Source organism: Peribacillus sp. B65 (genome assembly GCF_058513295.1).
Genome location: NZ_CP195840.1, coordinates 1411343 through 1469013, shown reverse-complemented (window position 1 = coordinate 1469013; position 57671 = coordinate 1411343). Strand labels below are relative to the sequence as shown.

57 protein-coding genes and 4 pseudogenes (2 of these 61 running past the window's edge) are annotated in these 57671 nt (G+C 39.4%); 13 read left to right on the top strand and 48 right to left on the bottom strand.

Translation table 11 applies throughout. The features are described from left to right. Positions 1-131: pseudogene (locus ACSR9O_RS07185) on the top strand (TetR/AcrR family transcriptional regulator) (it extends 452 nt beyond the left edge of the window). 265 nt (positions 132-396) lie between these two features. Here the strand turns inward: ACSR9O_RS07185 and ACSR9O_RS07180 are convergent. The 5 genes and pseudogenes from ACSR9O_RS07180 to ACSR9O_RS07160 form a co-directional block, all read right to left on the bottom strand. Next, positions 397-1995: a phosphodiester glycosidase family protein gene (locus ACSR9O_RS07180; protein ID WP_491724206.1), complete on the bottom strand. Its 1599-nt coding sequence runs from the start codon at positions 1993-1995 to the stop codon at positions 397-399. A gap of 385 nt (positions 1996-2380) precedes the next feature. After that, on the bottom strand, positions 2381-3298 hold the full coding sequence (locus ACSR9O_RS07175) for an acyltransferase (protein ID WP_427572529.1): 918 nt from the start codon (positions 3296-3298) through the stop codon (positions 2381-2383). Between the two features lie 202 nt (positions 3299-3500). Then, positions 3501-3566, bottom strand: a pseudogene (locus ACSR9O_RS07170) (peptidoglycan-binding domain-containing protein); the annotation flags it as partial. Positions 3567-3721: 155 nt separating this feature from the next. Next, positions 3722-4684, bottom strand: a complete 963-nt coding sequence (locus ACSR9O_RS07165) for a peptidoglycan-binding protein (RefSeq protein WP_491724205.1) — start codon at positions 4682-4684, stop codon at positions 3722-3724. A 157-nt stretch (positions 4685-4841) separates the two neighbouring features. Continuing rightward, on the bottom strand, positions 4842-5051 hold the full coding sequence (locus ACSR9O_RS07160) for a hypothetical protein (protein ID WP_101221994.1): 210 nt from the start codon (positions 5049-5051) through the stop codon (positions 4842-4844). Positions 5052-6032: 981 nt separating this feature from the next. Here ACSR9O_RS07160 and ACSR9O_RS07155 point away from each other — a divergent pair. The 3 genes from ACSR9O_RS07155 (at position 6033) to ACSR9O_RS07145 (ending at position 8662) form a co-directional block, all read left to right on the top strand. After that, on the top strand, positions 6033-6854 hold the full coding sequence (locus tag ACSR9O_RS07155; RefSeq protein ID WP_491724204.1) for an alpha/beta fold hydrolase: 822 nt from the start codon (positions 6033-6035) through the stop codon (positions 6852-6854). A 22-nt stretch (positions 6855-6876) separates the two neighbouring features. Then, positions 6877-8088 carry a SpoIIE family protein phosphatase gene (locus ACSR9O_RS07150; RefSeq protein WP_101221992.1) on the top strand — a complete coding sequence of 404 codons (1212 nt, stop codon included), beginning with the start codon at positions 6877-6879 and terminating at the stop codon, positions 8086-8088. 328 nt (positions 8089-8416) lie between these two features. Further along, the gene (locus ACSR9O_RS07145) at positions 8417-8662 is read left to right on the top strand and encodes a ribbon-helix-helix domain-containing protein (RefSeq protein WP_101221991.1); all 246 of its coding nucleotides are present in this window, start codon (positions 8417-8419) and stop codon (positions 8660-8662) included. Between the two features lie 366 nt (positions 8663-9028). Here the strand turns inward: ACSR9O_RS07145 and bla are convergent, their stop codons facing one another. Beyond that, positions 9029-9700, bottom strand: coding sequence for a subclass B1 metallo-beta-lactamase (gene bla, locus ACSR9O_RS07140; protein ID WP_491725454.1), 672 nt, complete (start codon positions 9698-9700; stop codon positions 9029-9031). A gap of 452 nt (positions 9701-10152) precedes the next feature. Then, positions 10153-10254 (bottom strand): hypothetical protein, encoded by a 102-nt coding sequence (locus tag ACSR9O_RS07135; RefSeq protein ID WP_353616210.1) that lies wholly within the window; start codon positions 10252-10254, stop codon positions 10153-10155. Between ACSR9O_RS07135 and ACSR9O_RS07130 the strand changes: the two genes are divergently transcribed. Beyond that, positions 10220-11104 (top strand): iron-hydroxamate ABC transporter substrate-binding protein, encoded by an 885-nt coding sequence (locus tag ACSR9O_RS07130; protein WP_491724203.1) that lies wholly within the window; start codon positions 10220-10222, stop codon positions 11102-11104. The two genes, ACSR9O_RS07135 and ACSR9O_RS07130, sit on opposite strands and share 35 nt — an antisense overlap. Positions 11105-11437: 333 nt before the next feature. Here the strand turns inward: ACSR9O_RS07130 and ACSR9O_RS07125 are convergent, their stop codons facing one another. The 18 genes and pseudogenes from ACSR9O_RS07125 to ACSR9O_RS07040 form a co-directional block, all read right to left on the bottom strand. Next, positions 11438-11893, bottom strand: coding sequence for a DUF600 domain-containing protein (locus tag ACSR9O_RS07125; protein ID WP_491724202.1), 456 nt, complete (start codon positions 11891-11893; stop codon positions 11438-11440). 17 nt (positions 11894-11910) lie between these two features. Continuing rightward, complete coding sequence (locus ACSR9O_RS07120) at positions 11911-12513, bottom strand: DNA/RNA non-specific endonuclease (protein WP_491724201.1); 603 nt, start codon at positions 12511-12513, stop codon at positions 11911-11913. Between the two features lie 475 nt (positions 12514-12988). Continuing rightward, a complete protein-coding gene (locus ACSR9O_RS07115) occupies positions 12989-13288 on the bottom strand; it encodes a contact-dependent growth inhibition system immunity protein (protein WP_101221988.1) in 300 nt (99 codons plus the stop codon). A gap of 17 nt (positions 13289-13305) precedes the next feature. Beyond that, the gene (locus ACSR9O_RS07110; RefSeq protein ID WP_491725453.1) at positions 13306-13635 is read right to left on the bottom strand and encodes an RNase A-like domain-containing protein; all 330 of its coding nucleotides are present in this window, start codon (positions 13633-13635) and stop codon (positions 13306-13308) included. Next, a complete protein-coding gene (locus tag ACSR9O_RS07105) occupies positions 13589-13822 on the bottom strand; it encodes a hypothetical protein (protein ID WP_101221986.1) in 234 nt (77 codons plus the stop codon). The genes ACSR9O_RS07110 and ACSR9O_RS07105 overlap by 47 nt, the downstream gene beginning before the upstream one ends. Before the next feature lie 433 nt (positions 13823-14255). Then, positions 14256-14666, bottom strand: coding sequence for an immunity protein YezG family protein (locus tag ACSR9O_RS07100; RefSeq protein ID WP_101221985.1), 411 nt, complete (start codon positions 14664-14666; stop codon positions 14256-14258). After that, positions 14667-14933: pseudogene (locus ACSR9O_RS07095) on the bottom strand (DNA/RNA non-specific endonuclease); the annotation flags it as partial. Continuing rightward, a complete protein-coding gene (locus tag ACSR9O_RS07090; protein ID WP_491724200.1) occupies positions 14918-15466 on the bottom strand; it encodes a hypothetical protein in 549 nt (182 codons plus the stop codon). The pseudogene ACSR9O_RS07095 and the gene ACSR9O_RS07090, both read right to left, overlap by 16 nt. Positions 15467-15897: 431 nt before the next feature. Beyond that, positions 15898-16509 carry an immunity protein Imm33 domain-containing protein gene (locus tag ACSR9O_RS07085; protein ID WP_491724199.1) on the bottom strand — a complete coding sequence of 204 codons (612 nt, stop codon included), beginning with the start codon at positions 16507-16509 and terminating at the stop codon, positions 15898-15900. After that, on the bottom strand, positions 16509-17009 hold the full coding sequence (locus ACSR9O_RS07080) for a hypothetical protein (protein WP_491724198.1): 501 nt from the start codon (positions 17007-17009) through the stop codon (positions 16509-16511). The genes ACSR9O_RS07085 and ACSR9O_RS07080 overlap by 1 nt, the downstream gene beginning before the upstream one ends. 373 nt (positions 17010-17382) lie before the next feature. Further along, entirely contained in the window at positions 17383-17850 is a 468-nt protein-coding gene (locus ACSR9O_RS07075) for an antitoxin YezG family protein (protein WP_491724197.1), read from the bottom strand. Positions 17851-18176: 326 nt separating this feature from the next. Then, positions 18177-18725: a T6SS immunity protein Tdi1 domain-containing protein gene (locus ACSR9O_RS07070; RefSeq protein ID WP_318566523.1), complete on the bottom strand. Its 549-nt coding sequence runs from the start codon at positions 18723-18725 to the stop codon at positions 18177-18179. A gap of 19 nt (positions 18726-18744) precedes the next feature. Next, positions 18745-19395: a polymorphic toxin type 15 domain-containing protein gene (locus tag ACSR9O_RS07065; protein ID WP_491724196.1), complete on the bottom strand. Its 651-nt coding sequence runs from the start codon at positions 19393-19395 to the stop codon at positions 18745-18747. A gap of 277 nt (positions 19396-19672) precedes the next feature. Next, a complete protein-coding gene (locus ACSR9O_RS07060; protein ID WP_367407929.1) occupies positions 19673-20140 on the bottom strand; it encodes an antitoxin YezG family protein in 468 nt (155 codons plus the stop codon). A gap of 3 nt (positions 20141-20143) precedes the next feature. Further along, the gene (locus tag ACSR9O_RS07055; RefSeq protein ID WP_491724195.1) at positions 20144-22114 is read right to left on the bottom strand and encodes a DNA/RNA non-specific endonuclease; all 1971 of its coding nucleotides are present in this window, start codon (positions 22112-22114) and stop codon (positions 20144-20146) included. Further along, positions 22111-22401 carry a YwqI/YxiC family protein gene (locus ACSR9O_RS07050; RefSeq protein WP_101221982.1) on the bottom strand — a complete coding sequence of 97 codons (291 nt, stop codon included), beginning with the start codon at positions 22399-22401 and terminating at the stop codon, positions 22111-22113. Before ACSR9O_RS07050 ends, ACSR9O_RS07055 begins: the two co-directional genes overlap by 4 nt. Then, positions 22401-22829 carry a YwqH-like family protein gene (locus tag ACSR9O_RS07045; RefSeq protein ID WP_101221981.1) on the bottom strand — a complete coding sequence of 143 codons (429 nt, stop codon included), beginning with the start codon at positions 22827-22829 and terminating at the stop codon, positions 22401-22403. The genes ACSR9O_RS07050 and ACSR9O_RS07045 overlap by 1 nt, the downstream gene beginning before the upstream one ends. Positions 22830-23068: 239 nt before the next feature. Then, on the bottom strand, positions 23069-23317 hold the full coding sequence (locus ACSR9O_RS07040; RefSeq protein WP_101221980.1) for a hypothetical protein: 249 nt from the start codon (positions 23315-23317) through the stop codon (positions 23069-23071). 362 nt (positions 23318-23679) lie between these two features. Here ACSR9O_RS07040 and ACSR9O_RS07035 point away from each other — a divergent pair, with 362 nt between their 5' ends. Continuing rightward, positions 23680-24084 carry a hypothetical protein gene (locus ACSR9O_RS07035; RefSeq protein ID WP_260357568.1) on the top strand — a complete coding sequence of 135 codons (405 nt, stop codon included), beginning with the start codon at positions 23680-23682 and terminating at the stop codon, positions 24082-24084. A 150-nt stretch (positions 24085-24234) separates the two neighbouring features. Here the strand turns inward: ACSR9O_RS07035 and ACSR9O_RS07030 are convergent, their stop codons facing one another. The 17 genes and pseudogenes from ACSR9O_RS07030 to ACSR9O_RS06950 form a co-directional block, all read right to left on the bottom strand. Further along, positions 24235-24501 carry a hypothetical protein gene (locus ACSR9O_RS07030; RefSeq protein WP_491724194.1) on the bottom strand — a complete coding sequence of 89 codons (267 nt, stop codon included), beginning with the start codon at positions 24499-24501 and terminating at the stop codon, positions 24235-24237. Positions 24502-24886: 385 nt separating this feature from the next. Continuing rightward, positions 24887-25913: pseudogene (locus ACSR9O_RS07025) on the bottom strand (serine hydrolase domain-containing protein). 127 nt (positions 25914-26040) lie between these two features. Then, positions 26041-26871, bottom strand: coding sequence for an NAD(+) synthase (gene nadE / locus ACSR9O_RS07020; RefSeq protein ID WP_491724193.1), 831 nt, complete (start codon positions 26869-26871; stop codon positions 26041-26043). Positions 26872-26905: 34 nt separating this feature from the next. Continuing rightward, positions 26906-28375, bottom strand: a complete 1470-nt coding sequence (locus ACSR9O_RS07015) for a nicotinate phosphoribosyltransferase (RefSeq protein ID WP_101221977.1) — start codon at positions 28373-28375, stop codon at positions 26906-26908. 60 nt (positions 28376-28435) lie between these two features. Further along, positions 28436-28987 carry a cysteine hydrolase family protein gene (locus ACSR9O_RS07010; protein ID WP_101221976.1) on the bottom strand — a complete coding sequence of 184 codons (552 nt, stop codon included), beginning with the start codon at positions 28985-28987 and terminating at the stop codon, positions 28436-28438. Positions 28988-29002: 15 nt separating this feature from the next. After that, entirely contained in the window at positions 29003-29767 is a 765-nt protein-coding gene (locus ACSR9O_RS07005) for an NUDIX domain-containing protein (RefSeq protein ID WP_101221975.1), read from the bottom strand. Positions 29768-29960: 193 nt separating this feature from the next. Then, positions 29961-31490, bottom strand: a complete 1530-nt coding sequence (locus ACSR9O_RS07000) for an acyl-CoA carboxylase subunit beta (protein WP_491724192.1) — start codon at positions 31488-31490, stop codon at positions 29961-29963. A 23-nt stretch (positions 31491-31513) separates the two neighbouring features. Continuing rightward, entirely contained in the window at positions 31514-32296 is a 783-nt protein-coding gene (locus ACSR9O_RS06995; RefSeq protein ID WP_491724191.1) for an enoyl-CoA hydratase, read from the bottom strand. 19 nt (positions 32297-32315) lie between these two features. Next, positions 32316-33215, bottom strand: a complete 900-nt coding sequence (locus ACSR9O_RS06990; protein ID WP_459734607.1) for a hydroxymethylglutaryl-CoA lyase — start codon at positions 33213-33215, stop codon at positions 32316-32318. A 17-nt stretch (positions 33216-33232) separates the two neighbouring features. Continuing rightward, positions 33233-33445 carry an acetyl-CoA carboxylase biotin carboxyl carrier protein subunit gene (locus tag ACSR9O_RS06985; protein ID WP_101221971.1) on the bottom strand — a complete coding sequence of 71 codons (213 nt, stop codon included), beginning with the start codon at positions 33443-33445 and terminating at the stop codon, positions 33233-33235. Between the two features lie 30 nt (positions 33446-33475). Next, entirely contained in the window at positions 33476-34825 is a 1350-nt protein-coding gene (locus ACSR9O_RS06980) for an acetyl-CoA carboxylase biotin carboxylase subunit (protein WP_101221970.1), read from the bottom strand. Positions 34826-34837: 12 nt separating this feature from the next. Further along, entirely contained in the window at positions 34838-36475 is a 1638-nt protein-coding gene (locus tag ACSR9O_RS06975; RefSeq protein ID WP_101222250.1) for an AMP-binding protein, read from the bottom strand. 124 nt (positions 36476-36599) lie between these two features. After that, entirely contained in the window at positions 36600-37742 is a 1143-nt protein-coding gene (locus ACSR9O_RS06970) for an acyl-CoA dehydrogenase (RefSeq protein WP_491724190.1), read from the bottom strand. Positions 37743-37802: 60 nt separating this feature from the next. After that, positions 37803-38414 (bottom strand): TetR/AcrR family transcriptional regulator, encoded by a 612-nt coding sequence (locus tag ACSR9O_RS06965; protein WP_137019767.1) that lies wholly within the window; start codon positions 38412-38414, stop codon positions 37803-37805. A 212-nt stretch (positions 38415-38626) separates the two neighbouring features. Beyond that, positions 38627-39382: a YybI family spore inner coat protein gene (locus ACSR9O_RS06960; RefSeq protein WP_491724189.1), complete on the bottom strand. Its 756-nt coding sequence runs from the start codon at positions 39380-39382 to the stop codon at positions 38627-38629. Positions 39383-39410: 28 nt separating this feature from the next. Then, on the bottom strand, positions 39411-40457 hold the full coding sequence (locus ACSR9O_RS06955; protein ID WP_491724188.1) for a cytochrome d ubiquinol oxidase subunit II: 1047 nt from the start codon (positions 40455-40457) through the stop codon (positions 39411-39413). A 16-nt stretch (positions 40458-40473) separates the two neighbouring features. Beyond that, positions 40474-41835 (bottom strand): cytochrome ubiquinol oxidase subunit I, encoded by a 1362-nt coding sequence (locus ACSR9O_RS06950; protein WP_101221965.1) that lies wholly within the window; start codon positions 41833-41835, stop codon positions 40474-40476. Between the two features lie 364 nt (positions 41836-42199). On the opposite strand from ACSR9O_RS06950, the gene ACSR9O_RS06945 reads away from it, so the two are divergent. Further along, positions 42200-43648, top strand: a complete 1449-nt coding sequence (locus ACSR9O_RS06945; protein WP_491725452.1) for a flavin monoamine oxidase family protein — start codon at positions 42200-42202, stop codon at positions 43646-43648. A gap of 92 nt (positions 43649-43740) precedes the next feature. On the opposite strand, the gene ACSR9O_RS06940 is transcribed toward ACSR9O_RS06945, so the two are convergent. Genes ACSR9O_RS06940 through ACSR9O_RS06930 form a run of 3 tightly spaced genes read right to left on the bottom strand, consistent with a single transcriptional unit; the run spans position 43741 to position 47370 of the window. After that, the gene (locus tag ACSR9O_RS06940) at positions 43741-44853 is read right to left on the bottom strand and encodes a Ger(x)C family spore germination protein (RefSeq protein WP_491724187.1); all 1113 of its coding nucleotides are present in this window, start codon (positions 44851-44853) and stop codon (positions 43741-43743) included. After that, complete coding sequence (locus tag ACSR9O_RS06935) at positions 44850-45944, bottom strand: GerAB/ArcD/ProY family transporter (RefSeq protein ID WP_491724186.1); 1095 nt, start codon at positions 45942-45944, stop codon at positions 44850-44852. The genes ACSR9O_RS06940 and ACSR9O_RS06935 overlap by 4 nt, the downstream gene beginning before the upstream one ends. Further along, positions 45916-47370, bottom strand: coding sequence for a spore germination protein (locus ACSR9O_RS06930; protein WP_491724185.1), 1455 nt, complete (start codon positions 47368-47370; stop codon positions 45916-45918). The genes ACSR9O_RS06935 and ACSR9O_RS06930 overlap by 29 nt, the downstream gene beginning before the upstream one ends. 208 nt (positions 47371-47578) lie before the next feature. Between ACSR9O_RS06930 and ACSR9O_RS06925 the strand changes: the two genes are divergently transcribed. The 4 genes from ACSR9O_RS06925 (at position 47579) to ACSR9O_RS06910 (ending at position 52061) form a co-directional block, all read left to right on the top strand. After that, positions 47579-49105 carry a spore germination protein gene (locus tag ACSR9O_RS06925; protein ID WP_491724184.1) on the top strand — a complete coding sequence of 509 codons (1527 nt, stop codon included), beginning with the start codon at positions 47579-47581 and terminating at the stop codon, positions 49103-49105. 18 nt (positions 49106-49123) lie between these two features. Then, the gene (locus ACSR9O_RS06920; protein ID WP_260357557.1) at positions 49124-50215 is read left to right on the top strand and encodes a GerAB/ArcD/ProY family transporter; all 1092 of its coding nucleotides are present in this window, start codon (positions 49124-49126) and stop codon (positions 50213-50215) included. After that, positions 50212-51297: a Ger(x)C family spore germination protein gene (locus ACSR9O_RS06915; RefSeq protein ID WP_260357556.1), complete on the top strand. Its 1086-nt coding sequence runs from the start codon at positions 50212-50214 to the stop codon at positions 51295-51297. Before ACSR9O_RS06920 ends, ACSR9O_RS06915 begins: the two co-directional genes overlap by 4 nt. Positions 51298-51509: 212 nt before the next feature. Further along, positions 51510-52061, top strand: a complete 552-nt coding sequence (locus tag ACSR9O_RS06910; protein WP_260357555.1) for a RidA family protein — start codon at positions 51510-51512, stop codon at positions 52059-52061. 243 nt (positions 52062-52304) lie between these two features. Here the strand turns inward: ACSR9O_RS06910 and ACSR9O_RS06905 are convergent, their stop codons facing one another. From ACSR9O_RS06905 to ACSR9O_RS06895, 3 genes are all read right to left on the bottom strand, one after another. Further along, entirely contained in the window at positions 52305-52472 is a 168-nt protein-coding gene (locus tag ACSR9O_RS06905; protein WP_260357554.1) for a hypothetical protein, read from the bottom strand. A gap of 90 nt (positions 52473-52562) precedes the next feature. After that, the gene (gene cysI / locus ACSR9O_RS06900) at positions 52563-54281 is read right to left on the bottom strand and encodes an assimilatory sulfite reductase (NADPH) hemoprotein subunit (RefSeq protein ID WP_101221957.1); all 1719 of its coding nucleotides are present in this window, start codon (positions 54279-54281) and stop codon (positions 52563-52565) included. A gap of 26 nt (positions 54282-54307) precedes the next feature. Then, the gene (locus tag ACSR9O_RS06895; RefSeq protein ID WP_101221956.1) at positions 54308-56122 is read right to left on the bottom strand and encodes an assimilatory sulfite reductase (NADPH) flavoprotein subunit; all 1815 of its coding nucleotides are present in this window, start codon (positions 56120-56122) and stop codon (positions 54308-54310) included. A gap of 324 nt (positions 56123-56446) precedes the next feature. Between ACSR9O_RS06895 and ACSR9O_RS06890 the strand changes: the two genes are divergently transcribed. Beyond that, positions 56447-57355, top strand: a complete 909-nt coding sequence (locus tag ACSR9O_RS06890) for a LysR family transcriptional regulator (protein ID WP_101221955.1) — start codon at positions 56447-56449, stop codon at positions 57353-57355. A 310-nt stretch (positions 57356-57665) separates the two neighbouring features. Continuing rightward, positions 57666-57671 carry the beginning of an iron-sulfur cluster biosynthesis family protein gene (locus tag ACSR9O_RS06885; protein WP_491724183.1) on the top strand. Its footprint extends 309 nt past the window's final position, so only the first 6 of its 315 coding nucleotides appear in the window; its start codon is at positions 57666-57668; its stop codon lies beyond the right edge, outside the window.

Here is a 57671-nt window from a genome sequence, read left to right as displayed (position 1 = left end):
AGGAACCAAGGAAACGATCGTTATATTTTTCATCTGTGCTACAAGGTATTATGTTGATGATATCCACCTATCAACAAGGGTTTCCGGTAGAAGAAATAAAGAACCAGATTATCAGGGAGTTTTGTAGCTAGTCTACCGTTTTAATAGGTCATATCTTGAATAAAGATTAAATGAGGAACTTTCACAATCGAGCGCTTAAAATACAGTAAAAAGGTTCTTCAACAAAAAAAATCCCCATGATTATCTTTAGACCTTATATTATGCCTGAAGTTCAAACAATTAATAGCTGACTTCTTTGTGATCTTGATCGGATGATTCCGTTAAAAATCTCTTCAGAAACCTATCTGAAGAGATTTTAAGTTTATTTGATAATTGAAGTCGTTAATCTCTGCCCTTCTATTCTACTAACATTATACCGTCGGCAATCGGGCGTTCACCTGCTGCATCAGAGGGTCTTGTGACTCGCTCATCCCCAACTGTCATGGTCGTCGATCCGCCGCCGTCTAGATTGATGGCATCGATTGCCCCTAATGATTTCATGATTTTCGCACTTTCTTCAAAATTAGCTCCCACACTCCATCCGGGTGCGCGTCCATCGATGGTGACAAATAATAGATTGCCATTCTCTTTGATTCCTGCAAGCGTTCTAGGATTACGGCGCTCCCCAAAACGATAATAAAACCCAGGGTCTTCTTCCCAGTGAAAGCCTTCCTCTACGGCATTAATGGAAATTTCCCCTTTTTCCATTAAACGAGGACCTCCATTAATCATGCTGGTGGTTTGGTCTAATTTTAATAGCTTTGCATCCCCGATGATTTCACTCTTCACCTGAATCTTCATCCCTTGTCGGGCATGGTCACGAAGCCACTCTGCTGCCTCCCCTGTTCCCGCTAGAACAGAACCACTGCCCGGAATGACTCCTCCACGATGGTTACGGATTACCGTCACTTCTCCGGCATGATTTACGACTACTTCCACACCGTCGCCCGATTCTGTTTTTCCTCCAAATACGGACGTATATTGGATAAGCTCACTTTCATCATTACAAGTAAAATCATGTTTCGCCCGTTCTGTTGTCGTATCTCCTCCAACACCGCCACAATTGCGGATTAATCCTGGCTTCCGATTTACCCCATCCACTTCCCTGACCGCACCATCAGATGACGTAGCCTGAATTGACGTTGAAACAGACGCAATGTTTGCCTTCTCTTCAACAGAAGATAAAATTAGAGCTGAACGGCCATTTATCGCCTCACTGACAAGCTGACCTTTGCTGGCGAATATACCGGCAAGATCGCCTGGTGTTCCATCCTTCTCTCCTACAACAAAGTATCCGGCATTAACTCCTGCAATGGCATCATTTCTGTCAGCGATTTTGGTCAATGTTTCTTTCCCTGTCACTGCATCATTTGCCAATTCAGGTTCCACATGCCCTTGAAATCGATCCTGATCCACTTCAAGGACGTTCACTACCCATGGTCCTGTTGTTTTCTCTCCGTCTTCTCCCGTATACACAGTCCGTAGACCCGAATATCCCTTTTCCGATAACTTGTTTCTCATTTCGGCTGCATCCGCTTCCATTTGATATTGGCCGATGCGGACAATGTATCCAAGTGGACCTTTTTCCCCATCATCCATGGCCCGATCCGCTTCTCTTATGATATGAGCATTTTTGAAACCATCTCTCTTTAAATTTCCCAACAATATCTTTGCCTGCTTCTTTGTTTTTACAAATGCCACATCCACTGTGAAATAGTCTTTAGAAGATGCTTCACCACGATGGATATTGGTATACGTCACTCCTGGTGCTGGATTCATGGAAGTTCTTTGCTCAATCAAATTGGGTGTTCCTAACGGAAGCACATGATTCTTCACATGTAATTGAGCATTCAATTCTGCATGAACTGGAGTTTCTGGAATGGCATTTACAATCATCACAGATGCTAGACTAATAGTGGCGATAGGCAAAATGGGCTTTTTCCATAATTTTTTCATTTATTCCTCCAATAAAGTTATGTCCTGCTTTAACTTTATTGGAGGAATATGATGGAAAATTAAAAAGACTATTATATTTCAGTCAATTTTAAGTGAACAAAAATGAGCATAAATACTCGATAAATATTACAATTCATATTTGTGAAAGGATAACTTTTAGGACATCTTCACTTTGATAACTTAAATAACAATGTTTCCTTTGAAGAAAAATGTAATAGATGTACGAAGAGCCTTTCGGGCTTTCCATTTAGGTAGAGTTGTCTGTAATAAGTTAAGTGTATCAATGACCAAAAATTTTTATACAAAAAATTTCCCTGTGGTTAACGAAAACAACTCAGAGTTTTGATTTATTTTTTGAGATAAATTCATTCATTTACTTCTTGCCTCATTTGCGAAAGATTCGATCGAAAAATGTTTTCTTTTTCTCAGGAGGCACAGGAAGATAGAAACGATTCTTATTTGTTACTTTAAGATAAGGCGTTAAGATGTCAGTCTTCTCCTCTACAGAAATTGCGGTATTAAGCTGTTCTTCAATTTTCGCAAAATGTTTCGCTGTCGAGCCTTTTGGCGTATAAACAAAACGGCCATCTGGGAAATTTTGTGATTCAACTGTTTCTTTTTCAGTATATGCATGTACAGATGGTCGTGCCCAAAAAACACTTTTCCGCACCACACGTGCAGGACTTCCTGCAGCTGCTACATTTGATGGGATGGATTTTGCCACTAGTGACTTTGCACCTAAAATTGAACCTGTACCTACTTCTACTCCTTTTAGAATCATGACGTCCTGTCCAATCCAAATGTGGTCACCTAAGTACACACTCTTTGTTGGATTTATCCGTTTTTGAGTTGTTACATCGTAGATCAAATGTGGATCTGCCAAACGAACGACTACACCACTTGAAAACATATTATCATCACCGATGAATAGATTCTTTTGCTCAGAGAGAATAAATCTCGCTAAACCATTAAATGAATAGTTGCGACCAAGGAAGAATGTATTATCATTCCAAACACTGACGCTCATTGTTGCATTGCGATTTGATTTCCCAATGATTATGAGCGAGTTGTTGCCATTAAAATTTAGCGTTGCATTTTTAAATTCAGCTCCGCGTTCAATGATTAACCGATTTCCTTTACCCCAAAATTTGATTTTACTATTCACAAACGAAATCTCATCTTCGGTATTTCCTATAAAGTGTATTTCATTATTTGTTTCCGGTTTATGCAAGATGTTAGAAATGCTTTCCATGCTGTCCATACCCACTTTCAAAGTGTTAAAAACGCTTTCATTATACATCATTTTTAGCTCACCACAAAGACCGCATAAGAAAATCTGAGGAACTGTGAAGTTGAAGCCTTCGGATTTCCGAAAAAGGGTAATTGAATTAAAGGTTGTAAATCACCATGAACAATTGCTGGTAGATAGTCGTGAAGTTGCAGAAATGGTTGGGAAACGTCATGACTATTTAAATTGAGATATTAAAGGATACGTAAAGGTTTTTTTAGAGTTGTCCGTCAACAACTAACCTTTTTCGCTTCTGATAAGCTTTCACAGCTGCTTTCGTTTCCTCACCTTAAATCTATCATCAGCTCGATATTTAAATTATTGGAGTATTCACTTTTAATGAATGCTATTATTCATACAAAAAAAGCCCTCATTTTAAGAGCTTTTTTGCTAAGCTAATTGCATTTAAGCATTATATTCTATTACATTTCATATATTTCATCCAAATAATTTTGCGAAGGTATTTTCACCGGCGATCCCGTCTGCAGATAATCCATTAGCCCTTTGAAATGCCTTCACCGCTATTTCCGTTCCGCTTCCAAAGATACCATCTATACCATGTGGATTATGTCCTTCCAAATAAAGTGCAGCTTGAAGGATATAAGTGATATTCCCTTCCGCCCCTTCCCTTACATTAGGTGAAGCTGCTTTTGTTTGGGGTCCCCATATTCCATCAACATTAACCTTTGCACCATATTGTTTATTCAATTCGGTTTGAAAACCCTTGATCAGCGCTTTTTTAGTATTGGGACCATAATAACCATCAACATCTATTTTTGCATTATACCTGCTATTTAATGTCCTTTGAATGGACTTGATAGTTTGATTGCCGCTGTCCTTTGCTGGCGTATCTTTTACTATGACTTCGGATTCGACTTGTGTAGCTGGTGGAATGGTTCCATTAACTTTTGATACCAGTCTAGGCTTCACTCCGGCTTTTAACTGAGAATAAGTCAGTCCGCCCGTCATATCCAAGTGCGGATAGTCTTTAAAGCTTGACCAATCCCCTCCCCATGAAAAGCCCAAGGATTTACCAATTGCCGCTACCCGTTTCCATTTTGTATCAACCGTCCATATTGCATTCTTTCCATCATCGCTGACGATGAAATAATCAATGGCTAGTCCAAAGTTATGGTAAGATTGACCTGGCTTCGCGTTGGTCACTCTCGGTTTCGATAAATCACTATAGTTTTTACCATCGTAGATATATCCTAGGCGACCTTGACCATATAGCTTTGCTTGCTCTTCCATAGATCGATAACCTGCGCTGATTTGCACGAAAATTCCTTCTTGGTATGCCCGTTTAACCATTTCCAATGCCGATTCTTTTACGACTGGATGAATTCCGCTGCCCATATTCTTTTCTGAACGATCCAATAAAGTTTCTAATTTAACTGTCAATTTTATCACCTCCTAATATGTTATGGTGCCAATTAGGAAATGCTTGTACACCTACCTTGACGTTACAAAAAAACGCCCTTTTATGAGGACCTAGTATAGGTTCATCGTTCTTAAATAAAAAAAGCACAGCCCTAAATGGGGCTGTGCTTTTAATCTATTATAAAGGCATATTTTGATCTTCTTTATCTTTACCGATTACCCTTATCAACTCATCCAGCTTTTCATTTCTTTCTTGGTCTAATCTTGTCTTTGCATTGATGAATTTAATTATCTTAATTATGAAATAAACACTTAATACAATAAGTCCCAAATAGAACAAAATCGGTATGATTGCAAAAAGCCCTATTAAACTACTGGCTTGATCCATAAATAATTCCTCCCAAATGTAAAATATAGTATTATTATACAGGAAAAATAAAGAAGGCGTCCGATATTGATTTATTATTTAAATAATTATTTTGCGAAAAAAAATTGAAGCTAGCCACATTTTAATGATCTCCAAATAGTCATCAGAAAATTTCTTAAAGATGGGGTGAATCCATATTGAAGGATTTGAATCAGAAAAAGGGAGAAGATTAAATTACCATTATAAAAACCCCCATCTTATCTATTCAAATATAGACATAAATTAGGGTTATATATTTTTTGTAGCGTTTCTATCACGATTATAAAATAGATAAATTGAATTAAAGAACTTCACATGATCAGTACATACTTCTCTAAACCCCACTTATCTTTGCTCTCTACAAAATGTTTTCTAAAAAGAAGTTACACTCTAGAACAGTGGAATGAATCACATCATGGCCATATATTTCGATCTAATTAAAAAAATCCCTAGTGGATCCCCTATACATAACCCTTTTATAATCAGGCTTTGCAAAGGCTAATTATAAAGGAACGTTGTCGGCCTTTTCCGGGTATAAGAAGTTCGTGTATACGTAATTTTAAGAGTTTCCTAAAGTATTGGAACTCCACGAAGTTCATCAATCTCCCCCCGATCCCAAGTCATTTGAAGCAAGTAAATTTATCTTACTGCCTTTGTAAATCAGTAGATTAATGTTTATTTCATGCTTATTAATAGATCTTATATGATGGTTTGAGGAGATAATCGGGTTCCTCATACTCACTGACCAGCAAATGTGAGTCTATGAAAACCGATCATTACTTACAATGGTACAAGGATGACAGAACTTTTAAGGTAAATAGATGCTTAGACAATCCAGTTCAAGTAAATCCTGGTGAAGTTAAAGATAAGTTCCTCCGATTTAGTACTAAAGTGTAATTCTTTAATTCGAATAAGGTTAGTGTTAACATATAGTAAGTATATCTTCTATTGAAGGAGCTAATTATGAATCCCAATATTTTATTGCGTAATAATGTAAAGTTTAAAGGAAGTGGTACACGACCAATGATATTTGCTCCAGGTTTTGGTTGTGATCAAAATGTCTGGCAATCAGTTGCAAAAGACTTTGAAGATGAATACCAAATTATCCTATTTGACTATGTTGGGTCAGGTAATTCAGATATACAGGCATATAACGTGGAAAGATACAGTACTCTTGAAGGGTATGCACAAGACGTACTTGATGTTTGTTCCGCATTAGACCTAAAAGATGCTATATTTGTTGGACACTCTGTTGGATGTGTGATTGGCATGCTGGCGTCAATTAAACATCCTGAATATTTTTCTAAACTTGTTCTGGTTGGTCCTTCTCCTTGCTACCTGAATCTGCCTAATGATTATTACGGGGGATTCGAAAAAGAACAACTTTTAGGATTGATTGATATGATGGACAAAAATTATTTAGGCTGGGCAACCGCCTTTGCTGGAACGGTAATGAATAATCCAGATCGGCCAGAGCTTAAACGGGATCTAGAGAATCGTTTTTGCTCTACTGATCCTATTATCGCTCGACAATTTGCGGAGGTTACCTTTTTTGCAGACAACCGTAAAGACTTACCAAAAGTAAAAGTACCATCACTCATTTTGCAATGTTCAGAAGATGTTATTGCTCCGACAGCAGTAGGAGAATATATTCATAAGCATCTTCCTGATAGTACATTGAAAGTGATGAAAGCAACAGGACACTGTCCACATATGAGTCATCCTGAAGAGACGATATTCTTAATTAGACAGTTTTTGGATGAATTTCCGACAAACGATTTATAGATAGAGATGGGTGTGAATTTTTGTGAATGAACAACTGAATGAGGCACCCTGCGGATATTTTACTTTATCAGAAGAAGATGATATTTTATCCGTTAATCAAACCTTACTTAAATTATTGGGGTATAATCTCGATCAATTGCAAGGGCAGCCTATTAATTTTATCCTTTCGGCTTCTGCTATACTCTTTCATCAGCTTTATCTGGTTCCTCTGATCAAGTTAGAAAATCAGATTGAGGAAATATACATATCCTTAAAGTCTGAAGACGATGAAGAAATACCTGTGTTACTAAACGCTGTTCAAAGAGAGCGTGATGGAAGAACTATTATTGAGTGTGTGGTGATTCCAATGCGAAAAAGAAACGAATTAGAAAATGAGCTTCTTATAGCGAAAAAAGAGGCAGTGACAGCTCTAAATGGTATGAATAAGGCTTATTCTGATTTAGAGAATGCTCATGAAACGATGAAAGTTCAAAAGGATAAACTTAGTGAATTAAACGAAAAAAATGAAAAATACAAAGTAGATACAGAAAGAGAACTGGGTCTTGCCAAAAAAATCCAAGAGACATTATTACCAGTTCCTATTATTAATGAACATCTTGAAATTCAAGCATATTATAAAGGCTCCAATCAATTATCAGGTGATCTATATGGATTTTATCAAATTGACGCCCAACGGTATGGACTTATCCTACTTGATGTGATGGGGCACGGTCTTTCTTCAGCTCTCATAACCATGTCACTTCATTCCATATTTCAGAGATTAATTTTAAAAGGTTCTGAAGTGAAAACTGTGATGAAGGAATTAGATGATCACCTTCATTCTTTATTCAAAAACACAAATGAAACTTGGCATTACTGCACAGCCGTCTACCTTTTAATCGATACTGATAAGAGAGAAATTAATTATATCAATGCAGGCCATCCTTCCGTTCTTTTACAGGATATAAACGGAGAACAATATCAGTTGCGTTCTAATCGGCCTCCACTCGGGATGTTTGAAGAAATTATTTTTAAAACAAATACCCTTACATACAATAAGGACAGTATGCTGTGCCTTTATACAGATGGAGTTGAAGAACCTCTAGGTTCAGACCGTTTATGCTCATTGTTAAAGACCTTTTCGGCTGCCCCTTTATCTACACTTAAAGAGGAAATTATACAATCGCTTAGAAATGAAGAGGACACTGACCAACGTAAAGATGACCAAAGTCTTATTTTGGTTAAACTAAAATAAGACTTTCGGGTTGTGCTATCCGTTACATAAACTGCTGTTCAATTTCTTGGGACTTCAGGTAGTAGATACTAATTTAGTCGGTTCGAAAACCGAGAGTCTTAATGGACCAGTTTTGTAATTGTCATAAAATAAAACAAATGAGGAGCTATCTATTTTGGGTAGCTTCTATTTTTTATGCAAAATAACTATCAAAAACCAATCCAAAAATCATCCAGCTACCAGCACACTTTCAATCGATCTAACCAGCTTTTCATTAATTTTGTCCCATTTGCCTTCCAATCATTTCCATAATATAATGAAGCTATTAAAGAGGAAGGGGGCATGGCAAATGAACGAAGGTAGAGATCCATTCGTTTCTTCACTCGCTTCTCATTTAAACATGCGGCTCACTCATTTGGCAGAAGAAAGGGAAATCCCACTGGAAAGATTATTGGATAAATCCGTCGAACTGTTACTTGAATATATGGAAGACAATGAAATGATCAATGACCATGTTAAATTAAACAATGTTGAAGCGATTAATAAAAATAATGAAATCATTCAGCAAAGCAGGCAGATCCTTAAGAAAGACTAGCTTAAAAACACTCAGCCATCATGGTTGAGTGTTTTTAAGCTTTTATATTTCAGAGCATTACTCACCATCAACTTCAAGTCCAAATAAAAAAGGCAGCCACTAGGCCTGCCTCTGTTGAACAACTTATGTCCAGTCATTCATTTAGTGATTAATAAAAACGGCGCCTGTTTTTTTTGCATTTGCACTTACATTTACAACGCTTTCCAGGAAACCATACTGTACTTGGGTCATTGTTCTCAAAACATTTTTCTTCATAACAACAATTTATCTGCATACTAACACCCTCCTTACTCTTGTATATGCATGGACTGATGGAAGGTGTGGACAAGTTGCTTAAAGATTAGAAGTGAATGAGAATTAATTAATTCATTTTCCATGATCCTGGACAATTTCCAATGTATGTGGAAGCAAACTGAAATCTCCCCAAGTTTTATGACCAGGAATTATGATTTTCGCATCTTTATAAACATACATTAAATTCTTCAGCGTATTTGGCCAAGCTTCCATGTTAGCTTCATCAATGATCCCCGAATTCTTTTGTTTCAGTGCAAAAATCATATCACCAAATAATAAGTTATACTTTGGAAGCCATATCGTCATGTTATCAGAAGTATGGGCTTCCCCGGGGAAGTAAATTTCGATTTTCATATTCCCAACTTTTAAAGTTGATGCCATTGAATCCAGTGAAGGATCAGGCATAGGATAGTTGAACTCTCTTGCCAACCTTGCTTTTTCAGAAGTGCTTACCGTTTTTATTTTTTGATCCAATAATGCCTGTATACCACCGATTCTATCGTAATTGTGGTGACTTATTATAGCCAGTTTGACAGGTTTTTTGAATTCCTTTTTTATCATATCCAATAATTGCTTTGCCAGTGTATCGTCCCAAGCTGCATCAACTAAGACGATTCCTTTTGAAGTATTAAGAACCAGACCATTCGCACCAATCTTATTACCTTGGATTTCCGTATATGTTGTATGTACCCATACATCCTTTTTTGTTTGAGTTAGAACTACTGATCCATCCTCACTGGTTATTACCGTTCGTTTTGATTTAGCTTCATGAGCTGAAACCGGTGTCGAAATGTTTAGTATTGAAAAACAAAAACTTGCTAACCCGATTAAAAACCCTTTTTTTAACTTTTTAATATAATTCTTCCTTTCTATACTATATTTATAGAATTATATATACTTTCAAATTTCAGTTTAAATATATATGACCTCTCAACGATTAGACCATAATATAGTTATGTAAACAATTACTTATCAAATTGAATATTATAGATTAATCAAAATTTAACGGAAGACTTCAACATCAAGTATTTAACGACGCAGGCAGAAAATGATGATTGCGAACACCGAAATTTTGTAGTACACAGAGTTTAGCCATCTGGCGAAAGTTATTGACAATGATTATCATTACTATTAATATATTGATGTAGTCACTGAAAATGAATATCATTATTAATTAGACATTTTTTGGTATGTTTTTAACCTACTCTATAATTAATAAGGAGCAAAATCAGAATGAAAAAGCTATTCATCCCCTTCCTACTCTTGTTCGTACTTATTCTTAGTGCCTGTGGGAGCAAAGAGACAGCGAACGAAAATAATGCATCCAAGGCTAAAAAAGAAACAGTTACATATCAATCAGAAACTGGCCCTATTGAGATTCCTAAAAAACCAAAAAGAATAATTGCTCTCTCTAATGGACCTAATGTATTGGCTTTAGAAGGTAATGTCGTTGGGATAGACCAATGGACTAATATGAATCCCCTTTTTAAAGAAAGACTAAAGGGAGTGGAAGTCGTATCAGAAGATAACCTCGAGAAAATCATTGAACTGGAACCGGATCTAATCATAGCGGGATCCGAAATGAAAAATATTGGAAAGCTAAATGAAATTGCCCCAACTGTAGTATTCACTTGGGGAAAATTAGATTATTTATCACAGCAAATAGAAATCGGAAAACTCTTAAATAAAGAAAAGGAAGCAAAAGAATGGGTTAATGATTTCGAAACGCGTGCAGAATCCGCAGGAAAAGCGATACGTGCAAAAATTGGTGAAGATGCAACCGTTTCTGTGATTGAAAATGATGCTAAGGAGTTTTATGTATTTGGAAATAACTATGCACGCGGAACTGAAATATTGTATCAAGCAATGGATTTGAAAATGCCTGAAAAAGTAAAAGAAAAGGCACTTAAATCCGGCATTTATGTACTCTCATCTGAAGTGCTTCCTGAGTATACTGGAGATTATATTATCTTTAGTAAAAACCCAGATGTGGTTAACTCATTTGTGGAGACCGAAACGTGGAAAAATATACCTGCTGTTAAAAACAATCGTATATTTGAAATAAATAGTAAAGCATCCACCTACAGTGATCCAATCACTTTAGAGCACCTTCTGAAATTTTTCGAAAAATCATTTCTTGACAAATAATATGCAAAAAGGAATTCTTTAAATGAGAATTCCTTTTTTAATGTGTTTTATACTTGAATTGCTTCTCAGAATAATAAAAAGCAACGCTGCCTAAAAGGCAAACTGGTGATTTATTATTAGCTATATAAATAAACTCATTACAAACATTATCTTTAAACTAAAATGCTTAGTTTTTGGCTTGTTCCCTGTAACCCATATTCGGAAGTTTAAAGTGTTATCCCGCCCTATTCTCGATCTTATTACCTAATATTAAAATTACATTGACACACCTTGAAGGTACAACCTTGATGAGTCATGAATTCAAATTAGAGCGTATCTTCGAGTGTAAACAATTTAAAGGTTATTATTTTTTATCTCATCAAACCACTCATCAGCAAAATCATCTGCCGTTTTTATATCATCATTTGTATGTACTAAATCATACTTGTATTCAGCTTGAAGACTGCCACTCTTAGCATCATAAATTAATTTCAACTCCGTTGGCATGTCTCTTTCGTATTCTTTACATAATTCTTCAATTTTTTCGGCATCATCATTGATAATATTTAATACTATAAACTGTCGTTCTGTAGATACATCATATCTTTCGTCCCCATTCTCCAATGCATCGTTCACCTTATGACATTCTACATACTTATTGTTAATTAAATAAAAGAAACTGCTCGATATCATATCTTCTTCACATGAAGCATAAACATACACTTTATCAGCTCTATCTTCAACATATTCCATACATATGGATATCATATCTGCCTGCAATTCACTAAATCTATCTTCTAATTCTTTCATACTACATTACACTCCTTTTATAAATTTTTAAATTTTGCACTGCCCGGCTTACCATCAATAGTGTAATTAACTATAAATTTGTCTGGGCGCATATCATTCCCAGAGTAATTTATAGCAACATCAACTGTTACTTTTTTTGGTGGTGTTTCTTTTAGAGCTGCAGCCCATTTATTTTCGACTTTCTTATATTTCTTCAAATTAACATCAGATAATTGCGATACCAAATTGTCAATTTTAGGTGATCCTCCAAACCTATCAGCTTCCAAATGTCCTGCAAGGTCCTGACCTTTTACTTTACCTGGTGTATTCTTGCTATGTGACAATCTGTCTTTTCTCTTTGTTAATTGTAAATTTTTTGTTTCAAATTTTGAAATCCTACCTAAATTATCTGTTTCATATAAGTAATCATACTCTCCAGTTTTATACCTAATATCAGGCTTTAACCTATTTTTTCTACCATTTGTAAACTGTTGTCCGTTGTCGATAAATGTTTTGACTTCACTTACTCCAGAAATACCTTTACCCGTACCCTTAGAAATACTCTCCCCTGAAACACCCTCTACTTTTCTATCCTTCACCGTGAATTTCTGATAGGCTTCCTTAATTGTCTGCTTTTCCATTACAATTTGGTGAAGGTTTGGTCCTACTGCGAGGGAAACTTGTTCCATACTTATCCGTTTAGGTATTACTTTTTTACCTAGTTCGTCACCTATATTTTTTAACGCGGTTTTTCCTGATCTCGCTTTGTCTGTTATTGTAGCTTGAACCTTCTGAACCTGTTTTTGCGCAAATTCCTTGCTGTAAGGGATGAACTTTGTACCACTCGTACTTTATCGGCGACTTTGGCTGCACCAGCTACACCGTCGATTCCGAGCACCATCAACAGGCCGTTCTGGCGCTGTTCCTCGGTTAGCTGGTTGCCGAACATGTCTTTGCCGGTGGCTGCTTCACCGAGGCCATTGGCTGCGAGGAGTCCGTATATCCTGTATTCGGCTTTCTGGAGGAGGCTATAGTCCTTCAGTCACTATAATAAAAGGACCTTAACAACATACGTTAAGGTCCTTTTATTTACCAACCAAGATTTTCAAAAAAATACTATTTTGATTTAACAGCTTCTTTTATTTGTTCTACGACATTATTAAGCCACTGTATAGGAGTTAATCCAATTGCGGGATAATAAATTTCAGCATTAGTTTGAATATAGTTTTCCTTTTCTTGTTTTGTTCTATTACTAGTTAGAAATTCGTCACAATACTTTATTGTAAAAAGCAAACATTCTTTATTAGCTTCGTTTATAAACTCAGCTAATGCTTGTTCAGGCGAACTAATATCCTGGTGGAATGTTCCACCTAAAAAATCTTCTAACTCTTCTAAGTAATCATAACTTTCGTCCATTTAAATTCCTCGCTTCATTATTTTTCTGGATATCCTGTTAGAATAAAATTACCGTTTGAATCCTTTTTAAGTACAATTTTTGCATTTGTAACATTCTCTACAACTTCGGAGTTTCTTGATACACTTCTACCAATTATCTCTCCATCACCCTTGTATCTTAATGGTAATGTAGGTCTACTATTAGGTTCTGAAAGCCACTTTTGTATTTTCTCAATATTTTTGGGATTGTTTAAGACTGTATAAGCAACTTTCTCAGCTGTATGCCTATCTATAAAAGTAGAAGAACCAGTAATTCTTGGATTATTTCTTATCCTTTCTAAATAATTCTTCATCAGTTTTCCCAACATGTCTTTCAATCAAATGCCCACCTCTTGACTCATGTACAGCCAGACCACCACCAGGTGCAAGAGAACTCTTATCTCCTGGTTTAACATTATCTATACCCTTAGATATACTCTCCCCTGAAACACCCTCTACTTTTCTATCCTTCACCGTGAATTTCTGATAGGCTTCCTTAATTGTCTGTTTTTCCATTACAATTTTGGGAAGGTTTGGTCCTCCTGCGAGTGAAACTTGTTCCACACTTATTCGTTTAGGTATTTCTTTTTTACCTAGTACGTCACCTATATTTTTTAACGTGGTTTTTCCTGATCTCGCGATGTCTGTTATTGTAGCTTGAACCTTCTAAACCTGCTTTTGCGCAAATTCCTTACTGTAAGGGATGAACTTTGTACCACTTTAGACCTGACGGCCTTTTATCTGAGGTACCCATAAGGCTTAAATAGGGTACCTGTTTTTAAAGTTGTTTTTATGTACGATAAATTTTTGTCAAACATTATTTATAACTAATAAGTGTTATCTCTACTCTCTTAGTACCAAACTATTTATTCGGCACTAGGTAGCTCCCAAAAAAAAGAAACCTTGAAAGGTGTTTAGCCAATCAAGGGGTTTCATTCTATATAATGTTTTACTTTAGATATTCAGCTTCCCATTTATCTTGTTTTTCTACTGGGCTAAGTTCTGAAATATCCTCATATCCATAATTAATTTTCATTTTTCCTGTGTTATCTAAAATGAAAGTTAGGTTTGTCCATAGTTCCTGTTCTTGCTCCTTAAATTCTTCACGCAATCTTGAAAAATAATTATACAAATCATCATCAAGCCCATCAAACTCTTCCTCATCAACATTAAATAAATCTGTTATATCCAGACTATATACTGGTTCCCCTCCAGTTTCAGGGTAATAATAGAAAAAAACTTTTTTATAACCTTCTCTAAATTCAGCGTATAAAAAGATTTGTTTCCAATCCTCTGGAATTATATTAATTAATGTATTCGCAATTTGTTGATATGTCTGCTCCATTATTTTGGTTTCCATCTACTTACCTCCTAAATAATTAGTTAATCTATCTGAATATTTTTTACCATCTATTACATAGTTGATTTTAAACTCACTTGGTCTAGCTGATTGTGCCTCATATATGGGTTTTACTTTAATGGTTACTTCTTTACCCTCTACTAAAGCCTTCTTCCATGTATTCTCTAGAGTCTTATATTCACTCCTATTTAAAGTAGCATTCATGGGTACTAAGTTATCTATTTCACCAGAACCTTTAAAGATACTTGCAATTAAATGTCCACCATCATCGTTTGATAGTCTATCGTCTCCTCCAACCTTTCTTTGGGCATAAGGATTTCGTTTTGCTTACCCAATTCTAATTTAGCTTCAGCAATCGCAATACGTCCGTTATCATCAGTGGTATATTTATATCCTTCTTTTGTTGTATACTCTACATTGGGTTTTAAGGTCTTCTTACGATTTACTTTCGTGTATTGTTCACCATATCTAACGTTATCTATACCCTTAGGAACACTCTCCCCTGAAACAGCCTCTACATTGCTATTCTTCACCGCAAATTTCTGATAGGCTTCCTTAATTGTCTGCTTTTCCATCATAACTTGGCGAAGGGTTGGTCCTCCTGCGAGGGATACTTGTTCCATACTTATCCGTTTAGGGATTTCTTTTTTACCGATTGCTTCACCTATATTTTTTAACGTGGTTTTTCCTGATCTCGCTATGTCTGTTATTGTAGCTTGAACCTTTTGAAGCTGCTTTTGCGCAAATTCCTTGCTGTAAGGGACGAACTTTGTACCACTTGCTATTTTTTTCTTAGCCACACTTGCCTGAAGTAATTCTATATGATTTTAAGGCCTCACGGCCTATTATCTGAGGAACCTGTATGGCTTAAGATGATACATATTCATATCAAAAGTGAAAAGACCTTAACTTTTGGTCATATAAAAGAAAAACAAGTTGCACCTTATTCGGTAAGCTCTCTTAGCCGATTAAACTGCACATCCAGCCATGTAAAATGTCATCTCGCCTATTTATCTTTATTATTTTCACAAACCAAGTATTAAAACAGAATGCCTTGATGGTACAACTATCATGAGTTATGAATTTTTCATTAGCATTTTTTATGTCGTCCATAGCAATTTCTCACATAAAACAAAAAGCACCTGTTGTCCGTTTGACAATCAAGTGCTTTATTCAATGTTTTACTTCCTGTATAGTTTAGTTGTGTAACTTAAATTCCCGTAAATAAAATCTATATAGAGCCTTTAAAAACATCTACATCGTTTTCGTTTAATACTGCTTCTATTTCATTACCTTCAAAAACAACCATATAATCATTTGGTAAAGCAAGAACTTGAATGATTTCTGGTTTAATTTTTAGTAGTTGATAAGCATATAGAGCATACAACTCTGTAGTAGTATTATTATCCTCTACAGGACCTATATACCAACCTGAATCTCCTTTTTCAACATCTCCATTTCTTTGTAAATATATTTTCTCAAGTTCTAGTACACCTTTAGTAAGTATGATTTTATCACTAAATTTTATTGATAAACCATTGACATTTATCTTTCTCAAAAAATGACCTTGTTCTAGTTGTACCCACAATGCTAAAGTTAAATCTTCTGTTATATCTTCAAATGGATTTCTAGAGTAATCAGGAGAAGTCAATATAAAATTCCCGGTTTCTCTCTCATGTAAATAATAGACAGACCAACCAACTTGAAGAGAGAATCCATGAATTAATTTATTACAATCTACCTTTTCTAATATAGCAAACAAATTTTCTATTTGAGGTTCTAATTCTTTTTCGGCAGTCACTACAATGGTTTTACCCATAATAATCTTTTCAAATTTCTTCATTACTTCAACCTCTCCTCTATAGCTACTTTTAGCGCTTCTCTAGCTTGTTCCTCTTTTTCTAGCATCTCCATTCTAACATTAACAGGAACCTCTCCCATCTTAGAATGTCCTTTCCAATCAGCCCAACTATGAGCCCCCTTAGAGGCATTCGAAGATTTCCCAAGGCCAACAAAATTATCTTTTAGATTTAGAATTTCTATCTGTTGTTCTCTAGTTAACCTACTGAATCCTTCGATTTCAGTTATTTCTTTCATTGAAACAATATGGTCTGCTTCAAACTTATCAACTTCATACCCGTATACTGGGTCTACTTTAGGACCATCTGGATTAACCATTTTTCTTATCTCGTTACTTGGTGTCTTTTTCCTCAGGTTTTTATATTCACCTTTTGTAATACCCTTAACCTTCCCCTTAGGAACACTCTCCCCTGAAACACCCCCTACTTTGCTATCCTTCACCGTAAATTTCTGATAGGCTTCCTTAATTGTCTGCTTTTCCATCACTACTTGGCGAAGGGTTGGTCCTCCTGCGAGGGAAACTTGTTCCATACTTATCCGTTTAGGGATTTCTTTCTTACCTATTTCATTAACTATATTTTTTAACGTAGTTTTTCCTGATCTAGCTATGTCTGTTATTGTAGCTTGAACCTTCTGAACCTGCTTTTGCGCAAATTCCTTGCTGTAAGGGACGAATTTTGTACCACTTGCTAATTTTTTCCTATGCCACCTTACCTGAAGTAATTCTATATGATTTTAAGTCCTCACGGCCTATTATCTGAGGAACCGATAGATGATACATATTCTATTTCAACAATGAAAAGACCTTAACTTTTGCGTTAAGGTCATAAAAAGAACAAGCTTTACTTATTCTCCATTATTCTTTCTTGAGGTATTCTTCTAAAATCCTCTTATCATATTCAGATTCGGGTAAAAGGCCTAAACGAGTATATTCCCAAATAACCCTTCTTTCGTGGTCATCTGCATTGGATAAATCCTCATAATCATAGTCAACCTTAAATTTACCGGTACTTTCTAAAGTAAAAGTTAAATTGGTCCATTGTTCTTGATTATTATTTTTAAATTCATCTGATAATAATTTTAATTCATCTAATAATTGATACCATAATTTATCATATTCTTCTTCGTTTAAACTATATATTTCAGGTATATCATGACTATAAATAGGCAATTCACTATTAGGATTATAATAAAAAAAGAAAGCCGTACCGGTACCGTCAGCAATTTCACCGTACATTAATACCTTTGACCATTCCTCTGGTATAGTTTCATTAATAGTTTGGGCTATTTTTTGATAAATACTATTAAGTTTAATTTCATTCATACTTACCTACCTCCTGCTCAATTTTCAAATATCCATATCTCCAATATTCCTTACTGGTAGGGGAGGATTTTAGTTTCTTTGTTACTATGTCTGTCTTATCCTTGGGTTGTTACTTGGGGATTAATATTTCTTTTCTACTTTCTCATATAACCAGTTTCTAGTATTTAGGGTTCTTTTTTCACCAAATTAAAAGAGCTTATCGAAAAAAACGATAAGCCCCTGAGTTTTAGGCTTTTTGACTTAACCCAAAAAAAGACCCTGGATTCATTTACTTTTGATAGTCACTTGTAATTATCAACCATTTTTTCAACTTCATTGACTCTCCCTTATTCGATTGGTCCCATGAATTGAGTAATTAGATAAATATGCTCAATAAGTTTCACCTTTTTCAAGTTTTCCACATTCTCAGGTCCACCTAATCCAAGGAGAGGGGTATAACCAAAGCATTCATCAAAATCTGGTTCTCCATATTTATCAACTGCTTCAGGATAAGGATTCCAATCTAAAATTTCTTGGTAAAATGATTCATCTTCTAAATCAGGAAAGAAATATTTAAAACCGGACGATATCCCTTTAATTTCACCCTTTCTAAAATTAAGTAAAATTAAATATTTATTATCTTCCCAAACAACAAGATCCCCCATTGATGTAGTAAACAATACTAGAGCATCCTCGTTTCTTACATATACATCCTTTAATAGTTCCTGATATTTTTCTGGATTAACAATATTTAAATACCCGTTTAAAATACTACCAAAACCATATTTATTCCACACTTCTAATACTTGTTCAGGTATGTAACCATTGAAATTATTAATAGTTTCTGCTTGTGCTTTTTCAAATAATTTAAAGTTATCAAAAATGTTAGTTGACATTTTTATAATCACCTCTATTTCATTGTATTAATTTCACATTTAAGTATATTGATTTTTTATCCACTTCCGTCATACTAGCTGCAATAGATTTTATTTGTTCATCTATAACATCAATTCTATATCTCCATTGCGAACCAAGGGATGAATTAACCCTTTTATCTCCCATTCCACCAATATCAAGTGGATTGCCACCCGCAATTTGATCTGGATTATGTAAAGCAGCCTGTTCATTTATCCATACCGTAGCCTGCTTTTCTGATTCTTTTCTAGATAAGCCTGTCTCCCTTAACTCATCAACTTTATCTAAATAAGCTTTTACTCTTGCAGCCTTTTGAGCAGCATTCCCTTCTAAAGCTCTTCTTTCTTCTATATGTCTTTCTCTATTCTTTAAATACTCATCAATAGTTAAACCATTCAACCCTTTTTCTTGGTCTTTTAACTGTCTTGCGAATTCTTCTGCATTGTGTTTAGGATTTTGCTTGAACTTGACTTCTATTTCTGAGATTCTTTGGACATGGTACAAAACACCCATACCCTTATCACCATTGCTCTTCACCGCAAACTTCTGAACAATTTCCTTAACCGTCGTATCATCAAAAGTGACATGCTTGTAGTTATTTCCATACACCGTCGCTAATTCTTCGACCCTTATACGGAGAGGCACTTTCACTTTACCGATTTCCCTGCTGAAGGCTTGAACTTTCTGAACCTGCTTTTGCGCAAATTCCTTGCTGTAAGGGATGAACTTTGTACCATTTGTATTTGAACACGTTCCTGTCTGAGGTCAGTAAATCCATTTTCTTATCTATAAATATTCTTAGACCTAACGGCCTTTTATCTGAGGAGCCCGATATAACTTAAAACGATACATATTCTATTTCTACAATGAAAAGACCTTAACTTTACCGTTAAGGTCATACAAAAAAACAAGCTTTTCTTATCCTCCATTATTCTTTCTTGAGGTATTCTTCTAAAATACTCTTATCATATTCAGTTTCAGGTAAAAGACCCAAACGAGTATATTCCCAAATAACCCTTCTTTCGTGATCATCTGCATCTGATAAATCTTCATAATCATAGTCAACCTTAAATTTCCCTGTACTTTCTAAAGTAAAAGTTAAATTGGTCCATTGTTCTTGATTATTATCTTTAAATTCATCTGATAATTCTTTTAAAACCTTTATTAACCTCCGCCATGTATCTCTATACTCTATTCTACTAATACTATGTAATTCAGGGATATCGTGACTATATATGAGTTTATCATTAATATTAGACTGATAGAAAAAGAACGCAGTCCCTGTCCCCTCATTAACTTCTCCATACAAAATTACTTTACTCCATTCTTCTGGAATCATCTCATTTACAGTTTGAGCTATTTTCTGATAATATTCATTTAGTTTTGATTCATTCATTTTTTATCCCCCTGCTCTATTTTCAAATGTTCTTAAATCCCAACGGCCATCGTCAATTTTATACTCTATGTCGAAACTTGTAGGTCGAGTTGAATTTCCCTCATACACAGGATATATTTTCACTTCTACTGTTTTAGGAGGATTACTGTCTAAAGCTTTTGCCCAAGATATTTCGAGTTTTTTCCATTCTCCCATATTCAGGTTTGCATTCATAGGAACAAGGTTGTCTAGATGACCAGATCCTTTAAATATGCTGGCGATTAAGTGGCCCCCTTGATCATCTGGCAAGCGGTCTTCCCTTCCAGCAATCCGCTGAGCATAATTGTTTCGTTTACCACTGCCTAAGTCGAGAGAACCTTCTACACTTGTTATCCGACCCTTTTCGTCTGTTTTATATACATGACCACCAGGGGATGTATATTCAATATTCGGTTTTAAAACTTTCTTCATTCGCTCTCTTGTATAATGCTTTCCATACTCCACTTTTGTAATTTCAATGGAGCCCTTTGCAAGCACTACTTTGCCTGTACCCTTACCACCATCACTCTTCACCGCAAACTTCTGCACAATATCCTTAATCGTCGTTTTATCAAATGTGACATGTTTATAGTTGTTTCCATACGCCGTAGCTAATTCTTCGACCCTAATCCGGAGAGGTACTTCCACCTTGCCGATTTCCCTGCTGAAGGCTTGAACCTTCTGAACCTGCTTTTGTGCAAATTCCTTGCTGTAAGGGATGAACTTTGTACCGCTTGCTACTTTATCGGCGACCTTCGCCGCACCTGCCACACCGCCGATTCCGAGTGCCATCAATAGTCCGTTCTGGCGCTGTTCCTCGGTCAGCTGGTTGCCGAACATGTCTTTGCCTGTGGCCGCTTCGCCGAGGCCGTTGGCTGCGAGGAGTCCGTATATCCCGTATTCGGTTTTCTGGAGGAGGCTAAAGCCTTTTGTCGTTTTATAGGCATCGAGCGCGTGGTCCGCTGCGTTGAGTCCTTTGGCCGTTTTGTATAGGGCGCTGCCGCCTTTGATGGCCCGGCCGGCCCAGCCAACGACGGGGATGAAACCAGCTGCTGCCATGGCGCCTGCGGCGATTCGTTCGGCATCGGACAGCTTGCGCCCCGTTACTGGATCGACTCCGGTTGAGGCCCTGATAGAATCATAATATCCCGTGAATTCCCCTGTAAAGGTTTTTGTCGTATCCCAGGCTTTTTCATACCATGGCCGGTTTTCGAGTTCTTCCATTTCCTGTTCGATTTTCCGGGCTTCGGCTTGCTGCTTTTTGAAGGTTTGATAGTCTTTCATCTGACCGGCGACTTCATCCCTCACTTGATAGACATCACTGCTCTTGAATGCCGATTGATTGAATGTCATCGGCGAAACGTTGCCGTCCTGTTTGGTGGCATCAAGCAAGGCACGAAAGAGGCCAACGGCCACGTTTTCCTGGCCGACGGACACATCATATTCCTCGATCAATTGCCGGTCGACATTCTCGACCTTTGTCACGGTGTCATCCAGCCTGTGCCCGGCCAGCGTGATTTTTTCATTAAAGTCCTTTTGGTCGAATATATCAAGAGCCAGGATATCGTCAATGCTGTTCAGGATTCTTTGGAGATCGTTCGCTTGTTCATCGACAAGCGATTTCGCTTGGTTGATGCCGTTTGACACTTCGCCATCTAAAAAGGGAACCTCGACCACCGTATTTCCGGAGAGGTCCGCCTCTTCCAGGGTGGCAGGTATGCCTTCCAAAAAACTGATCTGGGTCGTGAATAGTTCCATCCAGGCGTCCGCCACCTCGATTTGCGCTTCATAGAAGCTTTTGATGGCGGTAGCACCGGCTCCCTGAAACTCGTTATCCAAGCCGACGATGCCCTGAAATTCCTTTTTCAGGGCTGCGACTTCCTTTTTTAGTTCTTCATATTGCTTGGCGCGCGACTTGGTTGCGGCCGTCAATGTCTCGGCTTCATATATTTTCATCGCGTAGGATACCCATGTGAAGACGTATGGGCGATGGCTTCATCCTGTTCTTTTAATAAGTCAATGTTGGCACGGGTATCTTCCACATTTTTCTGGACGATTTTGATATATTGTTCAAAGACCTTCTCCAAGTTCGTTTCCCGGTCGATCCATTTCGAAGTGAATTCCAATTTATTGTTGCCAAGCTCGCCTGCCGGCAAATTTCCAAGCGTGACTGTACCAAGTGCCGTCTTCACCTGATCGACTTGCTTCGTTACGGCAGGATGATTCAGTTTGATTGTCGTCATTAAAACAACCGCCTTTTTAAATCGGATATTTTACTTTCCAGCTGCTCAAATGCCTCTTCACCTTTGCTCAAAAGGGAATCGGCTTCTTGGGCTATATTCCCCGCTATGCTCAGAAGCGTGTTCTCTGCATTCAGCTTTGTAATCATCGCTTCGATTTTCCATTGGTAATCATCATAATCGTCATGAATGATACTAAACATCACATTATAGGCATCATGACGGGCTTCCTGAAATTGATCCGAGCGATTCCCTGTCCAGCTGCCACCTAGCTCAGGGTCTTTTATTTTCCTAATCTCGCTTAAGCACATGCTTTGCTCTTTTATAATATCGTTCTTCGCATTTTCTAAACGCTCTATTTTCACATTCAAATCAGCTTTTTTACCGGAGATAGCAGAGTGTATATTACTCAAAATATCTGCATAAACCATGAAACTCACCTCAGAAACAGTATAATCCTACACTAAATGTCATATTTTCCTATTTAATATTATAAGGATTATAGTCCGAGAGTTAAATAGGGAGAAATATGCTATTTTGTCAGTTAAAAGAGAAGATTGGCATAAAAAAGTTCCTACATACCATATTCTTTATACCCGGCATTTTACCAATTTTAAACAAGTTAGCAGAATGTCATCTTATTAGATTCTCTATAAAAATTTCCGGCACTTCATTCAAACTGCCCTTGACTGTATCTGCGCAGTAAGTCATCCCGAACAAATTCCCTGCAAGAGGAAGATAAATGTGACCGCTCGGGATGTATCAAATCGCCAAAAGGCAAATCACCGACAAATTTAACTTCACCTTCAAAATCCTGTCCGGATTCAGCATCAAAACCGATTACTTTCACAAAACAGGTTTTGTGTCCGGTTTTCATAAAATCAATTACTGTTAACACATGATTATGTATATCATTCATCCTTTTTCCCTCCAACTCTAAGCATTAAGGTTTACTAACTTTATAAATAAAGAAACCGATCAAACAATCATGGCTAAGGTTGCTAAAGGCATTAAAAACATTGGAAATAGGTACTCCTGCTTTCCATGAATTACTTTATTTTTCTATGTATTTTGTTCAATCTCCCCTTATTTAACTGAACTTGCATGTCCTGACTTCTTCATTCACATATGCTTTTATACGTTTCCCAGAATATACTTTTCTTAGCATGTGTATGATTTCACATTACTTCCACCAAAGGTCAGTCTGGCAACCCCGAGGACCTTCCCTCTTCTATATAGATTTATAACCTGCTATAATCTAAGGATTGGAGGTGTGAAAAAATGAAAGAAATCATCCAGATATTAGCTGAAATCGTCAATAATCTTCACGATTTCATCCTATTCTTTGTAAGTGACACATTAAATTCAAATGCAACGGACAAAGATTTGCATTTTTGGATAATGGGAATCATCGGTATCATCATATTTTTGTTCGTGTTATTTTTATCTAATTTAATTGCCCGGATGCGTTTTGGGATAACGATACTCTCTTTCCTTTATACCTTTACAGTCATGGTTGTTTTAGTATTTGCCATTGAGATACAGCAAGCCCTTACCAGCAGGGGAAATATGGAGTTTCAAGATGCGGCGATAGGCCTATGGGGGTTCATCGTATTTTTCATGGTTTTTGCTGTACTTTCATCCATATTCCTTTTGGTGAAGAATTTTTTCAAGCAATCAAAATAAAGGTAACGATAGGTCACCTTGCTTAAAACATTCCTAATGCCTTTCAATAACTGGAAATTCGGATTTTGTATTGGCGGGAATGATAAATTCTCTGTAGCAGCATCTTAAATGGAAAGGAAGGTTACAGAGAAGCAAATTTGATTCGGGGAATTACTTCGATTCATTTTCATTGAATAAATCAATGCTGAACAGATTAAAAGAATCGTCGTCATTAATACGTTCCTGGTCATTTCCTGTTATATCAGGACTATTTTCCCTGCGACGGCGATTTACTTCCCTTAATTCCGCTTCCAGAAATTCCGCTTGTTCGTGGGAAAGCTTGATCGTGATTTCATTATTTTGATCATCTGCAGCTTTCAAGAGGACATAGCTATCCGCAGCATTACGTAAAGTCACATTGCTTACTGTTAAGTTCATGTTCGCGAGTTCATATCTTGCCTTCATAAAGTAAAAAGAACCTCCATCGGAAAATACCGGTTAAAATAATGTATATTAAATATACTCTACTTCAAGATATTTAAATATACAAATTCTTTGTTTGGAAAAGCCTTGAAACCTAAAGAAATCTATCTCCTTAACGAGCTTCACAAGACCATATATGGAAAAGTGATGAACCATATCATTAAAGCCGCGTTCTTGAATAAAGGTCCAGGTGAAGTTTCATCCCTTTTAAAATCCAAAAGTTTTGGAACCAATGGAGCAATTGAATGCTAATTCGCCCCTTTCTTAAAAAATACTGAATGAATTCACATCGACTGTAAATAAATGGAACCATTCATTAGTGGAAAGGTTCCATTTGTTTTTACAATTCTTTCTCAATCGCTCTAGTAATATGGTATGGACCCATGCTTTTATTTGAAGTAATGACGGTTCTCAATCGATTTGCCGGATATACCGCAGAATTGAAACTTACACCCGGGTCATACCCCATAAGATGATATTTGAAAATCTCGTCATTTTTTTTTACGGATCCATATACCATATCCATAATATTCCCCTTCATCTCCAGTTGCAATATGGGCTTCCAATAAGAGAGTGGTATATTCTTGATTCAGTAACTGATTGGAAAATAACCCATCCCAAAACCTGAACATATCTGATGCGGTAATATACGCTCCTCCATCCGCACCGCCTTTGATGGGAAGGGAATAAACGTTAGTTCTCCATGCTCCATTTTCTTCGTCAATGTACCCTAATGCAGTATTTTTAGGAAGCTGGTCCATGGAAAAATAACCGGAATTTATCATTTCACAAGGAAGAAAGATGTTCTTGTCGATATATTCAGAAAATTGAAGTCCGGTTAGTTCCTCAACAATCAATCCTAATAAAATATAGCCTGCATTATTGTAATGAAATCTTTCCCCGGGTTCAAACATCATCACATCATCTTGAAACATTGGGAGGAAATCTTTTAATCTTTTGATATGGTACATCGGTTTTTTCTGCCAAAGCTCTTCAAAATCATCCATCACTTTCTCATCAAAGTAATCAGGAATGCCCGAAGTGTGTGTTAAGAGGTGATGAATGGTTACATTTTGATGGAAATCAGGAAACACGATAGGAAGACAGTCTATAAGCTTAGAATCCAGCCTAAGTTCTCCTTTTTGTATTAACTGGCAAATGGCTACCGCCGTAAACAGTTTACAACCGGAAGCAATTCCGAATCTTGTTTCGGCCGTATTCATGATTTCATCCGCTCGATTGGTATAGCCATGTGCTGAGCTATGAATCAGGTCATCTCCCGCTTTCACACCGATAACACCCGAGAATTCAATTTCCTTGCATGTTTCTTCAATAATCCTGGAAATATCCATATGTAGAGTCGACATTTCGTTTTCCCCCTTGCCGGTAAAATTTTCATAACCGATGTGTTGGCCAAGGTGCTCATTAGGTCTTGCCAAAAAACCCGCATCTTATGTGATGCGGGATAACTTATTTCAGATTTCACTCGTTCTTTTATTTCCACCAAGTATCATAAACATTAATGGCTTCATTGCGTTTATGTTCGGTTTTAGTATACCATCCTTCGATGATTTCGGCAGCTTCCGTTCTGATTTCCTTGCCTTCAAGATAATCATCGATTTCATCGTAGCTAACGCCTAAAGCCACTTCATCAGGAAGTAACGGTTTGTCATCTTCTAAATCTGCCGTTGGTATTTTCGTATAAAGACGCTCAGGAGCACCGACGAATTTGAGGATTTCTTTTCCTTGCCTTTTATTTAAGCGATATAAAGGTAGGATATCCGCTGCACCATCACCATGTTTCGTAAAGAAACCTGTGATCGCTTCAGCTGCATGGTCCGTACCAAGCACAACGCCTTTATACAGTCCGGCTAAATCATATTGTACCTTCATTCGCTCACGTGCTTTGACATTTCCCCTTAAGAAATTCGATAGCTTTTCAGAAACCGCTTCTTCCACAGCTTTTACTGAAGCATCCACCGCTTCCTTGATGTTAACAGTAACCGTTTGGCTTGGCTTGATGAATTTTAAAGCCAGCTGCCTGTCATCTTCATCAGCCTGTACTCCATATGGCAAGCTTACAGCAACAAACTTATAGTCGCTGCCATTTTTTTCTTCATTCAATTCATTGACAGCGGTTTGAGCAATATACCCCGCCAGTGTTGAATCTTGACCTCCGGATATCCCAAGTACAAAACTTTTCAGAAACGTATTTTTCTTCATATACCCTTTTAAAAGATCAACACTTTTCCTGAATTCGGCTTCAGAATCGATCGTTGGTTGGACAAGTAATTTTTTTACGATTTCTTTTTGTAATGGACGCATTGGCATAGCCCCGCTTTCTAATAAAATAGATTGGTCATTTCGTTAGCATTCTTTCTACATTTGCTTTAACTTCATCTATATTCCTCATTTTATTATCCCAACAATCCTGGCTTAGATCTACCGGGTATTCTTCAGGGTTCAGTGCACGAAGGTACTCCGGCCATAATACTTGGAGATTTTTTTGCGTGAAGGCCTTGATTTCATCTATGGTCGGCAATTCATAAATCAAACTTCCATCCTTGAAAATATCCACATGCAGATCAACCGCATCGAAATCCGTGACGAATTTACTTAGGAAGGTATGGACAGGATGAAACATCTTTAATTTTTCCTGTTCCTGCGGCTTCTCATATTCCATCGCCAAATAATCACCTTCAGCATGATGATTCACTTTATTGATGATTCGGTATACTCGTTTTAAGCCAGGTGTCGTAACCTTTTCAGGGTTAGAAGAAATTTTGATGGTATCTCTCATATTCCCATCTTCGCCCTCTATTGAAACCATTTTATAAACGGCACCGAGCGCTGGCTGGTCATAAGCCGTAATTAATTTGGTTCCGATGCCCCAAATGTCAATTCTTGCTCCTTGTTGTTTCAAATTGATGATCGTATATTCATCCAGGTCATTGGAAGCGACTATCTTCGCATCATGGAACCCTGCAGCATCAAGCATACGCCGTGCTTCTTTTGATAAGTAAGCTAAGTCACCGCTGTCAAGACGAACGCCAATGAAGTTGATTTTATCGCCCAATTCCTTGGCAACACGGATTGCATTCGGGATGCCAGAACGCAATGTATCATAAGTATCAACCAAGAATACACAGTCTTTATGGGAAACAGCGTATTTATGAAAAGCTGTATATTCATCTTTATAAGCTTGGATCATGGAATGTGCATGCGTCCCTGAAACCGGAATGCCGAACAGCTTTCCAGCACGTACATTACTAGTGGAATCAAAGCCAGCAATATAGGCCGCTCTCGCTCCCCAAATTGCAGCATCCATTTCTTGCGCCCGCCTTGAACCGAATTCAAGGGCAGATTCTTCACCGATTACCTGTTTGATGCGTGAAGCTTTTGTTGCCACGAGTGTGTGATAGTTCACAATGTTAAGCAACGCAGTTTCAATGAGTTGAGCCTCACCAAGCGGTGCCTCCACCCGTAATATCGGTTCATTGCCGAAAACGAGCTCTCCCTCTTTCATGCAGCGAATCGCTCCCGTGAAACGAATGTTCTTCAAATAATTCAAAAATTCTTCATCATAGTGCAGATCATTTTTTAAATAGTCGATATCACTTTCCGAGAAGGAAAAGTTTTGAAGGTAATGGACAATTTTTTCAAGTCCCGCAAAAATCGCATATCCGCTATTAAATGGAAGCTTTCTGAAAAATATCTCGAAAACTGCCTTTCGGTTATGCGTTTTGTCCTGCCAATAAGTTTGGGCCATATTGATTTGGTAAAGGTCAGTGTGTAATGCGTAACTGTCGTCGTTGTACTTTTTTTCCATGGATAGTTCCTCCCAAAAGAGAAGCATCGCTTCCCTTCTATTCTGTTGCTTGAATGGATATTATAGAATGGTTGCTCCAAGAGATCCTTTAAAATGTCCAAGCGCCCAATGGTGACCGGCATCATTGAACGAGGCCACTGCATTTTCATATACAAAGATATTATAGCCTAGATTATAAGCGTCGATTGCCGTATGCAAAATACAGATATCTGTACAAACCCCGACTAAATATACATCGGTGATGTGACGTTCCCGCAGGCGGATATTAAGGTCCGTCCCTGCAAAGGCCGAATAACGTGTTTTATCTATATAATGAACATTCTTTTGATTTTTATTAGTTTCATATTCCTCTTTTAACGCCCCGTATAGGTCTCTACCCATTGTACCGCTAATATTATGCGGTGGAAACAAATTCGATTCGGGATGTAAGCGGTCTCCTTCTTCATGTAAATCAATCGCGAATACCGTATATTCGCCGCTTTTTATAAAATCCCTGGTTATATTGACTAATTCCTTCTCGATATCCTGACCTGGCTTCCCGCAGGTCAAGGAACCCCCGTCTGCCACGAAGTCATACGTATAATCTATATTGATCAATGCCTTTTTCCCCATATCATCAATTCCCCCTCAATAGTAAATAGAGTCCATGACAACCTCTGCATTAAATCGGTAAAGCTGTGAAGGCCGATACGAATTCCGTTTCGTTTTCTTATGCATTCCCTTTTCATCCAAGACTTTTTCCAGAAACGGGAGCTTCGGGGCTTTTGCATAAAAAAGTGAGTCTGCACTGATTTTTGCATCATCTCTGGCTGTCAGCAAAACCCGTTGCAGCTCAGAAAGTGTAAATTCATCCGGCAGGAATTTTTGGGCTATCGTCGTTTGCACCATTTCTTTTTTCATTAAATTCATCGCATCGTTAATAATTGTATAATGATCGAATGCAAGATCTAATTGTAAGGCTTCCTGAATCGTGAACAATTCAACCTCGGCTGCGTCGTCATTCGCATTTCTTTGATGAAGAAACTCTTCCTGGACAATGGCATAAAAAGCATTGGAAATGATCCAGCCCCTGGGATCTCGTCCTGGCCGGTCATAAACCCCGAAATGCTTGACATGGAATCCAGCTACGCCCGTTTCTTCTTTCAATTCTCGTTTGGCTGCTTCATAGGCAGTCTCGCCAGCATTGACAAAACCTCCGGGTAAAGCCCATTTATCTCCTTCAACATTAGGGCTTCCTTCCTTATCTTTTGTGGCGCGTTTGATTAATAATAGCTTCAAAAACATTTCAGGCGGAGCTTTCTCTGCCGTTTTCTTTGTTGTAATAGTAAAAATCGCAATATCTGCTGTGTATCCATCTGGTGTAATATATTTCTTTTTTTCCTGCTGAGCCATGGCAACTCTCACTTTCTTTCACTAAGTATGGAATTCAAGTAATTAGTAAATCATTAATTACTAATTATAGTACTCTTCCTTGTGTGATTTAGCAACTCTAAATCAGACAAATTTTCTAATTATTTAAATAATCATTTATTTTTCACATGAAAACAAGCCCGGTCATGATGACCGGGCTTGTTTATCGATTTCTTTAAACGGGATAGACTCCATGTTTACGTTCGGTGAATGTCAATTGTTTACTGCTATATGCTTCAAACCTGGCGCACAATTCATCACGCAGGTCATTTGGCTGGATGATGCCATCAACAATCATCTCGGAGGCTAAGCGGTAGATATCAATGTCTTCATTGTATTCATTGCGTTTCTGTTCGATGAATGCCGGGCGCTCTTCTGGTTCCATGGCATTGATTTTATTGGCATAGACTGCATTGACCGCAGCTTCTGCCCCCATGACCGCAATCAATGCCGTCGGTAAGGCAAGAACGCAATCCGGTTCAAAAGCGGGACCGGCCATCGCGTAAAGTCCAGCCCCATAAGCCTTACGGACAATGACTGAAATTTTCGGGACCGTGGCTTCACTCATGGCCGAAATCATTTTTGCACCATGGCGAATGATGCCTGCCCGTTCGACCTTCGTCCCGATCATGAATCCAGGAATATCCACCAGGAACAACAACGGTATATGGAAAGCATCACATAAATTGATGAACTTGGCTGCCTTATCGGCTGAATCATGGAACAGGACGCCGCCCTTGACTCGCGGCTGATTGGCAATGATCCCTATCGTTTGCCCATTTAGCCTTGCAAGCCCAGTAATTAATTCAGGAGCAAATAGCTTCTTGATTTCACAAAACGATTGCCTGTCTATGATCCTATCGATCAGGTCATACATATTGAAGGCTGCATTCTGATTTTTTGGAATCAGTTCTTCCAATGTTTTTTCGAAATCCGCAGGCAGCTCAGGCTTTGTGGCTTTAGGCTTTTCTTGATAATTTCCTGGAAAATAGCTTAAGTACCTGCGCGCGAACGCGATCGATTCTTCTTCTGACTTGACAAGCACATCCCCGCATCCTGAAACGGAACAATGCATTTTCGCCCCGCCCATTTCCTCTTCACTCACCTTTTCGCCAATGACCATTTCTGCCATTCTCGGTGAACCTAAATACATGGATGCATTGCCATCAACCATTACGACGATATCACAAAAAGCTGGGATATATGCCCCGCCGGCGGCAGACGGACCGAACAATAGACAAATTTGAGGGACTTTTCCTGATAACTTTACTTGGTTGTAAAAGATGCGTCCTGCTCCGCGGCGTCCCGGAAACATTTCTACTTGATCTGTAATTCGTGCCCCGGCAGAATCGACTAAATAAAGAAGGGGCAGCTGTAACTTCTCAGCTGTTTCCTGAATGCGAATGATTTTCTCGACGGTCCTTGCTCCCCAGGAACCAGCTTTTACAGTCGAATCATTGGCCATGACACAGACCCTCTGACCATTGATTTTCCCGATGCCTGTAACCACACCATCCGCAGGCAGACCCTCACTGGCACAATTAGCAAAGAAAGCGTCCTCTATTTCAACCCCTTCATCGAAAAGCAGCTCGAGCCGTTCACGTACGAAAAGCTTTCCTTTTTCAGCGTTTTTCTGATGATATTTTTCTAAACCGCCTTTTTTAATCGTCTCAACCGTTTCGGTTAGTTTATCCGTCGTTACCATCCCTGTTCCTCCTTCAATTGAAATCATTGGCCCTTAAATACCGGTTTGCGCTTTTCCTTGAATGCTGACAGACCCTCCAGTCGGTCACGGGTTTTTAAAGTTGTCTGATAGCAGTCTTTTTCAATTTGCAATCCTGTTTTCAAGTCAGTCTCAGCCCCTTGATTGATTGCCGCTTTTGCAGCCATTAGTGCCAATGGGGCATTGACCGCAATTTCCTTAGCCAATTTTTTCGCTTCCTCAAGTAAATGCTGGGGTGAATATACATGACTGATGATTTTCAAGGCATGTGCCGTTTTTGCATCCAATCTCCTTGCCGTATAAATCAGTTCTTTCGCTGTCGGCATTCCAACTATCCGCGGCAGGCGCTGAGTACCGCCGGCGCCTGGGATGATGCCTAACGATGTTTCTGTCAGTCCCACCTTCGCCGTTTCCGATGCGATTCGTATGTCACAAGCGAGTGCCAACTCCAGCCCTCCGCCAAAAGCCGAACCGTTAATCGCGGCGATGACCGGAACTGGAAGGTTTTCTACAGCCGTAATCGTATCTCCAATCAACTTGACTGTCTCCCTGACTTTATCCTCATTCATACCTGCTCGTTCCTTAAGGTCCGCACCTGCACAAAACGCCTTTTCACCTGCCCCCGTTATAATGACTGTTCGTAAATTGGAATCACTTTTCAATTCCTCCAGCCCTTCAACCAAGCAATGAAGCAATTCTATGGATAAGGCATTAGCAGCATCCGGCCGATTCAAAGTCACGAGGGCAATTCCCTTTTCCTCAGTACTTATTTCAACTAATGAAGTCATAATTTCACCTCAATTTCTCTTATTGTGCGTTATAAACAGCCATCTGATGGCTTGGCAATGGTTTTTCTAAAAAGCTCTGCATCTTGGCCGCAGCCTTCATTAGTTTTTCTGGGTTGATTCCCGTGTGAATTCCCATTTTATGTAGCATATGAATTAGGTCATCCGTTGCCACGTTTCCGCTCGCACCTGGTGCATACGGGCATCCTCCTAAACCTCCGAGCGAAGAGTCGAAAGTATCCACACCATAATTAAGTGATTCTAGAACATTTGCGAGTGCCATTCCCCTTGTATCATGAAAATGGAGGGCAATCCGGCTTATATCATATCTTTTTACAGCTTGTTCCAGGAACAGTGCAACCTGTCTTGGAGAAGCGACCCCAATGGTATCACCCAATGAGACTTCATTGATTCCATATTCAAAAAGTTGATCACAAACACGGAAAACCTGTTCGGTCGAAACCTCCCCTTCATAAGGACAGCCGAAAACGGTTGAAATATAGCCCCTAACCGTTTTCCCGCTGTTAGCTGCTGTCCCGATAACATCCTTCATTATTGGAAAGGTATCGGAAATCGACTTATTGATATTTTTAAGATTATGCGTTTCACTGGATGACATGAACACGGAAATTTCATCGATATTGGCTTCTAGAGCCGACTCCAGTCCCCTTTGATTGGGTACAAGGGCCGCATAAGTGATACCGGGATTGCGCTTAATTCCCTTAGCCACCAGGGCAGCATCACTCAATTGGGGAATCCACTTTGGATGGACGAAAGAAGTCACCTCTATATAAGATAAACCTGTATCAGAGAGCTGATCGATCCAATCTATTTTGCTTTTTGCAGGTATCATGACCTTTTCATTTTGCAGTCCGTCACGCGGACCCACTTCCTTAATTGTCACTTTTTCAGGCCAATTCATCTTACCCCTCCGTCCCCTTATTCAATGACGGCCAAAACGTCGCCCTCATTCACGAAATCCCCCTCATTCACTTTAAGTTCTTTAATGGTGCCAGCTTCCTCGGCTGCAATGGGGATTTCCATTTTCATAGATTCCAAGATAATGATATCCTGTCCGTCTGTTACACTTTGCCCCTCGTTCGCTACGATTTTCCAAACGCTTCCTGCCATGCTTGCCTTTAATTCTGTCATCTTACATTCCTCCTGATCATTATGTTTTATTTATACAGTCAGTTTTTTTATATATTTTGCAATGAAATCCGTAGTCGTATCTCCTTGGGAAAAAGCTTCATGAGAAATGATTTCCATCAGCAAAGGAAGGTTTGTTTTAATTCCTTCAATTTTATAGCTTGCGAGCGCTTCTCTTAATCTCTCGATCGCTTTATCCCTTGAATCACCGCTCACCACCAATTTGGCGATCATCGGATCATAAAAGTGGGATACGACCGAAGTTCCATGAACAGCCAATTCATGACGGATCCCTTCCCCTTCCGGAAGTTCCATGCTTGTGATTTTCCCCGGTGCTGGATAAAAGGTTTTCGGATCTTCAGCATATATGCGCACTTCAATGGAGTGTCCATCCTGTTTAATCTCACTTTGCGTGAATTCCAATTTGTCGCCAGAGGCAACTTTAATTTGCTGTTCAACCAAATCCAGTCCCGTAATTTCTTCGGTGACAGGATGCTCTACCTGAAGGCGTGTATTCATTTCCAGGAAATAAAAGTTTTTATCTGCATCAACTAAAAATTCGAGGGTGCCCGCATTGCTATAACCGATGGATTTTACTGCTTTCACTGCAGCCATTCCCATCCTGTTTCTTGTTTCTTCGTCAAGGAAAGAAGATGGAGCCTCTTCCACGACCTTCTGGTGGCGCCTTTGAACGGAGCATTCCCTTTCCCATAAGTAAACAGCATTCCCAAAGGAATCCGCCAATACCTGAATTTCGATATGACGAGGCTTCTCAATCAATTTTTCTATGAACATATCTCCATTGCCAAAAAACAATTGGGCACGTTTTTGATTCCCTTCGAAGGCTTTGGTAAGTTCATCTTCATTAGCAACCGCCTGCATGCCGATTCCCCCGCCGCCTGCTGCTGCTTTTAACATGACTGGATAGCCAATCTTTTCGGCAACGGCTGCCGCTTCTGCACTATCAATTAACGGACGTGAAAATCCAGGCACCAATGGAAGTCCCGCTTGCTCCATCTTTTTCCTCGCCTCGACTTTATTGCCCATTTGCTGGATGATCTCTGGTTTGGGACCAATGAATATCAAGCCGGCTTCTTCGCATGAACGTGCGAAATCTGCATTTTCACTAAGAAAACCATATCCAGGATGAATGGCCTCCGCTCCGGTTTCCTTAGCTATTTCCAAAATCTTATTTACGTTTAAATAGCTTTCCTGTACTCTAGGGCCACCCAATAAATATGCCTCATCCGCCAATCCCACAAAAGGCGAATCCGAATCTGCTTCCGAATGGACAGCGACAGTAAGTATTCCCAGCTTTTTGCATGTACGAATAATGCGTGATGCTATTTCTCCCCTGTTTGCGATAAGAATTTTTCGAATCATTCGATATCCTCCTTATTTAGTGCGTTCCGTTAGTAGGTCAAGAGTTTGTTGCCGAAGCTTATACTTTTGGATTTTTCCGGATGCAGTCATTGGATAAGCATCGGTAAATTGAATGTAACGGGGAATTTTATGAAAAGATATTTTCCCTTTGCAATACTCTATCAATTCTTTCTCCGTAAGAGTTTCTCCTGCTTTCAAAATGATCCATGCCGCTACCTCTTCCCCGTACTTCTGATCCGGAACGCCGAGTACCTGGACATCGACAATTGCAGGATGTTGATAGAGGAATTCTTCAATCTCACGGGGGTAAATATTTTCCCCTCCGCGAATGATCATATCTTTCAGCCGGCCTGTAATCTTGCAATAACCCCTTTCATCCATCACCGCCAAATCTCCCGTATGAAGCCAGCCTTCCCGGTCAATCGCCTGCTCAGTGGCTTCCGGGTTATTATAATATCCCTTCATTACATGGTAACCCCTGGAACAGAGTTCACCCTGTTTGCCCCGCTGGACTTCTTCCCCGGTAGCTGGATCGACAATTTTCACTTCCACTTTCGGCAAAGCCCTTCCCACTGAAGAAACACGAAGTTCGATCGGATCGTCCGTTCTTGTCATCGTAATTCCTGGAGAAGATTCCGTTTGACCATAAGTAATCGTAATTTCCGAGATGCCCATCTTATTCACCACGCTTTTCATGACTTCGATCGGACATGTGGATCCTGCCATGATACCAGTCCGTAACGAACTTAAATCATACTGGTCAAAGTCATCGAGATTAAGTTCAGCAATGAACATCGTCGGAACACCATGAAGCCCCGTACATTTTTCAGCTTCAACCGTCTGAAGGACAACGCGTGGGTTAAATTCCACGATTGGCACCATTGTTGCCCCTACTGAAACAGAGGCCATCGTGCCAAGGGAACAGCCGAAACAATGAAAAAACGGAACCGGGATGCAAAGCCGGTCAGCTTCGGTAAGCTTCATGCATTCCGCGACATTCAATCCGTTATTGACCAAGTTGGAATGAGTCAGCATCACTCCTTTTGGAAATCCTGTCGTCCCTGATGTATATTGCATATTAATCACATCACCGGGAGCCAATTCCTCCATCCTCATGTCCAGCGATTCCTCCGAAACGGATTCGCTCCTGCTAATGACTTCATCCCACGAAAACGTTCCGGGATAACGCTTTTCACCTAAAACGATGATATTTTTCAATTTTGGCAGTTTCTCAGATTGTAATTTTCCTGGTTCTGCATTTTTCAATTCAGGAACGATTTCGTACAGCGTATCTATATATGAATGATCCTTATATTGTTCCATCAGGATGATCGTCGTCGAATCGGATTGCTTGAGCAGGTATTCCAGTTCACTTGTACGGTAATTAGTATTGACCGTTACCAGCACTCCGCCCATTTTCGCGGTCGAAAATTGGGATATAAGCCATTCCGGTTTATTGGATGCCCAAATGGCGATATGTTCGCCCTTTTTTATATCTAGTGACATGAACGCCCTGGCAGCCTTTCGGCAAATCTTTTCAAATTCGCGATAGGAATGGCGCATGCCTAGCTCATGGTAAACAACCGCTTCATTATCACCATATTGTTCAGCTGTCCTTTCAAGCAGTTTCCCGATAGTAACATCTAGCAAATCAGACATCAAACTCCTCCTAATCAAATAAAAGTAAGAATGAACGCTTTTTGCTGTATAGATAACATCTGCTTTTCACCAAAATGAACCAAAGCATCATTGTTCATTTTACGTTCCGTAAAGATTAACAGCCTAATTGCCTGGCGATAACGAGTCTTTGAATTTCGGATGTACCTTCACCAATCTCCAATAACTTAGCATCTCTTAAATAGCGCTCCACCTCATATTCACGCATGTAACCAGAGCCGCCGTGTATTTGAATAGCTTGATTGCTGGACCGGAACGCGGTCTCACTTGCAAAAAGCTTGGCATATGCCGCTTCCTTTGCAAAAGGTTTTTTATTGTCTTTTAACCATGCAGCCTTATATACCATATTCCTCGCCAATTCAATTTCCATCGCCATGTCTGCAAGCTTGAATTGAATGGCCTGGAAATTGGATATGGTTTTACCGAATTGAACGCGCTCTTTTGAAAAAGCTAAAGCTCTATCAAAGGCAGCCTGGGCGATACCGACGGCCAAAGCAGCAATGGAAATCCTTCCTCCATCAAGCGTGAATAAGAATTGTTTGAACCCTTTGTCTGGATCTCCCAGTAAATTTTCCTTTGGCACCCGGACATTATCCAGAATGATTTCACAAGTATTGGAAGCTCGAACTCCCATTTTTTCATAATTGCTATTGATCGTCAGCCCTTTGGTATCGGTTGGCACGATGAATGCCGAGATGATATTTTTGCCCTTGGAATCTTTGCCCGATACAGCCGTGACGGTAACCGTTCTTGAATAGCTGGCATTTGTTATCCATGTTTTCTCGCCATTAATCACATATTCATCACCCTCCAACACGGCAGTAGTTCTCGTACCGCCAGCATCGGAACCAGCATTAGGCTCTGTTAACCCGAAAGCTGCCAGGGTTTCACCGGTCGTGATTGGAACCAGATATTTTTGCTTCTGTTCTTCGGTTCCAAAATAGTAAATTGGACTTGCCCCGAGCGAAACGGCTGCTGCATAACTTAAGCCGGTTCCCCCGCATGCCTTTCCAACCTCTTCAACTGCAATGGCATACGAAACCGTATCTCCGCCCGAACCGCCATATTCTTCAGGAAACGGAATTCCAAGCAACCCGAGTTTCCCCATTTTTTTGAATACATCCTCCGCAAACATGGACTTTGCATCCAACTCTATAGCAATGGGTTTAATTTCCTTTTCGGCAAATTCCCTAACCATTTCCTTAATCATCTGCTGTTCTTTTGTAAGTGAAAAATCCATATATTCATTCCCCTTTCTATTGAGACCGACTAGTTGGTCTGTACAAATCAAGTTTATAGTTTAATCCATAACAACTTGGTTCTTCAGTAAAAATGGCTGGGTGATTTCCGCTTCTTTTTGTTTATCTATCAATAGGGCATTCAGAATTAAATCTACGTAAATATCACCGATTTCATCTATCGTTTTTCCACCGTCCCTTTTGTACCATTTGTAGGACCAGTTCACCATGCCCAGAATTGACATTCCGGTAATTTCCACTGGCAATTCGCTGCGGAATACTCCCTTGTCAATACCTTCTTTGATAACGGAAAAAATGATTTCTTTATACATTTGGCGCTTTTTTTTGATTGCTTCAACATAGGGCGGTTTTAAGTAAATGCTTTCTTGATAGAAAACTGAGATGTGTGGTTTATAGAGGTCAAAAACTTTAACAAATGATTGAATGATCTTTTGCATTTTTTCTGTTGGATGGGTACTTTCTGAGATGGCTTCCTGTGCTTTTGTTAAAACATATGAAATAAAGTAATCATGGATGACAAATAAAAGTTCATCTTTGGAAGAGAAATGGTGATAAAAACCTCCCTTGCTAGTTCCGCAAGCCTTAACGATTTCGTTAACGGAGACACCATGAAAACCATGCTGATCGAAGAGCGTCAACGATGTTTCAATTATTTTTTCTTTTAACTCCGTAAGACTGCACCTCCTTCTTGTATCCGCTTACATTTAACAACATAAAGAAGATGTGGTTATGTAGTTAACTGGATTTATTTAGATTTTACCAAATATTTAAAAATTGTCAATTTTTAATTATCAATAAAAAAACAGCCCTCAAAACCAAGAGCTGTCAACCTACTTTATTTAGTAATGCATGCTATATCATATTGTCATTCACTACCCTTGACCGGTTTAACCTGTGCTTTTACAAGCTGCCATCCATTGTCATACTTCCATACTGATTTAATCTTCAAAATCGGAACAAGTTCATCGGAACCTTTTACGTTTTGGACTCCCATAAGTGCTTTTCCTTTTCCAAAAACGGTCTTGGGATCCAATGAGGAGTATGGATCAACCAAAAGCTCAGTCGGTTCATTTAGTTTTCCATTTTGATAAATGCCTAATTCATCGTACGCTTGTTTTCTGGAACTGACATCTATCACCACAGGCTTTTGACCTTCGATAATGATTTCCGCTTTGTATCCGTCAAGAAATTGTGCTATTACGGGAACGGATGGAGGGACTTCCAGTTCCTTCACTTTTCCATCCTTGAACGTATAGGCGTAACTGGATATCAACCGCTCTCTGCCTTCCATCAAAACCGTGACCAATACATCCTGGACTCCATCATTATTCAAGTCCGCCACCTTTAGGTCTGGAGTATACCCCGCTTCCAGCGGGACGCTGATTGTACGGCGATTGCTTTCCACACTTAACTCAATTTTCTTCAGAAACTTGCTTCCTTCCTCAAATGGCAGTCCCTGAACCCGGATGATGTCTATTTTCTGGTCACCTGTTACATCTCTTTTTGTTGAAATATATGTGCCATCTACCTGAAAATTTTTATCATGGGCTTCAACCGCTTGATAGCTCAAAAATAGTGAGATGACTAAAACCGCATATTTTAGCAGATCTAACTTTTTCATAGTGATAACCTCGCTTTTCAAAGATGAACTAATTTGACATTTGTCGCCGTTTGAACTTTCGACGCTGATCTTTCATGAAGATGGACCAGAAATAATAGAACCCTGGCACTAATATCGCAAAGCCCACGATATAAGTGGCAAACACGGCCCGGAATGAGGTTGGATCGGTAAATCCTGAAAGAATCGTGACATTTGGATATATGATATAAGGTAAATGTGCGATACCATAAACATAGCTTCCGATTAAATACTGTATGATGATCGCTATTACAGCGAGGCGAGGCATCCCTTTAACCTCCTGCTTAGAAAAATAGGGTAAGTACAGTGCTATCCCGCTAATGACGAAAAAAATGAGCGAGACGAATAACAATCCAGAGTTTTTCATCATTCCTTGGTAAATCCAATTCGCTTCGTTTCTTAACGTGAGCATAACCAACAAAGCCATGACCAACATAAGCGGGCCCGTTATCATCGCATCTCTGCGATATATTTTGTATGCTTTCATTTCATCGGCCTGTTTTGAGTAATCGGACAGGAGCAAAGATGATAAAAAAAGCGTGCTCATAATTCCGAACCCCACAAATGCATACTCATTTGGACTCGTGAATAATTTAGATAGATTCAATTCTTCATTTCCTCTTACACCTTCAACAAATCCAAGGTGGGTGATTGGCAAAACGCTTATTAATAGCCCGGGTATGATCAATCCCGTCAATCCTGAAATATACGTTAACGCTTTTTCATATTTGTCTACGCTATGCGAGAAAACCAAGAAAGCACTCCTAATACATAGCAGGACAAGTATCAGGCTTGCAGGAACGATCAAGGCTATCCCTATCGGGAAAACCGCACCTGGAAATAAACTGTAAATCGCAATGACAAGACCAACGACAAAAGTATTAGTCACTTCCCAAGTTGGTGATAAATAGCTATTTGCGATCTTGGTAGCATTCGTTTCTTCCTTTTTAATGTAAGTCATTGCCCAGAAGCCAGCGCCGAAATCCATAGAGGCCATGATGGCATAAAGAAAAATAAAGCCCCAGACCAGTGTTATTGCAAGAAGAGCATCACTCATTCGCCTTCCCCCCCTTTTATGAATTCGAATCGAAAAGCCTTACATCTTTCTGTTCAGCCTTATATATATCATCCATCACGGAATGACGTTTGAAATAATACAAAAGTGTAAACACGACAGAAACGCATAAAATGATATATACAATAATGAACATCGTGAATAAAAATCCAAGGTTTTCGTACGAAGTGACTGAATCCTCCGTGGTCAGCATCCTGTATATCGTCCATGGCTGTCTGCCTGTACAGGCAAAAATCCAACCGCATTCAATTGAAATCACAGAAAGCGGCCCTGACGCAACAAACAGCCAAAGAATCCATTTCGGATATGTCTCCTTTTTCAGCCATTTATTCCATACCAATCCAAACAGTGCCAACGCGATTAAGCCTGAACCAATGATGACCATGGCGTTGAACAAGATATGGACATAAAGCGGGGGCCAATACTCTTCCGGAAAATCGTTTAAACCGGTCACGACCGTATCAAAGCTATTGCCAGATAGAAAGCTTAATAACCATGGGAATTCAATCCCATACTTCACTTCCTGTGCTTCCCTATCGGTATAACCAAACAAGGTAAGTCCGGCATGGTCCTGTGTTTCAAACAACCCTTCTGCCGCCGCCAGTTTTTCCGGCTGTTCCCTATATAAATGCTGTGTAGTCGCATGACCGTTCAATGCAGTCAAAAAAGAAAAAACCAAACCCAATACAATACTGAGTCTCAGTGCTTTTTGGTGAAAGTTAAATTCAGCAGTGCCATATTTATTTTTCAGCATCTTATAGGCTGCAACGGATGCTACGACAAAAGCCCCTGTAGTATAAGCAGTCAGGGCTGTATGTCCCGCCGTCACCAAGAAACTTGGGTTGAAAAATGCCGCCCAAGGATCGACATCGACGATCTCCCCATTTTCAAACCGGAACCCAGCCGGTGTCCCCTCAAAAGCATGGACATTCGAAATCAATACAGCCGAAGCCAATGCTCCGAATGCAACAAAGAATAAACTCACGATTCGGGCCCATGGCTTGATTTTTTCAGCAGCATACACGTAGATTGACATGAACAGCGCTTCAACCATGAATGCATAAATCTCGATCTGGAATGGAAGCGCCATGACACGTCCAATCACTTCCATGAACCCAGGCCATAATAGTGACAGCTGTACACCAGCAATCGTACCAGTCGGAATGCCGACCCCAAGTAGAACCCCTAATGTTTTCGTCCAGCGTTTAGCCATGACGACATACTGTAAATCCTTTGTCCTTTGATACATCAATTCCGCTGCCAACATCATCATCGGCAACCCGACGCCGATCGTTGCAAATATGATATGTACAGCCATATTCGTCCCGAACATCGCACGGGCCATTTGTATATGATCCATACTGTCTTCCTTTCTAACCTTTGTCTCTTGGTAGTATCTCCTCTAGAAAGGAAAATATTTAATAATATTCCACAAACTAAGTTTTCATAGGTTTTACAGAAGGTCAGCTTTTTCCTTAATGATGTTTTTGGTTGAATGTTTAGAATATATTCTATCGAGGTTATTTTTGGTAGATATATTACGTGGTGGATTTCAGCAATGCGCTAATAAAATTTCACTAAGCATTTAGATGACAAATTATTGAAGATTCTTCATAAAAGGTGACCCTATAGGAATAAGATAGCGTAAATCCCATATAGAAAGTGTAACAAGAGAGGAGAAAAACACTTTGTCCTTTTTCAAAGATCCGCTATCACCCGATCAAATGCTTGCTGTGATCAGAAATGGCCTGGGGCCTTCCCCAATCCCCAAAAAAATCATTATCATTGGTGCCGGCATGTCTGGGTTGGTTGCAGCATCGCTTTTAAAAAAAGCGGGGCACGAAGTAACAATATTGGAAGCAACCGGGAGGGTCGGAGGGCGTGTTTTGACCATACGGGAGCCATTTTCAGAAGGTTCCTACCTTGAAGCCGGTGCCATGCGCATTCCGAATTATCATTACTTAGTTGCTGAATACATCAAGAAGTATGGTTTACGTGTCAACACTTTTGTGAATGCGACTCCTAATGACCCCATTTATGCCAATGGAATCAAGACGACCGCTGCCATATATCAACGGAACCCGGATATACTTAGGTACCCAGTAGCTCCCCATGAAAGAGGTAAAACAGCTGAAGAATTACTCAACATGGCAATTAAGCCTGTGACTGACTTCATCATTCAAAACCCACGCAGAAATTGGGAAATAGTCATTAAAGAGTTTGATAAGTATTCCATGAGCTTCTTTTTGCAGTACAATCCAGTCGGAATCAGTCTTTCAACAGGGGCGATTGAAAGCATCAAAGTCCTGATGGGTTTAGAGGGATTCCCGGAACTTTCTTTTCCTGCCATACTTCGGGAGCTAATGCCGCTCTTTAATCCAGACATAGAATTTTATGCAATCGACGGAGGAAACGACCGGCTTCCATATGCCTTTCTACCGGAATTGAAGGATAATTTAAACTTCAGATATGAAGTGACAAAGATCATCCAACATGATAATCAAGTCACCATCCATTCCAAACATACTCAAAGCCAAAACCCCTTAACGGTTACTGGTGACCTTGCCATCGTGACGATCCCTCTTCAATTGCTGCAATTTATAGATATTGAACCCCGGAATTCCTTTTCCCATAATAAGTGGAAGGCAATAAGGGAACTCCATTATGCCGCTTCCACAAAAATTGGACTCCAGTTCACGCATAGGTTTTGGGAAAAGGAAGGAATCTTCGGCGGTAAATTGACGACCGATTTACCAATTAGATTTTCTTATTACCCCAGCCAAACTAGTAACCAGAGTGAATCCGGTCTCATCTTAGCAAGTTATACATGGGAAGATGACGCCATTTTATGGGATATCCTTCCAGAAAATGATCGTATACAACATGCATTAAAAAATTTGGCAGTGATCCATGGAAAACAAGTATATGATCATTTTTTATCAGGAGCTTCTTATAGCTGGACACTGAATCAGTATTCCTACGGCGCTTTCTCCATGTTTAAACCTGGTCAGGAGACGGACTTGTTTCCATACATCCCAACTCCTGAAGGAAGGGTCCACTTCGCTGGAGAGCATACATCAACCGTACCTGCTTGGATTGAAGGAGCCATTCAATCCGGCATCAGGGTTGCACATGAAGTGACGAATTTGCCAAGAACGTTCGGTCTGCCTTGACTGTTCCTTTTCTTTGGCCATTAAATAAACGATAACTTAAGTGCATTGACAGAAGAACCTTCCATTTGGAAGGTTTTTCTTCTTATAATCATTCACTTTATCCCTCCTTTTGAACCAAAGTCTACGATGCTTATGTCCACTTCATAATTAATATCGGCTTTACTGAAAACTTCGTCCCATTTCTGCTTATTTTTCTCCCAAAACTTTGGATGCTGATTTTGCACATAACGATACAATCCTGCTACCCCTGTTTTATAATCATGCTGTAATTTATATACGATTTTCCTTACATCCTTTTTCACTTCATCCTCGGCAATACGCTCAACCTCTTTTAAATAGGCTTTTTCAAAAGAATTCTCCTTACCATACCAATCTTCCGAAAGTCTTGCTGTGTACCCGACCTCAATATTGATCGTCAAATGATCACCGTTCAATTCCGTCGTGATTTTCCTCCTTGTCCTATTGATCACTTCGACACTTAAAGGCTTACCGTGTTGGACCGCTTCGATTATTCCGCCCTTTACTTCTCCGTTCAACCAATTTAATGCAGCTATATCTTCATCATTCATGACCCCGACCAACTTTGAATTGTTGATCACCCCTGCACCCTCCAAAATTAATTTCCCACCCCTAATATCAACGGCCTGAATGGCAAAGCTTCCATCTGACTGCAAATTTGAGGATGCTTTGCCCAGTGTTAAAGGCGGAAGTATCTTATTCGTTCTGTTCTCATTATCTTTCAATTCATAGATTACATTCGAAGGGATTTCCCCATCTTCGGATCGTCCCAAAATTTCTTTCGTCGGTCTCTTTGTTAAATAAACATGACAGCTTCTCCTTGTATTATTATCGCGTATTGACTGATTAATGATCGCTTCCATCGGGATTTTCCTTAATACATCTTCATTAATAAGGATGATACGCTGATGATTGGTTAATACCGTATTGGTTATGAGTAAAGAATCCCTAATTGCTTCATGAAGTGTTTTGGCACTGACGGTAACATTTTTATATTTTAGTTGGGCCTGATTCTCCTGAACACTATTTCCTGGAGGCACCAGAATTTGCTGTGTTAACATGATTTCGTCCTTCTTTTTGCTTTTATCGATCCCCACTCCAACTACAAGGGATAACTCTTCAATATTTTTACTGTCCCAACAGCCTGTAAGCAAAGGAATAAGCAAGATCAACCATAATCTTTTCATCCGCTTCTTCTACTCCTTTTCAATTGAACGATTACGAATGTAATAATTGGTAAGCCAATCAATATAACCGGAAATAGATATCCTAGCAAATCGCTCATTTTTAAAATTCCAGTTATATCTTTAGGGATTTTGGCCAGAAGAAAAACGACGGGAACCAAAACAATAAGGTTCGTTGTATATGAATTGCTAAATATTTTCGTCATTCCTTCTGCTGCAAAGTAAAAGTAAATTGCATGTGTTAAAAAAAACTGAAGAATCCAAGTGATTAAGAGAAATAGTTCCATACGCTCTAAAAATATCCCTTTTACTTCAAAGGACTGAATAAAAGAAATGGTTGGCAAAGTAACCGCTTTGACTTCCGGGACAGTCAGTGTAGCCACTACCAATACATATGTAATCACATATAAAATCAGCGGTATGAAAAAACCGATTAAAACGCCACTTTTTATCTTGTTTTGATTTTTAACGACGCCAAACAAAAAGATGAAAAGTTCAATTCCAAAAAAAGACAAAGTTCCGGAGCCCATTCCTTTCATGACAGGTAGAAATCCTTTCGCAAGAACAGGCTGGAGGTTTTTTAATTCTACTATCCTGAGACTGAACAAATAAATGAGCAAGACGATGACGATTGTCAAAGGAAGAAAGAAGACACAAGCCTTTGCTATGGCTTTTATTTTGCCGGTCAAAAGATGCACACTCGCTAAAATCATGGAAAGTATCACGATTTCAACTGGTGTTTCCTCCAACAAATAAAACCGCACCATTTCACTCATCGCAAGAACTTCAAAGCTGGCCACGCCTATAAAGTACACCACCACTACCAACCCAATAAGTTTAGAGAGCCACTTTCCATATGCCTCCTCCATGTACGTGTAATAGTTAGCGACCTTATGTTTTTTTAACAGAATAACCAATAAGCATAACAAAAGGGCAATAGCGATCCCATTTAAAATCAAGACGATCCATCCATCGGTCGAATGGATTTTTTCCGTTAACGTTCTTGGAAGGGTCAGCATTCCAATTCCTAACATACTGCAAGAAATGATCGCAGCCAATTCGCCACTAAGAATTTTGCCGTCGGACTGGCTCAAAAGAATCCCCCCCTTTTTTCCGCTTCGGTAACCTCAGGAACGCATCCCTCCAGGTCTTTTTACCGATAAAATCCATTGGTTGAAAATAAGGTTCTTGGAAGCTCGTCAATTTTGACAAATGGCTGATAACGATGATAAAGAATAATGTGGTGCCGTATAAACCTAAAACGGCGGCAAAAATCATCGCCCCGAACCTTAATGCCCTGAACGCCAGTCCAAAGCTATATTGCGGGACCGTAAAAGAGGTAATCGTCGTGATCGAAACGATTATGACCATCAGGGAACTTACAATATTGGCTTGAACTGCCGCTTGTCCAATAATGACCCCGCCAACCAATCCAACCGTTTGACCAATGGGCGATGGGAGCCGAATACCTGCTTCGCGAAGCAGTTCAATCGTCAATTCCATGATGATAGCTTCAACAAACGGCGGAAAGGGAACGTTCTCCCTTGTACCCGCGATCGTCATCGCCAGTTCTGACGGAAGCAATCCAGGGTTGAACGAAACTAAGGAGATATAAATCCCTGAAAGAAATACGGTAACAAATAATGATAAATAGCGAAGTATACGTAGAAAAGAACCCGCTACCCACCTTTCATAATAATCATCTGGTGACTGCAGCAACATCGTCATCGTCGTTGGTGCCATCAGCGCAAATGGCGAACCGTCAACCATGATGACCACCCTTCCCTCCTGCAGTGCAGCCAATACTTTATCCGGACGCTCCGTATTTTGGATTTGCGGAAAAGGGGTTAACGCTGTATCTTCAATTAATTCCTCGAGCATCCCCGAGTCTTGGAGATCAGTAGCTTTCACTTCATTTATCCGTTTATTCACTTCTTTTAGCAAAGCATCGCTAGCTTTTCCTTCATAATAGATCAATGCAACTTCCCGTTTTTCCATCGTCCCGAACTTCTGTTGTTGGACGATAAGCTTGGGATGGTTCGAATATTGTCTAATCAAGCCGATATTTTCTTGAAGACTTTCGATAAACCCAAGCTTCGGTCCCCTGACAACCCTCTCTGTTGAAGGTTCACCCAGTGTACGAACTTTTTCCTTTTCCAGATTCAAGACATAACCATTTACAATTCCATCTATAAATAAAAGCGTTTTCCCATCAAAAATATACTCTATGCCTTTTTCATATGTTTCAACATCCTGTTCCCTGACTGAACAGATTTTGGAAATGACGAGCTGCTCGATTGAAACCGGGTGCGATGTTTCGACTTGCGCAGCTGATAAATCCAAGACTATATCATTGAATGCAGGGTAATCCATCGTTCCATTTAAAAATACGAATAATCCTGAAATTTCATAACCGGGAATGAATACCTCTTTAAAAACGACATCAGCCTGCATATTCAATTCAGATTTCAATTTTTCCTGTTTTTGATCCAATTTTATATGCAAGGGTTTACTTTTCATGGAGAACTCCTTTGGTTAAATGGGGTTTTATTGTATCAGTTTCCTCTATTTTCATTTTTTTTATGCGAACAGGATATGGAGGCAGCTTTTACACCATTTTATTAATGATATCCCTTTCTATAGCGAGCGACATTAGCATCCAAAATGGTTAATTTGTAATTAAATTGCAAATGCTAGGATTATAAGCTTTAGTGCAGAGGTGACAACATTGTTTAACCGCAGAACGTTCAAAAAAAAGCCAAATCAACCAAACGGAAAAAATGAAGAATTAAATAAAGTTTCGGAAGTAAGGGACCTATTCAATACCCTATCTTCATCCAATGATTTCATAAACCATCAAGGAATATATAATGGCATAGGCTATTGGGTCTCTTTTTATCGCTCTTTAATAGATGCACAGGCACTTCACGAAAGTGTTCTTTCTGTCATACCGACTCTGGAAACGATAAATTTGGAGCAAATAAAAGAAAACGTCCCTATTGAAAATACACTGATCACCAGTACCAGGGTTGTAATTGAAGACAGGATCATGAGAGGCGAAATTGCACTTCGTTTAGATGGAAATCTTGATGAATGCCTATTAATCAATGTTGCGGCCCAACAAGGAAGACAAGTTGAGAAACCTGAACTTGAATTTGGAATCATAAGTGCTCAAGAAGCATTTGTCGAGGATCTTGATATCAATCTGAATTTAGTCAGAAAAAGGCTTCCTATCCCTGGATTGCAAGTAAGTGAAATGACTGTGGGATCATTGTCTAAAACGAAAGTGGCAGTTTTATCGATAGAAGGGATCGTTGATCAGGAAAATGTTGATAATGTTATCCAAAGGATCAACGACGTAGAGTTTGATGAAATATTGGACGGGTCCTATCTCGCGCAAATGCTATATGATAATTCAAATACCTTGTTTCCCCTTTTTCTAAATACGGAAAGGCCTGATCGCATCGCAAGTGCATTGGCTGAAGGTAAAGTAGCCCTGTTAATCGATAGGTCATCCTCTGCCCTTATTACTCCAACCATTTTGTTGGAATACTTTATCACGATGGAAGATTATAATATGCCGTGGATTCCCGCATCTGCATTCCGGTTATTAAGGATATTCGCGGTCGCTTTTTCGATATTTGCCACCCCCATTTATGTAGCCGTGCTGACCTATCATTATGAACTCATTCCTAAAGATCTTTTGGAAACGATCGTCACTTCCAGGAACTTAATACCTTTTCAGCCATTGATTGAAGCACTATTCCTGGAGATTTCCATTGAGTTATTACGGGAAGCGGCTGCCAGGCTGCCAACAAAGGTTGGTCAGACATTAGGTATCGTCGGCGGTATCGTTATCGGTCAAGCAGCCGTTGTTGCTGGTTTGACCAGTAATATCTTATTGATCATCGTTGCCCTCTCGGCATTGGCATCATTTGTTACTCCCATTTATAAAATGGGTAATGCCATTCGGCTGCTGCGGTTCCCTTTCTTAATCGGGGCCCAAATTTGGGGACTGCTGGGTATTACCATAGCAGCCGTGTTTTTGATGACCCACCTTATCAAATTAACGTCAATGGGACACCCGTACCTCGAACCGATATACCCATTTCGCATGCAGGATTGGAAAGACAGCTTTGTTCGGCTTCCTTTTAATCTTTTCAAGTCACGGCCTGTAAATTTACGTCCTGATGATATATCCAGACAGCAACAGCCCAAAAAAGCAAGAATCAAAAAAAATGATTTTAATGAATGATCTAAACGAGGGTCCTATATGAACCAAGCTGGAGTTAATGAAAAGTATAAAGTGTCACCGTTCTATGTGTATTTTTTAGTGCATTCCATGCAAACAGGAGTAGGAGTTTTGAGTTTTCAAAGAGTTTTAGCGAAGTCAACGGGAACGGATGGCTGGATTTCAATACTGCTAGCCGGCCTGATCGTCCATATAATGATTTGGGTCATATATAAAATCTTCAGTATCGTTCCTGGGGATATCATTTCTGCAAATAATCAAGCATTCGGGAAATGGATAGGGAATTTCTTCAGTCTATTATTCGTTCTTTACTTTTTGATCCTAGGGATGACAGTCATGATTAGCTATATAAATGTCATACATGTATGGATGTTTGAAGAGGTACCATCTTGGGCGTTTGCTTTAGTTTTTCTGATCCTGATTTATTATATAAATACGGGAGGGTTCCGAACTATTACGGGTATTACCTTTTTAAGCTCCATTTTGACATACTGGCTTTTATTTGTCCTATTCTATGCCATGAAATACTCTGAATTCACCAATCTGCTCCCTGTTTTCCACCACACTCTATTGGGTGTATTGAAAGGAACCAGAAGCACTTCATTAACAATGCTTGGTTTTGAAATGATCGTTATGTTTTATCCGTTCATCAAAGATGCTAAAACCTCACAAAAATATGCTCATGGAGGGGCCTTAACAACAACCTTAATAACAGTATTCGTTTATTTAGTTTCAATTGTTTTTTATTCACAAAAACAGTTGGAACTGACTATATGGCCGACACTGTCATTGACCAGCATTGTCGAGTTGCCCTTTATCCAGCGATTTGAATATATAGATGTATCTTGGTGGGCCCTCGTCATCATACCCAACATGACCATCCCCTTGTGGGCAGCAAGCCGAGGTTTCAAACGCTTATTCAATGTTCAGCAAAAGTATCCATTATGGGGAATGTCGATCATTATCCTGCTTACGAATATTTTTGTTTTTGATGTCGATTCCCTATATATATTGCGTAAAATCATCAATCCATACGGCGCACTCTTTGTTGCTTTATACTTGCCTCTTCTTTTGGTCGTCATCTATATAAAGAAAATGAGGAAACGTTTATGAGAAAATTATTTCTTGTTATATTGGCTTTGCCCCTCCTTTGCAGCTGTGCCGAGCCAAGGGTGGTTGACGAAGTCAATATGTCCCAGGCCATTGGCTACGATATACTGAAAAATGATCATGTCGAAGGAATGTTCGTCATCCCTATCTTCCAACAGGACAAGATGGGTAAATATCAAATCTTAACTGGAACATCGACGACAACGAGTGATGTCCAGGCTGTCGTTTCCAAAAAAGCGGATAAGCCGGTATTGCTTGGACAGACTCGCATCATATTATTCAGTGAGAAAATGGTTAGGGAAATCGGAATGACAGAACTGACCGATTATCTCTATCGTGAACCACAACTTGGAAACAGGGTCATATTGGCCATCGTTGAAGGAAAGGTCAAGAATATCATAAATACGAAACCACCAAATACGAATGTGAATATTGGAATCTTTTTATCGGATTTGATCAATCAACAAAATGAAACGGGGAACGGACCCGATACTAACCTCCATCTTTTTTTAGGAAACGCTCTAGAAACTGGCGGCGATTCGTATCTTCCTTTAATTAAATTAATTAATAATGAAGTTGCGGTTTCTGGAGTCGCCCTATTTCATGAAAATAAGATGGTCACGAAGGTCCCCACGGGTGATATGTTCATTTTCAAGACATTAGTTCAACATCATAGGCGGGGATTATACAAATTCAAATTAAAAGACAAGCAAGAAAGCGATATCGTAGTGGAAAGTATCCGAAGCGGTTCAAGTTATGAGGTATCCAGCTCAGAGAGAAAGCCCTCGATCACCATCAAGATCAAAATTAAAGGACAAATCAAGGAATCCATGCGCAGTGAAAACCTTACCAATAGAAAGATGATAAAAAAAATTGAAAAGGAAATGGAAGCTGATATAACCAAGCAAGCAAACCGTCTTATGAAAGATTTTCAGGAAAAATCCCTTGATCCGATTGGGCTGAAGGAAAAATATCACGCCAAAAATAAAAAATTGACCTATGAACATTGGAAAAAGATTTATCCGACAATGGACATTAATATAGAAACCAAAGTTAACATCATCCAAACCGGGGTCTCAGAATGATGAATTGTCGATAGGCCATTTAGAAATCTTCATCTGATTGGAAAAACTACTTTCATATTAAATTGCTGAACAGCTCAGTTATTTAACTGCATGGCTGGCAGATGCTTTTGAAACAGCAAGAATTGTGGTTAGCCGGATTAAAAAAAAGGTAAAGTCCCTTCCAAAGAGACAAATTACCTATCGTTGTTACATAAATAACAGGAGCTGACTTAATGAAAAAACCTATGAAATCGATCATCGCATTCTCAGTATTAAGTATATGTTTAATCGCAGGATACTCATTTGCTTCCGCAGGTAACGAAAAAGATGAATTGGAAGCGGATAACGTGATTTTCTTTGGCTCCCCAACTTCTGCGATTTCCAGTTCAGTTGCCGTGCCTCAAAGTTATAACCGGTTATTATTTAGCGGAACAGTAGCTCCTCTTCTAAACAAGGATGGAAAAACCACTTATGAGAGATATGGCAATACAGAAAAGCAGGCAATCGGAATCTTAGAGAAATTAAAAGCAGATTTGAAAACAAAGGGACTTTCACTCGCTGATGTGACCTATCTGCGTGTTTATGTCGCGCCAGATCCAAACAAGGGAAATGCACCAGACTATCAAGGTTGGTTCGATGCTTACGCTCTGTTCTTTAATACAAAGGAAAATCCAGTGAAAACTGCCCGTTCTACTGTAGGGGTGCAAAGTCTGGTTTCGCCGGATTTCCTCATTGAGATTGAAGCAGAAGTAGCCTATCAAAATAGCAGCAAGTCAAATAAATAGGCGATAGATGTGTATGGTCATGATTGAGCATATCGGGGTTCCAGGCACTTCGGAAAACCTTCGAATACCAAAAGAGACAGGAAGCTATTCCTGTCTCACAGACTGTACAATTTGAACGTTGTTTGGAACGTAGGGCAACTCGCTTTCCGCGGGAATCTCGTACCTTCCGTTCCAATCAACTTTTTTTAAAAATACAGATAGAACCCCTTTTGTCTACAAACTGAGAGAAGAACCAGTTCACCTTCAAATTTTCCTGTTATAAAAGTTCCAGCTGATTTCTGAAATTCGCTCCCTTTCCGCCGACTGTCTGCCAAGCCTCATCAAAGCAAGCGTCTGTGGGGTCTCGGCTAGCCAGTTTTTCGGCAGGAGTGTCGCATATTTCTTTAATCTAGAGAGGTTTTCATCATACAATTAAGCAAAAAATCATGTTGGAAAATCAAGTTTTCTTTTATATTCGGGGTGAAAGCATTCCGAACTTCTATTGTCTCTCGTTTGTTTTAATCAATCATGAAAATTCGTTCCATCCGTCACTTCTTTGACAATGCCTGCATTGATGACGAAGTCGCCGAAATGCTCTCCTTGCTGACGTTCTTTTGCATAACGGGAAAGAAGTACACGCAGCTCTTTTAATATCTCTTCTTCACCGATGTTTTCACGGTACATTTTACTTAATCGGCTTCCATCGAATGCAGCACCTAGATACATATTATATTTGCCAGGTGCCTTACCGATAAAACCAATTTCCCCAAGTGCATGCCGGGCACATCCATTCGGACAACCGGTCATGCGAATTGTGATTTCTTCGTTCCTCAGGCCGTTTTCATCAACGATGGTCTCGATTTTATCAAGCAGAACCGGCAAATAACGCTCTGCTTCGGCCATTGCCAACCCGCATGTTGGAAGCGCCACGCATGCAATCGAGCTGCGTCGGAGCGCCGAATGATGCGCACCATCCGTCAAACCGTATGTTTCAAGCAATTCTATGATCTTTTTCTTTTTCTGGCTTGACACATCTGCAATAATAAGGTTTTGATTGGCCGTCAAACGGAAATCACCCGTATGGATCTTTGCGATCTCGCGCAAACCGGTCATCAGCTTGTAATCATTGATATCGGCAATTCGGCCACCCTCGACAAATAGTGTAAAATGCCATTTTCCTTGCATTCCTTTTACCCAACCATAGCGGTCACCATTATTATCAAAATGATATGTTCTCTCTTCCTCCAGCTTCCAGCCTAAACGATTTTCCAGTTCAGCCTTTACCGCTTGGAGCCCAAGCCGGTCTACCGTATACTTGAACCGAGCATTTTTCCGTACGGATCGGTTCCCGTAATCTCGCTGAATCGTTATGATTTTTTCAGCCACATCCAGTATTTTGTCTGGCTGGCAAAAGCCGATTACCTTGGCTAGTTGAGGATATGTCGCCTTGTCACCGTGGCTCATTCCCATTCCTCCGCCGATCGCTACATTAAAACCAACGAGTTTTCCATTTTCAACAATTGCTATGAAGCCAAGATCCTGGGAGTAAACATCAATATCATTGGATGGTGGTACGGCAATGCCTATTTTAAACTTCCTTGGCAAATAAAGCTTTCCGTACATTGGTTCGACTTCCTCCACTTCAGGAGAACCAACCACTTTTTCTTCATCCAGCCAGATTTCATGGTACGCCCTTGTACGCGGCAATAGATAATCACTCAATTTTTTTGACCATTCATATACTTCAGAATGGATTTCGGATTGAAATGGAATCGAATTGCACATTACGTTCCGGTTTACATCTCCGCATGCAGCGATTGTATCCAGCATGGAAGCATGGATTTCCTGAATGGTTTTTTTCATATTCCATTTTAAAATACCATGCATTTGAAACGTCTGTCTTGTTGTCAATTTCAAAGTTCCGTTTCCGTATTTCTGAGCGAGGTCATCCATAACAAGCCATTGAGAAGGCTGTGCTACCCCGCCGGCCATACGGACACGCAACATAAACTGATAGGCAGGCTCAAGCTTTTGTTTTTGACGCTCATTGCGCAGATCCCGGTCATCCTGTAAATAGCTGCCGTGATGTTTCATTAATCGGTTGTCATCATCCGGAATACCGGCGCTGATCCGATCCTGCATCACTTTTCCAAGTGTACCTCGCAAATAATCGCTTTTTTCTTTAATTTGCTCAACATCACTGGGCGGGCCTTCTGGTGCTTTTAAAAGTGTTTTCACCATGTTGTTATCTCCTTTTCATTCAAATTTCAGTACACATCACGTTGATAGCGTTTATTCTGTTGCATTTCTTCAAGATAAGCCTTCGCATCGGCATGGCTCATATTGCCTTCTTTTTCAATGATCTCAATAAGCGTATTATGCACATCATGTGCCATGTTTTTCTCGTCACCGCAAATGTATACAGCTGCACCTTCTTGAAGCCATTCGTATAATTCCCCGCTGTGCTCGCGCATCCGGTTTTGAACATACACTTTTTCATCAGTATCTCGTGAAAAGGCAACATCCATTTTCGTAAGTACACCTGTTTTCAACCACTTTTGCCATTCAGTCTGATAAAGGAAATCCGTCACGAAATGCTGATCGCCGTAAAAGAGCCACGTTTTTCCTGTCGCTTCAGCTTCTTCGCGATCCTGGATAAAGGATCTGAACGGAGCAATGCCCGTTCCCGGTCCAACCATGATAATTGGAGTGTCTGGGTTCTCCGGCTGCTTGAAGTTCTGGTTATGCTGAATGTAAACGGGCAGCGTGTCCCCTGGCTGTAATCTGTCCGCACATAAAATGGAGCAGACACCGTTTCTTTCCCGTCCGTGACTTTCATACCGGACAGCTCCGATTGTCAAATGCACTTCATCCGGATATGCGGATAAGCTATTCGCAATCGAATATAGACGGGCAGGCATTTTCCGGAGTATCGATACGAACTCTTGCGCCGATTCGCCCCATGCGCCAAAATCACGGACAAAATCAAGCAAATCACGGCCTTCACGATATTCTTTTAACCTTTCTTCATTACCAGGCTCTAAAAGCTCCTTTAAATCCTCGTTACCTGAAAGCTGTGCCGCTTGTTCAATGAGCGATTTTGTCAAAACCGTAATTTCAAAATCGGAGATGAGCGATTCCCTAAGCTGTCGAAGGTCTCCCTGCTTATTGACCTTCACGGTTTCTTCAGGGTCCCAATTGAGTTCCGTAAGAAGCATATCCACTAAATCCGAATCATTTTTCGGATAAACACCAAGGCTGTCACCAGGTTCGAATGTAAGACCTGAGCCCTCAAGAGATAACTCAAGATGATGTGTCTCTTTATTGGAGCCACGGCCGTTCAAATTTATATTTTCCAACACTTCCGCTTTAAACGGATTTGTTCTCGAATACGTTTGTTCACTTACTGAGGCTTTCGATGCGGGAACAGCAGCAATTGAACTGACTTCCCCTTCACTTAAACTAGAAAGTACTCCATCCAGCCATTCGCTAGCAGGCTCATCATAATCAAGGTCACAGTCCATTCTCGGAAATAAACGTGTCCCGCCAAGTTCCTCCAAGCGTTTATCGAATTGTTTTCCCGTTTCACAGAAAAACTCGTATGAGCTGTCTCCTAGCGCCAATACCGAAAAGCGGAGACCTTCAAGGCTTGGTGCCCTCCTGCCATGAAGGTACTCATGGAAGGACAATGTATTATCCGGAGGATCACCTTCTCCATGCGTGCTAACGGCAATCAGAAGATTTTTGACTTTTTTCAAATTGTTGACTTTAAAGTCACTCATGGATGAAATGGTAACCTGAAAGCCATTACCCTCAAGCTTACTCGCCGCCTTTTCTGCCAGCCCTTGAGCATTACCCGTCTGTGAACCAAAAAGGATGGTCACCTCTTTTGATATTGTCTTCCCGCCGCTTTGAGCTTCCAGTACCGGGGCGACGGCTGAACTGATATTCGAAACTGACAAAGATGCAGTCAGATAACCGCTCAACCAAATTTTTTGTGTTTCTGTCAAGCTTGGCAGTAGGCTGTTAAGGAGCTCTGCCTGCTCTTGATTAAAGGGACTGTTACTTACCTGAAGTTGCACGATTTCCACCTCACAAAGGGATATTAACTTATCTTAGTTGACTATTATGTATAACGAGTGGGTTTGATCATTTTTATATCCATAAATTAATTAACTCGTTTACTCCTATAGACCAAGTCGGTTTTAACTGCAAAAAAAATAGTCATATAGGTTCATAGCTCGCAACAAATAAAAAATAAGGTTATAAAGGACAATAGTCTTCCTCAGCCTATACTCTTCCTAAAATAAGTTTCTCATTAAAACTTTACTGGAAGTCACATCATTAGTAAAATATATATAATTTATTGTAACTATTAAGAATATTAATAATAAGGGGAAATTTCTATGTACTATGATGCTCTAAAAACATTCGTGACCCTTGTAGAGGTCAAGAATTTTACAAAAACAGCAGAAATGCTTCTTATGTCCCAACCAAGTGTAAGTTTACATATAAAAAAATTGGAGGAAGAGTTCCAAACGAAATTATTTCTCCGTTCTCCTAAATTCCTAAAAGTCACCTTGACGGGAGAAATTCTTTACGACCGGGCCAAGCAAATGATCACAATCTATGAACAGACCAGACAAGACATTCAGGAACACGATAGTTCCATCAAGGGCGAATTAAAGATAGGGGCAAGTTTTACAATAGGAGAGTATATCCTTCCTTCTTTACTCATCGACCTTCAAGAGGACTACCCTGAACTCGAACTTCAAGTCGTAATTGGAAACACTGAAGAAATCGTTCAAGCCGTTCGGCTATACAAAGTGGATATTGGCTTAATCGAGGGTCAAACTAATGAAAAAGAGCTTTCTGTCCACCCATTCATGCAAGACGAGCTATTCATTGTGTCTTCTAACAATCATGTACTCTCTAATAAAGAAGAAGTGGAGATTACTGATTTACATGACCAAGCATGGGTAACCAGGGAAGTTGGATCTGGTACTCGTGAATACCTTAATCACGTCATACGATCAAACGGATTGAAAATTAAATCGATACTCACGATAAGCAGTAATCAAGGAATTAAAGAAACACTTATAAAAAACGGCGCAGGGCTGGCTCTGCTTTCCCGAAGTGTAATTGAAAGGGATGTACAAAATAAAATCCTTTCTATTATTCAGGTAAAAAATGAATCTTTTAACAGGACACTTTCGTACGTCTATTCCCCAATTATGGAAGATAAAAAGAATGTCAAGACTTTTATAACTGAATTAAACAAAAAATGGCCCATGAAAGCAAAGCCGATAGGATGATCTTTGCGAAGATTGCTGTTATAAAGTTACAGACTGGGAAATCCGGGAGCACGCTGTTTAACAGGTTGCTTATGTAACCAAAACGGGGAAAAGTTGCATTAAGTAAATTTCGACAATAAAGCCGAGGTTTGCCTACGTTAAGGAAATATACTTAATTAAGAAGTCTGAGTAAATCCCAACTTGTCTTTCTTATACACATTAACTTATAAACAATTGGGTATAGGAATAACTAGAGGATTCTTCATCGATTGATTTTTGTTTTCCTTGTATAGATAAAAATAATATCAATTTTTGTATGGGAGCGGGTTTAATGAAT

Excerpts from the sequence above, each read along its gene's own strand:
- ACSR9O_RS07180 (WP_491724206.1), bottom strand. The coding sequence starts at position 1,995 with ATGAAAAAATTATGGAAAAAGCCCATTTTGCCTATCGCCACTATTAGT.
- ACSR9O_RS07175 (WP_427572529.1), bottom strand. The coding sequence starts at position 3,298 with ATGATGTATAATGAAAGCGTTTTTAACACTTTGAAAGTGGGTATGGAC.
- ACSR9O_RS07160 (WP_101221994.1), bottom strand. The coding sequence starts at position 5,051 with ATGGATCAAGCCAGTAGTTTAATAGGGCTTTTTGCAATCATACCGATT.
- ACSR9O_RS07155 (WP_491724204.1), top strand. The coding sequence starts at position 6,033 with ATGAATCCCAATATTTTATTGCGTAATAATGTAAAGTTTAAAGGAAGT.
- ACSR9O_RS07145 (WP_101221991.1), top strand. The coding sequence starts at position 8,417 with ATGAACGAAGGTAGAGATCCATTCGTTTCTTCACTCGCTTCTCATTTA.
- ACSR9O_RS07125 (WP_491724202.1), bottom strand. The coding sequence starts at position 11,893 with ATGAAAGAATTAGAAGATAGATTTAGTGAATTGCAGGCAGATATGATA.
- ACSR9O_RS07120 (WP_491724201.1), bottom strand. The coding sequence starts at position 12,513 with ATGGAAAAGCAGACAATTAAGGAAGCCTATCAGAAATTCACGGTGAAG.
- ACSR9O_RS07115 (WP_101221988.1), bottom strand. The coding sequence starts at position 13,288 with ATGGACGAAAGTTATGATTACTTAGAAGAGTTAGAAGATTTTTTAGGT.
- ACSR9O_RS07110 (WP_491725453.1), bottom strand. The coding sequence starts at position 13,635 with ATGTTGGGAAAACTGATGAAGAATTATTTAGAAAGGATAAGAAATAAT.
- ACSR9O_RS07105 (WP_101221986.1), bottom strand. The coding sequence starts at position 13,822 with ATGGAAAAACAGACAATTAAGGAAGCCTATCAGAAATTCACGGTGAAG.
- ACSR9O_RS07100 (WP_101221985.1), bottom strand. The coding sequence starts at position 14,666 with ATGGAAACCAAAATAATGGAGCAGACATATCAACAAATTGCGAATACA.
- ACSR9O_RS07085 (WP_491724199.1), bottom strand. The coding sequence starts at position 16,509 with ATGAAGAAATTTGAAAAGATTATTATGGGTAAAACCATTGTAGTGACT.
- ACSR9O_RS07080 (WP_491724198.1), bottom strand. The coding sequence starts at position 17,009 with ATGGAAAAGCAGACAATTAAGGAAGCCTATCAGAAATTTACGGTGAAG.
- ACSR9O_RS07075 (WP_491724197.1), bottom strand. The coding sequence starts at position 17,850 with ATGAATGAAATTAAACTTAATAGTATTTATCAAAAAATAGCCCAAACT.
- ACSR9O_RS07070 (WP_318566523.1), bottom strand. The coding sequence starts at position 18,725 with ATGTCAACTAACATTTTTGATAACTTTAAATTATTTGAAAAAGCACAA.
- ACSR9O_RS07060 (WP_367407929.1), bottom strand. The coding sequence starts at position 20,140 with ATGAATGAATCAAAACTAAATGAATATTATCAGAAAATAGCTCAAACT.
- ACSR9O_RS07055 (WP_491724195.1), bottom strand. The coding sequence starts at position 22,114 with ATGAAAATATATGAAGCCGAGACATTGACGGCCGCAACCAAGTCGCGC.
- ACSR9O_RS07050 (WP_101221982.1), bottom strand. The coding sequence starts at position 22,401 with ATGACGACAATCAAACTGAATCATCCTGCCGTAACGAAGCAAGTCGAT.
- ACSR9O_RS07045 (WP_101221981.1), bottom strand. The coding sequence starts at position 22,829 with ATGGTTTATGCAGATATTTTGAGTAATATACACTCTGCTATCTCCGGT.
- ACSR9O_RS07040 (WP_101221980.1), bottom strand. The coding sequence starts at position 23,317 with ATGAATGATATACATAATCATGTGTTAACAGTAATTGATTTTATGAAA.
- ACSR9O_RS07035 (WP_260357568.1), top strand. The coding sequence starts at position 23,680 with ATGAAAGAAATCATCCAGATATTAGCTGAAATCGTCAATAATCTTCAC.
- ACSR9O_RS07030 (WP_491724194.1), bottom strand. The coding sequence starts at position 24,501 with ATGAACTTAACAGTAAGCAATGTGACTTTACGTAATGCTGCGGATAGC.
- nadE (WP_491724193.1), bottom strand. The coding sequence starts at position 26,871 with ATGCGTCCATTACAAAAAGAAATCGTAAAAAAATTACTTGTCCAACCA.
- ACSR9O_RS07015 (WP_101221977.1), bottom strand. The coding sequence starts at position 28,375 with ATGGAAAAAAAGTACAACGACGACAGTTACGCATTACACACTGACCTT.
- ACSR9O_RS07010 (WP_101221976.1), bottom strand. The coding sequence starts at position 28,987 with ATGGGGAAAAAGGCATTGATCAATATAGATTATACGTATGACTTCGTG.
- ACSR9O_RS07005 (WP_101221975.1), bottom strand. The coding sequence starts at position 29,767 with ATGGCTCAGCAGGAAAAAAAGAAATATATTACACCAGATGGATACACA.
- ACSR9O_RS07000 (WP_491724192.1), bottom strand. The coding sequence starts at position 31,490 with ATGGTAACGACGGATAAACTAACCGAAACGGTTGAGACGATTAAAAAA.
- ACSR9O_RS06995 (WP_491724191.1), bottom strand. The coding sequence starts at position 32,296 with ATGACTTCATTAGTTGAAATAAGTACTGAGGAAAAGGGAATTGCCCTC.
- ACSR9O_RS06990 (WP_459734607.1), bottom strand. The coding sequence starts at position 33,215 with ATGAATTGGCCTGAAAAAGTGACAATTAAGGAAGTGGGTCCGCGTGAC.
- ACSR9O_RS06985 (WP_101221971.1), bottom strand. The coding sequence starts at position 33,445 with ATGACAGAATTAAAGGCAAGCATGGCAGGAAGCGTTTGGAAAATCGTA.
- ACSR9O_RS06980 (WP_101221970.1), bottom strand. The coding sequence starts at position 34,825 with ATGATTCGAAAAATTCTTATCGCAAACAGGGGAGAAATAGCATCACGC.
- ACSR9O_RS06970 (WP_491724190.1), bottom strand. The coding sequence starts at position 37,742 with ATGGATTTTTCACTTACAAAAGAACAGCAGATGATTAAGGAAATGGTT.
- ACSR9O_RS06960 (WP_491724189.1), bottom strand. The coding sequence starts at position 39,382 with ATGAAAAAGTTAGATCTGCTAAAATATGCGGTTTTAGTCATCTCACTA.
- ACSR9O_RS06955 (WP_491724188.1), bottom strand. The coding sequence starts at position 40,457 with ATGAGTGATGCTCTTCTTGCAATAACACTGGTCTGGGGCTTTATTTTT.
- ACSR9O_RS06950 (WP_101221965.1), bottom strand. The coding sequence starts at position 41,835 with ATGGATCATATACAAATGGCCCGTGCGATGTTCGGGACGAATATGGCT.
- ACSR9O_RS06945 (WP_491725452.1), top strand. The coding sequence starts at position 42,200 with ATGCTTGCTGTGATCAGAAATGGCCTGGGGCCTTCCCCAATCCCCAAA.
- ACSR9O_RS06940 (WP_491724187.1), bottom strand. The coding sequence starts at position 44,853 with ATGAAAAGATTATGGTTGATCTTGCTTATTCCTTTGCTTACAGGCTGT.
- ACSR9O_RS06930 (WP_491724185.1), bottom strand. The coding sequence starts at position 47,370 with ATGAAAAGTAAACCCTTGCATATAAAATTGGATCAAAAACAGGAAAAA.
- ACSR9O_RS06920 (WP_260357557.1), top strand. The coding sequence starts at position 49,124 with ATGAACCAAGCTGGAGTTAATGAAAAGTATAAAGTGTCACCGTTCTAT.
- ACSR9O_RS06915 (WP_260357556.1), top strand. The coding sequence starts at position 50,212 with ATGAGAAAATTATTTCTTGTTATATTGGCTTTGCCCCTCCTTTGCAGC.
- ACSR9O_RS06910 (WP_260357555.1), top strand. The coding sequence starts at position 51,510 with ATGAAAAAACCTATGAAATCGATCATCGCATTCTCAGTATTAAGTATA.
- cysI (WP_101221957.1), bottom strand. The coding sequence starts at position 54,281 with ATGGTGAAAACACTTTTAAAAGCACCAGAAGGCCCGCCCAGTGATGTT.
- ACSR9O_RS06890 (WP_101221955.1), top strand. The coding sequence starts at position 56,447 with ATGTACTATGATGCTCTAAAAACATTCGTGACCCTTGTAGAGGTCAAG.